Here is a 55,321-nt window from a genome sequence, read left to right on the forward strand (position 1 = left end):
ATCCGATCACCGTGACATCGTTGGCGTTGACCGACTCGACGCAGCGAATCAGCGATTCGGGCGCGGCACTGACCGTCGAGATCCGCAACAAGGACCTGGCGCTCGCGGCCCGCACCGAAGATCCGGCCGATGACTCGTCGCTCTCCGTCGTTCACGTGCTGGGCAGCGGTGGTGAGCGTTCGTCGTTCACGATGAACGACGACGGGTCCTTCTCGATCGATCTCGACGAACTGCCGTCCCGTCTCAAGATCTGGTTCGACGACTACGGGCTCGAGCACTACGTCCGCCAGGGAGCCTGGGTCGACACGGATCGGCTCACACGGCATCTCGAGATCGATCTCGAGCCGGTGTTCGAGCCGACCGGTGAGCCGCCGCCGCCGTCGCCGCAGAACCGGAACCCGCACGAGTTGCGGGTGTGGAACGGGTCGACCCGCATGGAGGTGCAGGAGTACGCGGGCTACACCTACACCAACAACTTCGGGCGGGCCGATCGCGACCGGAGCACCGACAATCCCAACGGCTGCGATCGGGTCGCCTACCTCGGGGGAAGCTATGTCGAAGCGGTGCAGACCCGCATCGACCAGAAGGCGGGCATCATCGCGGAAGCGACGCTGAGCACCCGACGCGACCGCTGTGTGGAGGTGTTGACGGTCGGTCGATCGGTGTTCTCCGTGGAGTCCCACTATGGCAACGCGGTCTCGCTCGTCGAAGACTTCGGGGTCGAGCATCTCATCTTCAACATCTCGAGCACCGAGCTCTGTCGGATGGACGACCTCGCCTACGAGATGGCCAACGGTGTCGCCCGTGACACCCCGACGACGTGGCGGTACGTGGGCGGAAGGTTCGTCGCGCCTGTGCTGCGTGGTGAGATCGTCGAGGTCGACGAGGATCCCGATTTCGAGCTCGACGAGTACTGCAACTTCACCCCCGGGAAGGACGATCTGACGGTCGAGCGGGCCCTGTTCGCCAAACTCGCCGCGATGCACGAGGAGTTGGTCTCGCTCGACACGGACCTCGAGGTCACCTTCCTGCTGATGAAGGATGCGTACGCCGACACCGACATCCGCGAGCAACGGCTCGACCTGCTGCTGTCGTTCTGCGACGAGTTCGACGTGCCGTGCGCGCTGGTCGACCCGCCGGAGCTGTTCAAGCCCGACGAGTTGCTCGACGACTTCTCGCCCTATCTGTATCGATATCTCGGCGACGGGCACCCGAACCCGAGGGCCAACCAGTACACCGCCGAAACGCTGGTCGAGGTGATCGAGTCGGCCCTTCCGTCGTGAGCCTCGCTCACCGGTCGTGAAGCGGCCCGGCGGGGAGCGAACCGTCGATGTCGGTGAAGCCGTAGTGGTCGGCGAGCGTTCGTGATGCGATCGCCTGGCCGGTCCACTGCCGGGCTTCGGGGTCGGCGGCGATCGCGGCGACCGCTCGTCCGGTGAATTCTCGCGATTCGGCGATCGAGACGTCGAGCGATTCGGGGAGTGCGCCGGCCGCCACCGCGAGGTCGATCCGCTCGGTGCGGACGAAGCCGGGCCACAGCGACACCGCGTTGACACCGTGGGGTGCGAGCTCGTGGGCGGTGTCGGCCGTGATGCGGTCGAGGGCACACTTGCCGACGCCATAGGCGACATGCCACGCGTATTCCTGGGCCCCCGAGGAGCTGATGTTGGCGATCAGGCCCGAGCCGGCCGGGACCATGAACGTGCGGGCCGCGAACACACTCGCGACGTAGGCCGAGCGGGTGCCGACGTCGATCATGTCGTCCCAGTTGGAGATGGGCACCTCCCAGAACGGCTTCCGTGAGGTGAGCTCGTCGCACACGATGAACGCGTTGTTGACGAGGATGTCGAGGCGCCCTTCCTCGTCGGCGACGCGATCGAACAGCGCTTCGACGGCAGCGTCGTCTCGATGGTCACAGACGACGCCGATCGCCCGTCCGCCGGCGGCGACGATCTCGGCGGCGGTCGCGCCGACGGTGCCCGGCAACGGGTGGTCGTCCTCGGTGGCGGAGCGTCCGGTGAGGTAGACGGTGGCCCCCGCGGCCGCGAGCACGTTGGCGCAACCACGGCCGATGCCGCGGCTCGCACCGGTCACGATTGCCACACTGCCATCGAGACTGCCGGCGAGATATGTCACGAGTTCGCTCCATTCGGTTCGGTCCAGGCACGGAAGTGCGCGCCGCCCACATCGTCGGCGGCGACGACGTCGGCGGCGAGCAGTGTCGCCCGACGATGCTCGGGGTCGTGGGCGGGCCACTCGCCGAGCGGTGCGCAGGCCGGCACCTTGCTGTGGCAGAAGGCGGCCCACGCGTCGCCGATCGCAGCCGAGAGCCGGTCGGCGTCCTCGGCCCGGTCGCGGTCGGCGCCGAGGGTCGCCCGCCAGTCCGCGACGTCGAGCGTCCCGAAGTGGAACGGGAGATCGGTCGCGTGGGCTGCGCCGAGCCCGGGGGCATCCCAGTCGAAGCGGTAGCGGAAAACGGGGACTCCGCGCTGCGCGTGCCGGTCGGCCAACAGCGACGCGGGGACGTGGAGATCGGTGTCGGCGATCGCGTCGGCGAGGTCGCCCCCGCACACGTCGAGACCGGCTTGCGCCGAGGCTTCGGGGTCGGCGGCGAAGGTCGCACACTTGGCAGCCAACCAGGGGATCGCGTACTCGGCCGGCAAGGACGGGATCTGATCCCGGAACAGCGCCATCTCGTCGCGGGTCGTGCCGATCACGAGTGGCACGGGGGAGAGCTCGGCGTCGAGCGGACCGGCGGGCAGGAGGTCGCCGTCGACCCAGGGGTGGAACGGCATCATCCCCGCCGTCGGGAGGAGGGCGGTGTCGGCCTCGGCCTGGACGGTGAGCAGCCGGTCGAGCTCGACGTCGGCGAGGCCGGAAGCATGCGCGACACCGGCGGTCGCGAGGAACGTGTCGGCCACGGTCGCCGCGGTTTCCCGGTCGAGTGTCGCGCCGGGTGCGCCGCTCGCGACGATCGCGCCGTCGAACAGCCCCCGCGCGGCAGGGCTCGCGAGGAGGTGGGTGATCGCGCCGGCGCCGGCCGATTCGCCCATCAGCGTGATGTTGGTCGGGTCGCCGCCGAACGCCGCGGCTTCGGAACGGATCCACTGCAGTGCGGCAACCAGGTCGCGAAGGCCGAGATTGCTCGGCACACCGTCGGCTGCCAGGAACCCGAGCGCACCGAGCCGATAGTTGACCCCGATCACCACGATGTCGCCCGCTGCGGCCAGACGGGTGCCGTCGTAGGTCGCGAGGGCGGCGCCGCCGATCTGGTAGCGCCCGCCCGGTACCCAGACGAGCACCGGGCGCGATCCGCTCGTGGCGGGAGTCCAGATCTCGGCCCGGAGGCAGTCCTCCCCGATCTCGCCGACTGCCATGTCGGGGATCAGCGGGTCGGAGGTGACGACCTGCGGAGCCGCGGGCCCGATCGTGTCGGCGGCGACGATGCCGTCCCATGGGGTGACCGGACGGGGAAGTCCGAACCGTGGGGCGGTGGCGTACCGCACGCCGCGGAACGCGACGCCCCTCGCGGTGTCGACCCCCGACAGGGTTCCGGCGGTGGTGTGTGCGACCGGCGCCATGAGGCCGCCGATCAGTCCAGGACCCGGGGCTCGGAGGCGACGAGCTGGCGCACGGCACCGTCCCAGTACACGTCGGCCGCCCGCTCGACGAGCGAGGCCCGCAGCTGCTTCTGGAACACCGGCGCGATCGGAGTCGCCCGGGCGCCATACGCCCGGAGCCGCCAGTGCATCTCGCACGTGCGCTCGAACAGGATGCTCTTGTAGATCGCCTCCGCCATCGTCGGCGCCGTCACGATGACGCCGTGGCTGACGAGGAGGGCGACGGTTGCGTCGCCGATGGCATCGGCCAGAGCCCCGCCCAGCAGAGGAGTGTCGACCTCACCGTCGTAGTCGTCGACGAGCACCATCTGGTCGGCCAGGATGCTCGAGTTCTGGTGAACGAGCTCGGGCAGTTCGGGAACCGCGGCGAGTACCGACGCATACATGGGATGGCTGTGGACGACGACTCGGGCGTCGGGCCGACGACGGTGCAGTTCCGTGTGGATGTGGATCGCGGGGGTGACGTCCCAGGCGCCGGCCACGACCGAGCCGTCGAGGTCGACCTCCAGGATGTCGCTGCCCTTGACCTCTCGCCACCAGTAGCCCCACGGGTTGACGAGCAGGGTGTCGGCGCCGGGCTGTTGCCAGGTGACATGCCCGGTCATGTTCTCGGAAAAGCCGGCGATGTCGAGATGGCGCATGGCACAGGCGAGCTCCTGGGCGGGGGTCAGCTCGACGCCCCGAGGGGGTAGGTGACTCGGTGCCCACGCTGCGACACCACCGACGGGATCCTGGTTCTCGTTCACGGGCCGATACTAGGAGGCCCTGCCGGCCGCGTCAGATGGGCCGCGACCGGAACGAGCGTGGGCGCTCAGGCCACGGGCCAACCTGCCGATGTGAAGGAGAGAACCGACCCAGGACGACACGGTGCCGCCCACCTCCGAACACCCAGATCCGCCCCGAGCGGTGGTCGATCCCCCGCAGGGGGAATGGAAGGCGCGTCCGCTGCTCGCATGGATGATCCGGGCCGGGTTGATCGCGGTGCCGCTGGTGATCAGCTGGCTCAGCGTCCGGTTCGCGATGGGGCTGGTTCGCCGGCCCGACGGTCTCGGCCCGTCGCTCGGATGGTTCCTCGGCGCGGTGGTCCTGTCGTCGCTGGTGTTCCAGCTGGTGCGGCGCCTCATCCGGCGCTTCAGTTCGCTCGGTGTCCTCTTCAGCCTGTCGTTGACGTTCCCGGACGCCGCGCCCTCCCGGATGCGCGCGTTCCTGCGGTCCGGTGCCGACGACGAACGGGACCGACCCGCGACGCTCACCGGTTCGCAGACCGATACCGCCGTGACCGCCAAGCGCCTCGCTGCGCTCGTGACGAAGGTCAGCCGCCGCGAGGTCCGTTCCGGTCGTCACAGCGATCGCGTCCGCGGCTACGCGGAACTGATCGCGGCGGAGCTCGGCCTCGCCCAGGCCGACATCGAGCGCCTGCGATGGGCGACGCTGCTGCACGACGTCGGCATGCTCGACGTGCCGCAACGCGTGCTCGACACCCGGGGCGGTCTGAGTGCCGAGGACCGAGTCCTCGTGGAGCAGCACCCGGTGCACGCCATCGGCCATCTCGCGCCGTTCGCAGACTGGCTCGGTCCGTGGTCGGGCGCCGCGACCGATCATCACGAACGGTGGGACGGCAGCGGGTATCCGGCCGGGTTGGCAGGTGAGCAGATCTCGCTCGCGGGGCGGATCGTGGCGGTCGCCGACGCCTACGACGCGATGACGGCGCTGCGCTCGTACAAGAAGCCGATGTCGCCGGCCGCGGCTCGACGTGAACTCGTCGACCACGCCGGGACCCAGTTCGACCCGACGGTGGTTCGGGCGTTCCTGAGTGTCGGTATCCATCCCAACCGGTCGGGCGTCGGCGCGCTCGGCGCGCTCGCCGAGATCCCCGGCCAGCTCCTGCAGGTGGTCTCGGGTGCGGGAACCGGTGCCGGCGCCGCGGTGGCCAGCGCGGTGTTCGTCGCCGCGTCCGCGGCTGCGGTCCCGGCGATCTCGGTCGAGGTGCAGCAGCCCGCCGTGCAGGTCGAGCGAGTCGTCGACGCGGTGGACGAACCTGTCGTCGAAACGAACGCGTCGACCACGACGCGCCCGCCGACCACGACCAGGGCACCGTCGACCACGGCCGTGTCGACGACCACGCTCGTGCCGTCGACGACGACACTCGCGCCGGCCACCACGACGCGGCCCGCACCGACCACCCCGCCGCCGGCCCCCACGGCTCCGCCGACCACCACGCCGCCGCCCACCGTCACGACGACGGTCCCGGCCTACCCGACGCTGCCGCCCGTCACGACGACCCTGCCCGTGCCCGGCTATCCGACGACATAGCGTCTACCCGAGGGCGTAGTTCCAGGTGTCGGGTTGGGGGGCGCCCGCCCGCTCGAAGCACTGGATGTCGAACCAGATCGGCAGCAGGTACTTCACGTAGAACGCGTGGGTGACATGGTCGCCGTTGACGAGGTCGTCGTACTCCTTGATCCGCACGCGTTCGTCGGCCGACTGGAGTTCCTTGGCCTTCGCGAGATGACGGTCGACCTCCTCGCGTGTTGCGCACAGGAGCCCGAGGTGGTCGTAGCCGGGGGAGTCGATGTGCACCCGCTGTTCGGTCACCAGGATGAACTGGCTCGTCGCCGGGTCGGTGCGCAGCAGCAGCCCGGTCTGCCCGAGGATCGAGACGTCGCTCGCCGTCCAACCGAGGAGGTCGCCGTAGAACCGCGTGATCTCGTCGCGATGAGCTTCGAGCCCGCCGGGCGCGAGGGTGAGCTCCATGTGGTTGAAACGCAGTGGCATGCGACGATGTCACTCCACTTCGAGATCGCTGTCCAGTGCCGGGCGGTCGCGAAAAGCCCGCGCGGGTTGAGGTTCCCATACCTCGCTCGTATGCTTTCCCGTCGGCCTGAGCGCGCTCCCGAGGGCGCAGCCGGCCGTATCCACGTTCTGATCCCGCCTACGAAGGTATTTCTGTGCCAACGATTCAGCAGCTGGTCCGCAAGGGTCGCCAGTCGAAGCGTCGCAAGGAAGCGACACCCGCGCTCAAGGGAGCGCCCCAGCGCCGTGGTGTCTGCACCCGCGTCTACACCGCCACCCCGAAGAAGCCGAACTCCGCGCTGCGCAAGGTCGCCCGTGTCCGGCTCACCTCCGGCGTCGAGGTCACGGCCTACATCCCCGGTGAGGGTCACAACCTCCAGGAGCATTCGATCGTCCTCGTGCGAGGCGGTCGTGTGAAGGATCTCCCCGGTGTTCGCTACAAGATCGTCCGCGGCACGCTCGACACCTCCGGTGTGCGTGACCGCAAGCAGGCCCGTAGCCGTTACGGCGCCAAGAAAGAAGGCTGAGCATGCCTCGTAAGGGTCCGGCACAGCGTCGCGAAATCCATCCCGATCCGATCCACGACTCGGTGCTCGTCACCCAGTTCATCAACAAGGTCCTGCAGCGCGGCAAGCGCAACCTGGCCGAGCGGATCGTCTACGACGCACTGACGATCGTCGAGGAGAAGACCGGCGCCGAGCCCGTCGGCACCCTCAAGCGTGCCGTCGACAATGTGCGCCCGCAGCTCGAGGTCCGCAGCCGCCGTGTCGGTGGCGCCACCTATCAGGTGCCCGTCGAGGTCCGTCCTCGTCGTGCCACCACCCTCGCCATCCGCTGGATGGTCGGCTTCTCCCGGGATCGCCGTGAGCGCACCATGTCGGAGCGCCTGGCCAACGAGATCCTCGATGCCAGCAACGGCATCGGTGCGTCGTGCAAGCGTCGTGAGGATCTCCAGAAGATGGCCGACGCCAACAAGGCATTCGCTCACTACCGCTGGTAGCTCCGCGGTTCTCCTTCATCCGTCCAATACACTTTTTCGACGACCGGGCTCTTCTCTCCGAAAGAGAAACGCCCGGTCGTGGTGCGTGCGAACCGAACCCCGGTTCGATGCGAACCACCCCGGTTCGTCGTGAAACCGAACGAGGTTTCGCCCGCCCATCCCCTTACCTGAGGAATTCCCATGGCTGAGAAGCGAACTCCGCTCAACATGACCCGCAACATCGGGATCATGGCCCACATCGACGCGGGCAAGACCACCACCACCGAGCGCATCCTCTACTACACCGGTCGGTCCTACAAGATCGGTGAGGTCCACGACGGCGCGGCCACCATGGACTGGATGGAGCAGGAGCAGGAGCGTGGCATCACGATCACCTCCGCGGCGACCCACTGCATCTGGAACGACCATCGCATCAACATCATCGACACGCCGGGCCACGTCGACTTCACCGTCGAGGTCGAGCGTTCGCTGCGCGTGCTCGACGGCGCGGTCGCCGTGTTCGACGGCGTCGCCGGCGTGGAGCCGCAGACCGAGACCGTCTGGCGTCAGGCCGACCGCTACCACGTGCCCCGCATGTGCTTCATCAACAAGATGGACCGCACCGGTGCCGACTTCTTCTTCTGCCTCGACACCATCAAGGACCGGCTGACGCCCAATGTCGCGGTGCTCCAGCTGCCGATCGGCGCGGAGAGCGACTACCAGGGCGTGATCGACCTGGTCCGGATGAAGGCCCTCGTGTGGCCGCCGGCCACCGACGAGACCGATCTGGGCGCCACCTACGACATCCTCGACATCCCGGCGGAGTACCAGGAACAGGCCGACGAGTACCGGGCCATGCTCCTCGAGGCTGCGGCCGACCAGGACGAGGACATCATGATGAAGGTCCTCGAAGACGAAGAGGTCACCCAGGAAGAGCTCATGGCGGCGATCCGCAAGGGCACGCTCGAGGGCAATCTCGTGCCGATCCTCAACGGGACCGCCTTCAAGAACAAGGGCGTTCAGCCCCTGCTCGACGCCGTCATCGACTACCTGCCGTCGCCGCTCGACGTGCCGCCGATCAAGGGCGAGGACAAGGCCGGCAACGAGGCGACACGCAAGGCCAGCGACGACGAGCCGTTCGCAGCCCTCGCGTTCAAGATCATGACCGACCCCCACGTCGGTCGGCTCACCTACTTCCGGGTCTACTCCGGCACCTTCAACAAGGGCGAGGTCGTTCTCAACACTCGTACCTCCAGCAAGGAGCGGGTCGGGCGCATCCTCGAGATGCACGCCAACGACCGCGTCGACAAGGACTCCGTCGCCACCGGCGACATCGCGGCGGGCATCGGCATCAAGAACACCCGCACGGGTGACACCCTGTGCGATCCGGCCCATCCGATCACCCTGGAGAACCTCGATTTCCCGACGCCGGTGATCGAGGTCGCCGTCGAGCCGAAGTCCAAGGCCGACCAGGAGAAGATGGGCAAGGCGCTGCAGGCGCTGGCCGAAGAGGACCCCACCTTCCAGGTCACCACCAACGAGGAAACCGCGCAGACCATCATCGCCGGCATGGGCGAGTTGCATCTCGAGGTGCTCGTCGACCGCATGCGCCGCGAGTTCAAGGTCGAGGCCGCGGTCGGCAAGCCCCAGGTCGCCTACCGTGAGACCATCACGCAGGAAGTGCCGAGCTACACCTACACGCACAAGAAGCAGACGGGTGGCACCGGTCAGTTCGCGGTGATCTCGGCCACGCTCAGCCCCAACCCGGGCGGCGAGTACGAGTTCGAGTCCACCGTCACCGGCGGCAACATCCCGAAGGAATACATCAAGCCGGTCGACCAGGGCATCCAGGAAGCGATGAGCAACGGTGTCCTCGCCGGCTTCCCGACGGTCGACATCAAGGTGACCCTCGAAGACGGCAAGACGCACGACGTCGACTCGTCGGAGATGGCGTTCAAGATCGCCGGCAACGCCTGGTTCCGTGAAGTGGCCCGCAAGGCGAAGCCGACACTTCTCGAGCCGGTCATGGCCGTGGAGATCGTCACCCCCGACGACTACCTCGGCGATGTGGTCGGCGATGTGAACTCGCGCCGCGGCCAGATGCAAGGCACCGAGCAGCGCGGAAACAACCAAGTCGTGAACGCACTCGTGCCGCTCTCCGAGATGTTCGGATACAGTACGGACCTGCGTTCACGCACGCAGGGGCGGGCGACGTACACGATGCAATTCGATTCGTACCAGCCCACGCCTGCAAACGTCCAGGAAGAGATCGTCGCCCGCGTCCGCGGCGAATGATCGTCTCCTAACCCCAAACAACGAAGCACACCCTCTCGTAGAGAATAAGGAAAAACAGTTATGGCCAAGGAGACGTTCGAGCGGAACAAGCCTCACGTCAACGTGGGCACGATGGGACACATCGACCACGGCAAGACGACGCTCACCGCTGCGATCACGAAGGTTCTCGCCGACAACGTCGAGGGCTCGAAGTTCACCGAGTTCGCCAACATCGACAACGCGCCGGAAGAGCGCGAGCGCGGCATCACCATCAACGTGTCGCACGTGGAGTACGAGACGGAGAACCGTCACTACGCCCATGTCGACATGCCCGGCCACGCCGACTACATCAAGAACATGATCACCGGTGCGGCTCAGGTCGACGGTGCCATCCTCGTGGTGTCGGCCGCCGACGGCCCCATGCCCCAGACCCGTGAGCACGTGCTGCTCGCCCGTCAGGTCGGCGTGCCGAAGATCATCGTGGCGCTGAACAAGGTCGACATGGTCGACGACGAGGAGCTCATCGAGCTCGTCGAGATGGAAGTTCGCGAGCTCCTCAACGAGTACGACTTCCCGGGTGACGACACCCCCGTCGTGCACGTCTCCGCCCTCAAGGCCCTCGAAGGCGACGCCGACGCGGCGGCCGCCATCCTGGAGCTCATGGCGCAGGTCGACGAGTTCATCCCGACCCCCGAACGTGATCTCGACAAGCCGTTCCTGATGCCGATCGAAGACGTGTTCACCATCACCGGTCGTGGCACCGTGGTGACCGGCAAGGTCGAGCAGGGCGCCGTTCACACCGGCGACGAGATCGAGATCGTCGGCATCAAGGAGACCTCGAAGACCACCTGCACCGGTGTCGAGATGTTCCGCAAGCTCCTCGACCAGGGTCAGGCCGGCGACAACATCGGCGCCCTCCTGCGCGGTGTCGACAAGGACGATGTCCAGCGTGGCCAGGTGCTCGCCGCCCCCGGCAGCATCACCCCGCACACCGACTTCGAGGCGCAGGTCTACGTGCTGTCGAAGGAGGAGGGCGGCCGTCACAAGCCGTTCTTCACCAACTACCGTCCGCAGTTCTACTTCCGGACCACCGACATCACCGGCACCATCCAGCTGCCCGAGGGCACCGAGATGTGCATGCCCGGTGACAACACCGAGATGACCGTCGAGCTGATCCACCCGATCGCCATGGACGAGGGTCTCCGCTTCGCCATCCGCGAGGGCGGCCGCACCGTTGGTGCCGGCTCGGTCACGAAGATCCTCAAGTAGGACTGAAGATGGCTGCAGGACAGAAGATTCGTATCCGCCTCAAGGCCTACGACCACGAAATCATCGATCAGTCGACGAAGAAGATCGTCGAGACGGTGAAGCGGACGCAGGCCCAGTTGTCGGGTCCGATCCCTCTGCCGACCGAGAAGCACCGCTTCACGGTCATCAAGGGCCCGTTCAAGGACAAGGACTCCCGGGAACACTTCGAGATGCGCATCCACAAGCGCCTGCTCGACATCCTGGATCCGTCGCCCAAGACGGTCGACTCCCTGCAGCGTCTCGACCTCCCCGCCGGGGTCGACATCGAGATCAAGATCCAGCAGGCCTAGCGCCACTCGATCCGAGAACGAAGAAGAGCCCCGGGCCCATGGCCCGGGGCTCTTGCGTTTGTTTCGGCTTGTCGCTCAGCTCGTCAGGTGGACCTGGGCGGTCAGCACCATGTCGTCGACCCGGAAGGTCGGATTCGAGTTGCCCAGGCTCGACTGGGCGGTGAACACGTAGGTCCCGGCCGGAAGTTCCTCGGTCACGCGGCTCATCGCATGGCTCTCGTAGGAGCCGGTGCCCTCGGTGGCGTTGTCGCTGCTGTCGAACGCCTGGTCGGCGGGGCCGACGACACCGCCGTCGCGGAGCAGGGAGATCTGGCACCATCCGCCGGCGCCGCCGCCCGAGCACGCGGTCTCTGCCGTGAACTGGAGTTCGATCACGCCGGTGTGGCCCTCGGGAATGGTGACCGAGGCGCTGAGGCCGAGATCGCCCAGTGTCGAGGTGGCGCTGAGGTTGGTGTCCGATGCGAAGAGGTTCATCGTCGTCGGCGCGACGATGTTGTCGTTGTAGCGCTTGAGGAAGGTCACCGATTCGCCGCGGGTCACGTTGTCGTCGGGGGCGAACGTGGTCGACGTCTTGCCGGTGGTGATGCCGTTGTCGAACGCCCATTCGACGGGGTCGGCGTAGAACTTGTCGTCGGGGACGTCGTCGAACACGTGGAATGCCATTGCGGTACTCGGGACGAGCATTGCTGCTGCCACGATGGCGACGGCGAACTTGGTCTTGGAAATCGTGAAGGTCACGGGATCCGCCTTTCGGGTTGGTGTGGTCCTGACCGTAACGGACGCCCGGCCGGTCCGTCTGTGACGTGGGTTCCGCTCGCCGAAATTCTCACCCGGCTAGCGTTCCCCCCGATGTCGAAGATCCTGCGGGCCCGTGCACTTCACACGATCGATGCGGCGGCACGCGGCGACGCCGTGGTCGTCGACGACGGTCGCATTCTCGCGGTCGGGGCCTTCGGCGACCTTCGAGTCGACCATCCGGACGCGACGATCGACGACCGCTACGCCGACGCGGTGCTGTTGCCCGGGTTCGTGGAGGCCCACGCCCATTCCATGGCCGGAGGGATCTGGCAGCACCTCTATGTCGGCTACTTCGACAGTCGCGATCCCGACGGACGCGTGTGGCCGGGTTGCAAGACCCTCGACGCCGTGATCGAGCGGCTGCGGGAGGCCGAAGCCGCGCTCGAAGACCCCACCGTGACGCTGCGGGCCTGGGGACTCGACCCGATCTACTTCCCGGGCGAGCGCCTCGTCGCCGAGCATCTCGACCGGGTGTCGACCACTCGGCCGATCTTCGTCTTCCACGCCAGTCTCCACCTCGCGACCGTCAACACGGCGCTGATGGACCGGGAGGGCATCACCGCCGACACGCTGATGGATGGAGTGCCCAAGGACGGCGCCGGCAATCCGATCGGCGAGCTCCAGGAACCGGCGGCGATGTCGTTGGCCGGCGAGGCGCTCACCGGGATGGTCCGCTCGTTCATGGCTCCGGAGGGCATCACCGCCTTCGGTCGCCTTGCCCGCAACGCCGGCATCACCACGGTCGTCGATCTCGGCAGCGGCCCGATCGCCAGCGACGCGATCGCCTCGATGTGGCAACAGGTCGTGAACGCCGACGACTTCCCGGCCCGCGTGTCGGTGTTCCACAATCCGGGCCATGGCGGCCCGGCCGCGCTCGACGACGTGGCGGAGCTGATCCTGCGGCGGCGGGCGGAGTCGACCGACAAGCTTCGCTTCGGCGGCGTCAAGTTCGTGCTCGACGGCAGCATCCAGGGGTTCACCGCCCGCGTCACCCAGCCGTATCTGAACGGCAGGGACAATGGCCTCTGGCTGATTCCGCCCGATCAGCTGGCCGACTGGATCCGCCCGGTCGTCGATGCCGGCCTCCTGTTGCATGTGCACTGCAACGGCGACCAGGCCGTCGACGTGCTGCTCGATGCGTTCACCGAGGCAACCGGTGGTGCGCCGCCGGCCGACCATCGCACCACCGTGCAGCACAGCCAGCTGACCCGGCGCGACCAGTACGAGCGCATGGCGGAGCTCGGCATGTGCGCCAACCTGTTCTCGAACCACTTCTGGTACTGGGGCGATCAGCACGTCGACCTGACCGTCGGACCCGAGCGGGCGGCGAAGATGAACGCCGCCGCGACGGTGCTCGAGCTCGGGATCCCGCTCTCGATCCACTGCGACGCTTCGGTCACCCCACTCGGCTCCCTTCACGTGGCGTGGTGCGCAGCGAACCGGCAGACCGCGACGGGTCGTGTCCTCGGTCCCGAGGAACGTCTCGACGTGGCGCAAGCCCTGCACGCCGTGACGATGGGCGCGGCTCACCAGCTCCGCATGGACGACGAGGTCGGATCGATCACCCCCGGCAAGCGGGCCGACTTCGTGGCCCTCGACGCCGACCCCTTCGAGGTCGGTGCAGCTGACCTACGCGACATCGGCGTGCTCGGCACGGTGCTCGATGGGCGCCACCACCCGGTCGGGTGACGACCGCGCGGATCCCGCTCACCGTGGTCGGCGGCTACCTCGGGGCCGGCAAGACGACATTGATCAATCGGATCCTGACCGGTGAGCACGGTCGGCGCATCGCAGTGATCGTCAACGACTTCGGCGACGTGGCGATCGACGAGTCGTTGATCGTCGGCGCCGAGGGCGGGGTGCGGGCGCTCGCCAACGGATGTGTCTGTTGCAGCGCCGTCGACGGACTCGCAACGGCACTCGCCGAGGTCGCTGGGCTCGAGCCGGCCCCCGAGCACCTCGTGATCGAGGTCAGCGGTGTCGGCGATCCGTGGGCGGTCGCCCAGTGGGGGCGCACGCCGGGCTACGAGCTCGACGGTGTGGTGGTCGTGGTCGATCCCTTCGCCATCCGTCGTTGGGCGGACGACCGGTACGTGGGCGACACCGTTCGGGGGCAGCTCGCGTCCGCCGACGTGGTCGTGGTCAGCCATGCCGATGACGCGCCGCCGGACATGATCATCGGCGTGCAGGCCTGGCTGCGAGATCTCGTCGACGGTCCCGTCCTCGTCGGTGCCGCACATGTGCTCGAGCTGGTGGCGCCGCGTTCGGCCGGCCGCGCATCGGCTCCGCCGGCCCACGCACAACACCGGGCTCACGATTTCGTCCCTCGGTCGGCGACCCGGGCCGAAGTGCAGGAGTGGCTCGCGGGCGCTCCACCGACGGTCGTTCGGGTGAAGGGTTTCGTCGACGGCCCCGACGGCGCGTTCGTCGCCCAGCGGTTCGGACACCGGGACGAGATCCGCCGATGCGATCCCGGTGCCGAACCGTGGGTCACCGTCATCACGGTCGGCACCGATGACGTGCCGACCGTGACGCGGTGGTGTGCCGCCCTGTCGTGAACTCTTGGCGCCTGCGGGTGGCTATGACACGGCGACGTCGTCGTCGACGATCAGGAGGAACGCCACGGAGTTCCACCCGCCCGGCACCGACGCGTTCGTCGGACTCATGATGCGCACGCCCGCCCATTCCGCTCCGAAGAGCAGGCCGGGCTCCGCGGTGGTGTCGCCGATGACCTCCACCGGGATCGACTGTGACGTTTCCCCGGGAGCGAAGGTCACGGTGCCGGCGGTGGGCACGAAATCGGCGGCGCCGCCGTCGATCACGCCGCCGGCCGGGGCCGAGACGTAGTCGACCGTGACGGTCTTGGCGGACGGGGCGGAGAGTTCGACGATGATCTCGGCGGTCGTCGTGCCCACATCACCTTCGGTCGTCACCACCGACACCGGGGTGGCCACCGGCGGGTCGTCGTCGTCGAGTAGCACGACGTAGGCGAGTTCACCGGGCGTGAACGTCGCACCGGTTGCCCCGGTGATCTCGACCCACGCCGCCTCGTCCTCCTCGTCGATGTCGTCGCCGAAGATCGTGAGCTCGATGAACCCTTCGACGCTGCCGGCGGGGATGACGACCTGACCGGACGCCGACGGGTAGTCGACCCCGAGCGTGGCGGTGAACGGGTTGGCGGGCTGAGCCGTCGTTGCCCACGACACCGTGACGGGCGTCGCCGATGGCTCGGACAGTTCCAGGGGGATCAGCACGGTGGACGACTCGCCGGCGTCGCCCTCGTCGAATCCGAAGCCGAACGGTGATGACACGCTCGGCAGGCCTCCGACGGGCGGTTCCTCACCGACATCGACGGTCTTGGTGATCTCGGCGTCGCCACCGAACTCGTCCTGGACGTAGAGCGTGACGTCGACCTCGCCCAGTTCGGCGTAGGTGTGGGTGATGGTGGGGCCGCCCGAGTCGCTGTCGCCATCACCGAAGTCCCAGTACCAGTCGTAGATCTCGCTGTCGGCCGTGGTCGGCGATGCGTCGAACTCGACGGTGAACGGATCCTCGGAGTCGGGGTAGCTCCACGTGAAGTCCGGGTCGATGAAGCCGCTCACCTGGATGGTGTCGAGGGTCATCGCGATGTCGCCCTCGTCGTCGGTCACCGTCACGGAGACGTCGTAGTAGCCGGGCTCGTTGTAGATGTGCACCGGTGAGGGGTCGAACGAGATCGCCCCGTCGCCGAAGTCCCACGAGTACGACACGATGCCGTCGCCGGGACCGACCGGGTTGTACGGATCCGACAGATCGAGGTTGTCGGGGTCGTACGCGCCCGAGGCGTCGAAGTCGATCTCCAGCGGATTGGCGCTGACGTTGTCCCACGACAGCGACGAGATCGGTTGGCAGTCCTGCGCACCGAAGTCGACGAAGAGCTGTGGTTGGATCACGTACGGCAGGCTCGACGAGCCGAATCCGAGACCCAGGTCGCCCGAGACGTAGGTGAGCAGCGGAGCGATGTTGCCGATGAGGGGCAGACCCGTGCAGGGCACCGTGCGGGTGGTGGTGATCCTCACGGTGCACGAATAGCTGTCCGACGCGCAGTCGTCGGGGTCGAGGATCTCGTAGCTGAACCCCCAGTTGGCCCCCGTGCCGAAGGGCGCCACATAGCTCCGGTCGAACCAGGGGCGCCAGGCGATGTTGGAGAGGCAGCCGGGCGTGGTGGGCCCTTCGCTGCACGCGTTGTAGGCGTGCTCGGTCAACTCGAAGGTCAAGATGTCGCCGTCGGTGACGACCTGGGCGCCGGTCTGCCCGTTCACCGTCAGCGTGTATCCCGGTGGAGGGAAGTAGCCCTCGAACGGAGGATTGTTGTTGGCCGCACCGGCCTGGCCGACCGTTGTGGTGAGTGTGGCGATCATCGCGACCACCATCGCCACCCCCCACGAGAACTTCATTTTCCGCACGCGCCTGCCTCCTTGGTGAATTTCACCCAGCGTGACATTGCGGTACCAACAGATCGCCAACAGATCGCCAACGGACCACCGACACCCAGACCGGGTCGTTCGGACCATGTCGACAGGGTCATCGGTCACGGTTCGTCATGGGTCGTCCGGCCGTTTGCGGGGGCCCGATGCCGAGTCCTCGTCAAGATGAGGGCCGCGTCGCCCCGAAAGGACGGTGAACCACCCAGGGGACCCCTTCATGACGATTCGCGTCTTCATCATCGATGATCACGAGTTGCTTCGTGCCGGCCTCCGTGCGGTGCTCGAACGCGAGCCCGACATCGATGTGACCGGCGAGGCCGCCACGGTGCAGGACGGTCTCGTCGGGATCGAGCGGTGTCGTCCCGATGTCGTGCTCGTCGACCTGGTGCTTCCCGACGGGGACGGCCTCGAGGTGTGTGGGGCGGTCTCGGCCGACACCGAAGGTGTGCGCTGCCTGGTCCTGGCGTCGAGGTCCGACGACGAGGTGCTCGCATCGGTCATTCGTGCGGGAGCAGCCGGGTTCCTGCTGACGCACACGCCAGCGCGCGAACTCGTCCGATCGGTGCGGGTGATCGCCGGGGGCGGGTCCCTCATCGACCCGACCGTGATGGCGCGACTGCTCGAACGGCTCCGTGCAGGTCGGGCGGCGCCGTCCGATGCGTCGGTGCTCGAACAGTTGAGTCCGCAGGAACGCCGTCTGCTCGACCTTCTCGCTGAAGGACTCACCAACCGACAGGTCGCGGCGCGCATGGGGCTGGCCGAGAAGACGGTGAAGAACTATGTCTCCAACCTGTTGCGCAAACTCGACATGAACAGTCGGACCGAGGCCGCCGTCTTCGTGACGAGCCTACGGGCGGCCCGGCCCGGGCCTCGTCGCCGCAGCGCGGGGCCGGCGTCGATCGTCTGATCAGCTCCGTCCGCGCCCACGCCGCGCGGCGCTGCGGGCCAGGGTGTCCTCGGCCACCTCGTGGTGCTGTCGGTAACCGGCGATGAAGGCCTGTGCCGTCGCCGCGAAGGGAAGGGAGAGGAGGGCACCGACCACACCGAGCAACGCGGCTCCGGCCAGTACCGCGCCGAACGCGACGGCGACATGGATCTCCATCGAGTAGGCGGTGACCCTGGGTGCGAAGAGATAGTTCTCGATCTGCTGGTACACGACGATCACGACGAGCACGGCGAGCCCCTTCTTCGGGTCCTCGAGCAGGCCGATGATGACGGGGAGGAACCCGGCGATGTAGGTGCCGATCACGGGGATGAACTGTGAGATCACGCCGACCCAGAGGGCGAGCGGCAGCGGGAACGGGATGTCGATGATCTGGAAGGCGATCCAATGCGCTGCGGCCGAGAGCAGGGCGAGGATGCCGCGCGAGTAGATGTAGCCGCCGGTTTTTTGGATCGCGAGATCCCAGACGTCGAGCACCATCTCCTGACGCTCGGGTTCGAGGAACGAACAGATCGTGCGGCGCAGCTTGGGACCTTCGGCGACGAGATAGAAGGTGAACAAGGCGATCGTGAACGCCTGGAACACGATGTTGAGGACCGTCGTTCCCAGATTGACGATGTCGTCGGCGAAGCTCGTCGCGAGGTCCGCGGCACGACCGTCGTCGACGAACTGCTGCTGGAGTTTCCCGAGGTCGATCTCCTCGTCGATGTTCTCCTGCAGCCACACCTCCGCGTCCTCGATCAGTTGTGGCGCATCGTCGATGAACTCGTTGATCTGGGTCGCCAGCGCCGTGCCGATCGCCGCCGAGAAGCCGGCGATCGCGATCAGCATCACGACGTAGACGATCCAGACACCGCCGCCGCGGCGGACGCCGTGTCGCTCCAGGCGGTTCACGGCGGGTTCGATCGCGAAGCTGAGGAACAGCGAGATCAGTATGACGATCAGGAGTGGGCGCAGCGAGCGAACCATGCCGGTGCCGAGATAGACCACCAACCACCCGACCCAGAACAGCGCGATCGCCTTCACGATCCAGCGCGGCACGGCGGACGCACTCAACCAAGTCTGTTCAGTACCGTTTTCGGTATCACCATCACCGTGGGTCGCCATCGGACGGGACGCTACTTTGCGGTCCAGAAAGACCCGGGGATGCCGGTTGGTACGCGTCCTTCCTCCCGCTAGCATCGTGTCCTTGTGCGGTGAGGCGACCTCCGGGTCGCACCACCACGACAAATCGACGTCGGTGCAGGCCGCTTGCGGAACCGCATCGCAAAACCGAACGAACGCTCCGCCGGGCCTGCCCGTGCGGAGCGTTCGCGTGAACCACCGCAACGGCTCCCGCCGCTGCAACGTATGAGGAAGCAACCATGGCCACCAAGGCGATCGTCGGCGAGAAAGTCGGCATGACGCAGGTCTGGGACGATGACAATCGTGTCGTCCCGGTCACCGTGTTGCGCGTGTCCGCGTGCCGTGTCGTGCAGGTCAAGACGCCCGAACACGACGGCTACAGCGCCATCCAGGTCACGCTCGGCGTGAAGGATGCGGGCAAGCTCACCCGACCAGAAGCGGGTCACTTCGAAAAGGCCGGTGTCGAAGCCGGTCGCAAGCTCGTCGAGCTCCGACTCGACGACGTTTCGGAGTTCACCGTCGGGCAGGAGATCAGCGTCGACCTGCTCGAACAGGGCGAACGCGTCGATGTCACTGCCATCTCGAAGGGCAAGGGCTTCGCCGGCGCGATGAAGCGTCACGGCTTCGGCGGTGCCCCGGCATCGCACGGCGCCCACAAGAACCATCGCAAGCCCGGATCGGTCGGCCAGTGCGCCACCCCGTCCCGCGTCTTCAAGGGCAAGAAGCTCCCCGGGCGCATGGGCAACAACAAGGTCACCACGCTCAACCTCGAGGTCGTGAAGAGCGATCCCGAGGCCGGCGTGCTGCTGGTCCGGGGCTCGGTCCCCGGTCCTCGCGGCGCCACCGTGGTCATCCGCGACGCAGTGAAGGGCTCGTAGAGATGGCGTCCATCAGCATCAAGACCCAGTCCGGTTCCGACGCCGGGACCACCGATCTCGCCGACGACGTGTTCGGCATCGAGCCCAACGTGCCGGTCATGCACCAGGTCGTGACCGCACAGCTCGCCGCCAAGCGTCAGGGCACGGCGTCCACCAAGACCCGTTCCGAGGTCCGCGGTGGCGGCGCCAAGCCGTGGCGCCAGAAGGGCACCGGCCGTGCCCGTGCGGGTTCGTCGAACTCGCCGCTCTGGCGTGGTGGCGGCATCGCCCACGGTCCCAAGCCGCGTGACTACACCCAAAAGACGCCCAAGAAGATGGTGAAGCTCGCCCTGCGCAGCGCATTGTCCGACCGGGCCAGCGAGGGCAACGTCATCGTGGTCGACTCCTGGAGCTTCGATGCTCCGAAGACGAAGGACGCCATCGCCGCCCTGTCGGCCATCGGCGCCGAGGGCAAGGTCCTCATGGTGCTCGGCGACAACGACGAGGCCGCCTACAAGAGCTTCCGCAACCTGACCAACGTGCACTGCCTGCATGTCGGCGAGCTCAACACCTACGACGTCCTCGACAGCGACGTCGTGGTGTTCACCACCGAGACGCTGCCCGGAGCGACACCACTCGTCGCCGAGTCGGGCGGATCCGCTGCCGAAGTCAGCGGGGAGGAACAGTGAAGGATCATCGCGACGTCATCATCCGTCCGGTCGTCTCCGAGAAGTCCTACGGACTCATCGAGGAGAACGTCTACACGTTCGTGGTCGCCCCGAGCGCCTCGAAGCCCGAGATCCGCGACGCTGTCGAATCGATCTTCGACGTGTCGGTGCTCAAGGTGAACACCCTCAACCGCAAGGGCAAGCGCAAGCGCAACCGCCGCAACGGTGGCTTCGGTACGAAGTCCGGTCAAAAGCGCGCACTCGTCACCCTCGCCGAGGGCGACTCGATCGACCTCTTCGAGGCGTAGGGCGAAGGGACACAGACTCATGGCAATCCGCAAGCGCAAGCCCACCAGTCCGGGACGTCGATTCCAGACGTCGTCCGACTTCTCCGAGATCACCGCGACCAAGCCCGAGCGCAGTCTCGTCAAGGGCGAGTCGAAGACCGGTGGACGCAACAACCACGGTCGCAAGACCAGCCGTCATCGCGGTGGCGGCCACAAGCAGAAGTACCGCACGATCGACTTCGATCGCACCAAGGACGGCGTGCCGGCCACGGTCGCGACGATCGAGTACGACCCGAACCGCACCTGCAACATCGCGTTGCTGCACTACCACGACGGCGAGAAGCGCTACATCATCGCACCGCGTGGTCTGGTGGTCGGCGACAAGCTCCAATCCGGTCAGGGCGCGGAGATCCGCCCCGGCAACGCATTGCCGCTGCGGTACATCCCCGTCGGTACCGTCGTGCACAACGTCGAGCTCAAGGCCGGCGCAGGCGCCAAGATGGCCCGCTCCGCTGGCGCCTCGATCCAGCTCGTCGCGAAGGAAGGCGAGTTCGCCACCCTTCGTCTGCCGAGCAGCGAGATGCGCCGAGTGCCGATCGACTGCCGGGCAACCGTCGGCGAGGTCGGCAACAGCCAGCACGAACTCGTCAAGATCGGCAAGGCCGGCCGCAACCGCTGGAAGGGCAAGCGTCCGCAGTCACGCGGCGTTGCGATGAACCCGGTCGATCACCCGCATGGTGGCGGCGAGGGCAAGACTTCCGGTGGCCGTCATCCCGTGTCGCCCTGGGGCAAGCCCGAAGGTCGCACCCGCAAGAGCAACCAAGAATCCGACAAGCTGATCGTGCGCCGTCGCCGGACGCGCGGTTCGCGGAGGTAATCACAATGCCGCGCAGCCTCAAGAAGGGTCCGTTCGTCGACGACCATCTCCTCAAGAAGGTGGATGTCCTCAACGAATCGGGCGAGAAGAAGGTCATCAAGACCTGGTCTCGTCGATCGACCATCATCCCCGACATGATCGGCCACACCCTGGCCGTTCACGACGGCCGCAAGCACGTCCCGGTCTACGTGACCGAGTCGATGGTCGGTCACAAGCTCGGTGAGTTCGCGCCCACCCGCACGTTCAAGTTCCATGCGGGCCAGGAGCGGGGAGCACGTCGCTGATGACCGCTTCGAAGACCAACGAGCGTCCGGGCACCCGGGCCAAGGCGTCGCACGTTCGTGCGTCCGCCTACAAGGCTCGCGAGATCCTCAACCTGATCCGCGGCAAGTCCTACGCCGAGGCCGCGGAGATCCTCGCGTTCTCCGAGCGCGGAATCAGCGAAGACATCGCCAAGGTGCTCGACTCCGCAGTCGCCAACGCCGAGCACAACGATGGCCAGCTTGCCGAAGAACTCTTCGTCTCGGCCTGTTATGCCGACGAGGGTCCGACGCTCAAGCGCTGGCGTCCTCGTGCGCGCGGCCGCGCCACCCGCATTCGCAAGCGCACCTGCCACATCACCGTGATCGTGTCGCGCTACTCCGATGCCCAGCTCGAAGCGCTGCGTGCGAAGGAAGCCAACGCCGGTCGCTCGACCACGGCCAACGCCGCCGAGGCCCGTCGCCGACGCGTCGAGCAGAGCCGTGAGCGTGAAGAGGCTCGCGAAGCCGAACACGACCATGATCACGATCACGATCACGATCACGATCACGACCACGACCACGAGGCGTCGACAGAAGAGAAGGCGGCAGAGGTGGTCGCCGCGACGGAAGCGGTCATGGCCGAATCCGAGCCCGCTCAGGGCGACGACGACGCAGCGACGAACGCGGATCCGTCGGATGACGGCGAGGGCGACGAGTCGCCCTTCGGTCCGCTGAGCCACGCCCCGCTCGACGACCCGAGCGAGGCGCCCGAGGGCTACCCGATCAAGGGCAACGCCGACTCGATGAAGTACCACCAGCCCGATGGGCGCTGGTTCGAACAGACCGTTGCCGAGGTGTGGTTCGCCACCACCGACGCAGCCGAAGCCGCCGGCTTCACCGAGGCGGGTTCCGCCTCCTCCGAAGAAGATGCCGGCGACGCCGGAGAGGACGACTGATGGGACAGAAGGTCAACCCGTACGGGTTCCGCCTGGGCATCACCACGGAGTGGAAGAGCCGCTGGTTCGCCGACCGTGAGGAATACGCCGACAACGTCATCGAGGATTGGAAGATCCGCGATTTCCTCATGACCGAGCTGCCGCACGCGGCGATCAGCCGTGTCGAGGTCGAGCGCACCCGCGATCGTCTTCGTGTCGACGTCCACACGGCCCGTCCGGGCATCGTGATCGGTCGCCGTGGCTCCGAGGCCGACCGGCTCCGCACTGGTCTCACCTCGATCACCGGCAACGCCAAGGTCCAGCTCAACATCCAGGAGATCAAGCAGCCCGAGCTCGATGCTGCCCTGATCGCCCAGGGTGTCGCCGATCAGCTCGCTGGTCGTGTGGCGTTTCGCCGTGCGATGAAGCGTGCGGTCCAGAATGCCCAGAAGGCCGGTGCTCTCGGCATCCGCGTCCAGTGCTCGGGCCGTCTCGGCGGGTCGGAGATGGCCCGCACCGAGTGGTACCGCGAGGGCCGCGTCCCGTTGCACACGCTGCGTGCCGACGTCGATTACGGCTTCCGCGAGGCGAAGACCACCTACGGGCGCATCGGTGTGAAGGTGTGGCTCTACAAGGGCGACATCCTCCCCTACAAGACCACCAGCGACGACAAGGCCACCCTCGAGGCCGCCATGGCGGCCGGCGAGACATCCGGTCAGGCCAAGCCCCGCAAGGTCGTCTCCTCCGCTGCTGCCCGCAAGCGTGTCGCCACGCCCGAGACCGATGCCGATGCCGAGGTCGAGGAAGAGCCGGCACCGCTCATCAAGGAAGCCGATCCCGAGTTCGAGAAGCTCCTCGACGAGGAAGATGCCATCGAGGCATCGACCCGTGAGCAGAGCGAGACCCCGCACTTCCGGGCGAACGACTGAGGTTTGTTGTCATGTTGATGCCGAAGAAGGTCAAGCACCGCAAGCAACACCGGGGCCGTACCAAGGGAATGTCGAAGGGCGCGACCGAGGTCACCTATGGCGACTACGGAATCCAGGCGCTCGAGCCCGGGTGGATCACCGCCCGTCAGATCGAGGCCGGTCGTATCGCCATGACCCGTCACATCAAGCGTGGCGGCAAGGTGTGGATCAACGTCTTCCCCGACAAGCCGGTCACCCAGAAGCCGGCCGAGACCCGCATGGGTTCGGGCAAGGGCAACCCGGAGCACTGGGTCGCGGTCGTCAAGCCCGGACGGATCCTGTTCGAGCTGTCGTACCACGACGAGCAGATCGCCCGTGAGGCGATCGATCGGGCGATCCAGAAGATGCCGATCAAGGCACGTTTCGTCAGCCGTGAGGAGAGTTTCTGATGGCGAAGACAAAAGCCCTCGCCGATCTCGCCGTGACCGACCTGATCCAACAGTTGGCCGACCACAAGGAGTCGTTGTTCAACCTGCGATTCCAGTTCGCGACCGGCCAGCTCGACGACTCTGCGGCGCTCAAGGCCGTCAAGAAGGACATCGCCCGTGTGCTCACCGAGCTCCGGGCCCGTGAGATCGCCGAAGCCGAGGCGATGGAGAAGTCAGATGGCTGAGCAAGAGACCGAGACACGCGAGAACGCACGCAAGGTCCGTGAGGGCCTGGTCGTGTCGAACGCGATGGACAAGACCGCAGTGGTCGAGACGATCGATCGTGTGCGCCACCGGCGCTACGCCAAGACCGTGCAGCGCAACAAGAAGCTCCACGTGCACGACGAGGACAACACCCTCAACGTGGGCGACCGTGTGCGCGTGCAGGAAACCCGACCGCTGTCGAAGAACAAGCGCTGGCGCCTCGTGGCCGTCCTGGAGCGTGCAAAGTGATCCAGCAGGAATCCCGTCTTCGGGTCGCCGACAACTCGGGCGCCAAGGAGGTCTTGTGCATCAAGGTCCTCGGCGGTTCGAAGCGTCGCTACGCCTCGATCGGCGACGTCTTCGTCGCCACCGTCAAGGATGCGATCCCTGGCGCGCAGGTCAAGAAGGGCGACGTCGTCAAGTGCGTGGTCGTCCGGGTCAAGAAGGAAAAGCGTCGTCCGGATGGCAGCTACATCCGCTTCGACGAGAACGCAGCCGTGCTGATCAACGATCAGCGTCAGCCGCGCGGCACCCGCATCTTCGGCCCGGTGGGTCGAGAACTGCGCGACAAGCAGTTCATGCGCATCGTGTCGCTCGCACCGGAGGTCCTGTGACATGGCAGGCATGAAAATCATCAAGGGCGATCGCGTCGTCGTGCTGTCGGGCAAGGACAAGGGCGCACAGGGTGTCGTCGAACGGGCCATCCCCGAAAAGGGCAAGGTCATCGTCGACGGCGTCAACATCGCCAAGAAGCACCAGGCCCCGACTCGTCAGGACCAGCAGGGTGGCATCATCGACAAGGCGATGCCGATCGACGTGTCGAACGTCGCCCTGGTCAGCCCGAAGGACGGCAAGGCCACCCGCGTCGGCTACAAGATCCTCGACGACGGCACCAAGGTCCGCATCTGCAAGCGCACGGGGGTGGAACTCTGATGAGCACCACCACCTACAAGCCGCGCCTTCGCACCATGTACAACGAGGAGATCCGACCTGCCCTGAAGGAGCAGCTCGACATCCCCAACGTCATGATGGTGCCGAAGATCGAGAAGATCGTCCTCAACATGGGTGTCGGTGAAGCCGTCGCCTCGGCGAAGCTGCTCGAGGGCGCCCTGGCCGACATGGAGACCATCGCCGGCCAAAAGCCCGTGATCACGCGGGCCAAGAAGAGCCTCGCCAGCTTCAAGCTGCGCGACGGCCAGGCCATTGGCTGCAAGGTCACCCTCCGGGGCGACCGCATGTACGAGTTCCTCGATCGCCTCATTTCGCTGGCGATTCCGCGGATCCGAGATTTCCGAGGGCTCTCGCCGAAGTCGTTCGACGGCAACGGCAACTACACCTTCGGTGTGACCGAACAACTCATGTTCCCCGAGATCGACTACGACAAGGTCGACACCACTCGGGGTATGGACATCACGATCGTCACGACGGCGACGACGAACGACCACGGGCGTGCTCTGCTCGCGGCATTCGACTTCCCGTTCCGACGCGAGGGGCAGTGACCCATGGCGAAGAAAGCACTCCGCGAGAAGCAGCAGCGCACCCCGAAGTTCAAGGTGCGCTCCTACACCCGGTGCCGCCGCTGTGGCCGGCCTCGTTCGGTGTACCGCAAGTTCGGCCTGTGCCGGATCTGCTTGCGAGAAATGGCACACGCGGGCGAGTTGCCCGGTGTGAAGAAGGCCAGTTGGTAGGGAGGTGACAGCGCGATGACAATGACAGATCCCATCTCCGACATGCTCACTCGTATTCGCAACGCCAATGTGGCGATGCACGACGACGTCCGCATGCCGTCCTCGAAGCAGAAGCTCGCTCTTGCGGGTCTTCTCGAAAAAGAGGGCTACATCGCCGGCTTCACCGAAGTCGACAACGGCGACAAGCCGGGCAAGACCCTGACCATCGAGATGAAGTACTCGCCCGAGCGGGCCCGCGTCATCTCCGGTCTGACCCGTGTGTCCAAGCCCGGTCTGCGCATCTATCGCAAGCGCGACGAGATCCCCCGCGTACAGGGTGGCCTCGGCGTGGCGGTCGTGTCGACCAACAAGGGCCTGATGTCCGATCGAGAAGCGAGGAAGAACCGCATGGGCGGCGAGATCCTCTGCTTCGTGTGGTGAGGGAGTCGACATGAGCCGAGTTGGCAGCGAACCCATCACCATCCCGAGCGGTGTCGAGATCTCGATCTCGGGCGCCTCGGTCACGGTCAAGGGGTCCAAGGGGACCCTCGAGCAGACCCTGCCCGGTGGCATCACCGTGCACGAGGACGAGGGTTTCCTCGTCGTCGAACGCCCGGACGACAGTGGTCCGAGCAAGTCCTTCCACGGTCTCTCGCGCACCCTGATCCAGAACATGATCACCGGTGTCACCGAGGGCTTCACCAAGGAACTCCAGATCCAGGGCGTTGGCTACCGTGCCACCGCCAAGGGCACCAACGCCCTCGAGCTCGCGCTCGGCTACAGCCATCCCGTCAACATCGAAGCCCCGGAGGGCATCGAGTTCGACGTGCCGGTCCAGACGCAGATCTTCGTGAAGGGGATCGACAAGCAGCTGGTCGGGCAGGTTGCCGCCGACATCCGCAAGTGGCGCAAGCCGGAGCCCTACAAGGGCAAGGGCATCCGCTACGCGAATGAGCGCGTGATTCGCAAGGCCGGAAAGGCGGCCAAGTAGCCATGGCGTACACCGCGAAGAAGCGGCGCAGCGATCGTCTGCGCCGGCACTACCGGATCCGCAAGACGATGCGCGGCACAGCCGAGCGTCCCCGTCTGGCGGTCTTCCGATCCAACAAGCACATCTCCGCACAGGTGATCGACGACCTCACGGGCGTCACCCTCGCTGCGGCATCCACCACCGAGAAGGCGCTTCGGGGCGCCAACAACGGCAACGCCGAGGCGGCCGGCAAGTGTGGTGCGCTCCTCGCGGAACGCGCCAAGGCAGCCGGCATCGACACGGTGGTATTCGATCGTGGTGGGTTCCGCTACCACGGCCGGGTTGCGGCGCTCGCCGACGCAGCCCGTGAGGGAGGATTGAAGTTCTGATGGCATACGAACGCAGAGAACGTGAGCCGAACCCCCGCGACGGTGGCGAGGGCCTGCGCGAGTCGCGGGTCATCAACATCAATCGCGTCGCGAAGGTCGTCAAGGGCGGCCGTCGTTTCTCCTTCACCGCACTCGTGGTGATCGGTGACGGCGCCGGCAAGGTCGGCCTCGGCTACGGCAAGGCCAAGGAAGTGCCGCTGGCCATCCAGAAGGGCACCGAAGAGGCGCGCCGCAACCTGTTCTCCGTGGCGATGGCCGGTTCGACCATCGTCCACGAGACCATCGGCGAGATGGGTGCAGGTCGCGTCATGCTCAAGCCCGCCGCCCCCGGTACCGGCGTGATCGCCGGTGGCGCCGCTCGCGCCATTCTCGAAGAGGCCGGCATCGCCGACGTGCTGTGCAAGTCGCTCGGCTCGGCCAACCACATCAATGTCGCTCGAGCGACGATCAACGGCCTCATGGGCCTGCGGCGCCCCGACGAGATCGCACGACTCCGCGGCCTCGAGCCCGACGAGTTCCTGCCCGCCGGCCTCTGGGCGGCGTACCAGGAGAGCGAGCGCGGCCCGGCTGCTGCGGTGGCCAACGAGGTGTCGTGATGGCAACGATCAAGGTCACCCAGATCCGCTCCGCCATCGGCGCCAAGCCGAAGCAGCGTGGCAGCCTCCGCGCCCTCGGGTTGCGCGGTATCGGCAAGAGCAACACATTCGAAGACCGGCCCGAGATCCGGGGCATGATCGCTCGTGTTCCGCACCTCGTGCGCGTAGAGGAAGTCGACTCATGATCAAGCTCCACGACCTGCAACCCGCCGACGGCTCCAACAAGCGCGGCAAGCGCAAGGCCCGCGGTATCGGCGGCAAGGGCGGCAAGACCGCCGGCCGCGGCACCAAGGGCCAGCACGCGCGCAACACGGTTCGGGTCGGCTTCGAGGGCGGGCAGATGCCCCTCCTGCAGCGCATCCCGAAGCTCCGCGGGTTCACCAACCCGTTCCGCGTCGAATACCAGGCCATCAACCTCGACACCCTCGTCGAGACCGGACTCACCGAGGTCTCACCCGAGATCCTCCTCGAGCGCGGTCTGATCTCGAAGGGCGCCCTGTTGAAGATCCTGGGTCGCGGCGAGGTGACCACGGCCATCACGGTCAAGGCCCACGGGTTCTCGAAGTCGGCCGAGGCAGCCATCACGGCGGCCGGGGGTAGTGTCGAGACGCTGCCGCTTCCGTGGGGCGACCGTCGTCCTCCGCACGGCAGCTTCAACCAACACACCAACCGCTGATTTCCCCGACGGGGAGGGAGAAAGCCGTGCTGTCGCGGGTACTGAACATGTTCCGGGTCGCCGACCTGCGCAACAAGATCATCTTCACCCTGGCCATGATCGGCCTCTACCGGTTGGGTTCGTTCGTGCCGGCGCCCGGCGTCGACATCGAGGCCGTGCAGGATCTGCGCGACCAGGCGAACTCCGGCGGCATCCTCGGCTACATCCAGTTGTTCTCGGGCGGTGCGTTGACCCAGTTCGCGATCTTCGCGCTGGGCATCATGCCCTACATCACCTCGTCGATCATCATGCAGATCCTCGGCGTCGTGATCCCCAAGATCGAACAGTGGCAACAGCAAGGTGCGGTCGGGCAGCGCAAGATCACCCAGTGGACCCGCTATCTCACGATCTCGATCGCGGTGGTGCAGTCCACCTCGTTCGCCTTCCTCTTCCACAACGGCGGACTCGTCGGCCAGGTCGACCTGCTGCCGAAGTTCAGTGCCTGGACCGTGTTCGTCGTCGTCCTGACGCTGACCAGCGGCACCGCCCTGTTGATGTGGATGGGTGAGCTCATCACCCAGCGGGGCATCGGCAACGGCATGTCCCTGCTGATCTTCACGAGTGTCGTCTCGACGCTCCCGGCACAGGGCACCCTGGTCGAGGCGGAGAACGGACTCCCGGCCCTGATCGCGCTGATCGCCGTGGCGGTCATGCTCCTCGTGGCCATCGTGTTCGTCGAGCAGGGACAGCGTCGCATCCCGGTGCAGTTCGCCAAGCGCGTGGTCGGTCGCCGGATGTACGGCGGGCAGTCGACCTACATCCCGCTGAAAGTCAACCAGTCCGGCGTGATCCCGATCATCTTCGCCAGCTCCGTGCTCTACCTGCCCAACCTGATCGCCGTGGCGCTGCCCGACGACGGTTGGGGCGGCAGCGTCCAGCGCTGGGTCGACAACAATCTGGCGAACCCCGCCGCGGTGACCTATCTCGTGTTCTTCGGCTTGCTGATCGTCGGCTTCGCCTACTTCTACACGGCCATCACCTTCGATCCGGCCAAGCAGGCCGACACGATTCGCAAGCAGGGTGGCTTCATCCCGGGCATCCGGCCCGGTCCGCAGACCGAGCGCTACCTCGCTCGCATCCTCAGCCGCATCACGTTCCCGGGTGCGCTGTTCATCGCCGGCGTGGCCCTGATCCCGTCGGTCCTGATCAACCAGACGCTCGAAACCGGAACCGGTGGTGGCGGTGGCGCCGGTGGCTTCGCCTTCGGCGGCATCTCGCTCCTGATCGCCTCGGGTGTCGCGCTCGAGACGATGAAGCAGATCGACAGCCAGCTGATGATGCGCAACTACGAGGGGTTCTTGAAGTAGATGCGCGCACTTCGATTGGTGATTCTCGGCCGTCAGGGCTCGGGGAAGGGCACCCAGGCGGTCCGTATCGCCGAGGCCTTCGGCTGCATCCACGTCTCCACCGGCGACATGCTGCGCGCCGCCGTCACCGCCGGCACCGAACTCGGTCAGCAGGCCGAGGCGGTCATGAACAGTGGCGGCCTCGTCGGGGACGACATCATGAACGGCATCGTCGCCGAGCGACTCGCCGCCGACGACATCATGCGCAATGGGGTGCTGCTCGACGGCTTTCCCCGCACGGCCGACCAGGCCGACGCGCTCGAACGAATCTGTGCCGAGCAGGGCGTTGCCCTCGACATGGCCATCAATCTCGACGTCCCCGTGGGAATCGTGACCGAACGCATGCTGGCTCGCCGGCGTGAGGACGACACACCCGAGGCGATCGAACGCCGTCTGTCCCTCTACGAGGAGCAGACGGCACCACTGCTCGACTGGTTCGGCACCCGAGACCTTCTCACGACGGTCGACGGCGTCGGATCCGAGGAGGAGGTCTTCGCCCGGCTCGCCGATGCGATCAGTCAGGTGCGGCAGTGATGTCGCGTCGGGTTGGTCGCCTTGCGCGCGTCCGGTAGCGTAGTCCACTGGCCTGGGAGACCCGGGTCATTCCGCGTGCGAGCAACCGGCTCGCCGTTTTCGAAGAGGTTTCCGCCATCGCAAAGCCCAAGGAAGATGCGATCGTTCTCGAGGGGACGGTCACCGAGTCGCTCCCCAACGCCATGTTCCGCGTGGAACTGGAGAACGGCCCAGAAGTGCTCGCACACATCAGCGGCAAGATGCGCATGCACTACATCCGCATTCTTCCTGGCGACCGCGTCCAGGTGGAACTCACCCCGTACGACCTCCAGCGAGGCCGTATCACCTACAGGTACAAGTAGCTCTCCATGAAGGTTCGACCAAGCGTCAAGAAGATCTGTGACAAGTGCAAGGTGATTCGTCGCCACGGCCGCGTCATGGTCATCTGCGAAAACCCGCGTCACAAGCAGAGGCAAGGCTGAAATGGCACGCATTAGCGGCGTCGACATCCCCCGCGAGAAGCAGGTGGGGATCTCGCTGACATACATCTACGGCATCGGCCGCACCACCGCACAGGTCGTGTGCGATGCGACCGAGATCGACAGCACCACCCGTGTGCGCGATCTGACCGACGACGAGGTTGCGAAGATCCGTGCCTTCATCGAGTCCGATCTCAAGGTCGAGGGCGATCTCCGTCGCGAGGTCAGCCAGGACATCAAGCGCAAGATGGAGATCGGTTGCTACCAGGGTCTGCGTCATCGCCGCGGCCTGCCGGTCCGTGGGCAGCGCACCCACACCAACGCTCGCACGCGCAAGGGTCCCAAGAAGACCGTTGCCGGTAAGAAGAAGGTCACCAAGTAATGGCAACAGCAGGTGCCGGCGGTCGTCGACCGCGCAAGCGTGAACGCAAGAACGTCACGCACGGAATCGCTCACATCAAGAGCTCGTTCAACAACACGATCATCGCGATCAGTGACCAGAAGGGCGACATCATCGCCTGGGCGTCGGCGGGCAACGTCGGCTTCAAGGGATCGCGCAAGTCGACGCCGTTCGCCGCGCAGATGGCGGCCGAGCAGGCTGCTCGCCGCGCGATGGAACACGGGGTCCGCAAGGTCGACGTCCAGGTCAAGGGTCCGGGTTCGGGCCGCGAGACCGCCATTCGTTCCATCCAGAACGCCGGCATCGAAGTGACGGGCATCAAGGACGTCACCCCGATCCCGCACAACGGTTGTCGCCTCGTCAAGCGGCGGAGGGTCTGAAATGTCGCGTTACACCGGACCGAGGGCGCGCGTCTCGCGCCGCCTCGGCACCAACATCTGGGGCACGAAGGGCGAGACCATCGCGCTCGACAAGCGCCCGTACCCGCCCGGCGAGCACGGCCGCTCGCGCCGTCGTGGATCGGTGTCGGAGTACCTCCTCCAGCTGCAGGAGAAGCAGAAGGCTCGCTTCACCTACGGTCTCACCGAGCGCCAGTTCCGCAACCTGTTCGCCGAGGCCAGCCGTCGTCAGGGCGTCACCGGCGACAACATGCTCCGTTTCCTCGAGTTGCGGCTCGACAACGTGGTGTACCGCGCCGGTTGGGGCGCAACCCGCCCGCAGTCGCGTCAGTTCGTCAACCACGGACACGTCAACGTCAACGGTCGCCGGGTCACGATCCCCAGCTATCGCGTCCGCAAGGGCGACGTGATCGAGCTGCGCACCAAGGCTCGTGACTTCACGGTCATCCAGTGGAACTCCGACGTCCTCGACCGCACGCCCCCGGCGTGGCTCGAGACCGGTGAGGACTTCCAGATCACGGTGCGGGAACTCCCGCTTCGTGAGCAGATCGACATTCCCGTCCGCGAACAGCTCATCGTCGAGCTGTACTCGAAGTAGCCGAGGTAAACGATGCTCGTCATTCAGCGTCCCACCGTCGAAGCCATCGATGAAGCGGAAGGCAACCTCCAGCGGTTCGCCATCGGCCCACTCGAGCCCGGTTTCGGCCACACGATCGGCAACTCGATCCGACGCACCCTGTTGTCGTCGATTCCCGGCGCCGCCGTCACCCAGGTGCGTTTCGACGACGCCCTCCACGAGTTCGACACCATCACCGGTGTCGCCGAGGACGTCACCGACATCATCTTGAACCTGAAGGACCTCGTCCTGACCGTTCACAGCGACGAGCCGGTGACCCTGCGTCTCGACACGCGTGGACCGGCCGAGGTGACCGCCGCCGACATCCAGCCCCACCCCGATGTCGAGGTGCTCAACGGTGATCTGCCGTTGGCCAACGTCAACGCCAAGGGTCGACTGGCGGTCGACATCACCGTGCAGCAGGGTCGTGGCTACGTCTCCGCCGACCGGAACAACACCAGCACGACCATCGGTGTGATCCCGGTCGACTCGATCTACTCACCCGTTCGACGCGTGGCCTTCGAGGTGCTGCCGACCCGTGTCGAGCAGTCCACCGATTTCGACCGCCTCGTGCTCGAGATCGAGACCGACGGCTCCATCACCCCCCGCGACGCCCTGGCGTCGGCCGGTGGCACCCTGCGTGCCCTCGTCCAGCTCGTCGAGGAGATGAGCGACGAGCCCCAGGGCCTGGAGCTCGGCGAAGCCATCCAGATCGCGACCGGTGGTCCCGACATGGATCTGCCCATCGAAGACCTCGAGCTCTCCGAGCGTCCTCGCAACTGCCTGAAGCGCGCCCAGGTCAATACCGTCGGCGAGCTGCTGCTCAAGAGCGAAGACGATCTGCTGGCCATCACCAACTTCGGCCAGAAGAGCCTCGACGAGGTCATCGCCAAGCTCGACGAGCGCGGCCTCACCCTCCGGAACCGAGACTGACATGCCCGCAACACCACGCAAGGGCCGCCGCTTCGGTGGCAGCGCACAGCATCAGAAGCTGATGATGGCCAACCTCGTCGCATCGTTGATCGCGGCCGAGGGGATCACCACGACCGAGGCCAAGGCGAAGGCGATGCGTCCGATCGCCGAGAAGATGATCACGAAGGCCCGCAAGGGCGGCGTGCACAACCATCGCCAGGTCGTGAAGTTCCTCGGCGATCGGGAGATGGCGTCGAAGCTGTTCGACGAGATCGGTCCCCGCTACGAGGATCGTCACGGCGGCTACCTGCGCATCATCAAGCTCGACAACCGTTCGGGCGACAACGCCCCGATGGCCCGCATCGAATTCGTGTAGCCCGTCACAGCGGTGTCAGACACCCGCTACGAACGAACGAGGAAGCGAAACGCCCCGCCCGGGAGACCGGCGGGGCGTTCGCCGTTTCCGGGCGCCGTATCCTCGGGTCCGATGGTCGAGCGCCTGCCACCACCGCCGCCCGAGGGATTCGTTCGGATCCGGATGCGGGTTGCCTACGACGGCAGCGGCTTCTCGGGCTTCATGAAGAACCCCGAGGCGCGCACCATCGAGGGCGCGCTCGAGGAGGCGCTCACAGAGTCGTTGCGCCATCCGGTCACGCTCAGTTGCGCCGGTCGCACCGACAAGGGCGTCCACGCCCGAGGTCAGGTCGTCGCGTTCGACGCCGACGCCGCACACGTCGACGCCAACGCTCTCGGCCGGGCCCTGAACCGCAAGCTCGGTCCGGAGATCGCCGTCGACCGGATCGAGGAGGCGCCGCCGACGTTCGATGCCCGGCTCAGCTGCACGGCTCGTAGCTACCGCTATCACGTGCTCAATCGGCCCGTTGGCGACCCGCTCCGTCGTCATGTCACCTGGCATGTCCCCCAACAGTTGAACGTCGAGGCGATGGCCGCCGCCGCAGGGCCCCTCGTCGGACTGCACGACTTCACCGCGTTCAGCAAGAAGAACAAGTCGCGCCCCACCGAGGTCTTCCTGCGCCGGGTGCATTCGGCCGAGTGGGTGCGAGCCGACGACATCGTGCGGTTCGACATCACCGCCAACGCCTTCACCCACCAGATGGTCCGCAGCCTCGTCGGCATGCTCGTCGCCATCGGCCTCGGTCGACGGGAGGTGGCCGACCTCGACGAGGTCCTGCGCGGGCTCGATCGCAGTGCCGCCCCGAGCCCGGCCCCGCCCGGTGGACTGGTGCTCTGGGAAGCGCACTACGACTGATCGGCGCGATTTGCCGCGTATTCGCGCTCGTTGCTGTTTGTCGTTGCTCCACCGCCGCCGTAGCCTTGAACGGTCCTATCCGATCACCGTCGGATCCCCGTCTCGGAGAACTCCGTGTCCACCACCTCAATCAAAGCCGGCGAGATCGAACGCTCCTGGCACGTCGTCGATGCAGAAGGCCTCGTCCTCGGCCGGCTCGCGACCGAAGTCGCCAACATCCTCCGTGGGAAGCACAAGGCGATCTACACGCCCAACCTCGACACCGGCGATCACGTGATCATCGTCAACGCTGACAAGGTCGTCCTGACGGCCGGCAAGGCCGACAAGAAGCTCGTCCACCGCCACTCGGGCTACCCGGGCGGACTCAAGACCGAGACCTATGCACAGAAGATGGCCCGCAAGCCCGAACAGGCCGTGCAGGACACCATCAAGGGCATGCTCCCGAAGACCCGCCTCGGCCGTGCCCAGCTCAAGAAGCTGAAGGTCTACGCCGGTCCCACCCATCCGCATTCGGCTCAGAACCCCCAGCCGCTCGAGATCGCCCACGCCGCCGCGCGTCCCCGGGCCTGAACAGGAACCCTTCGATGACTGCTCCGCTCACCCAGACCACCGGCCGCCGCAAGCGCGCCGTCGCCCGCGTCCGTCTGCGTCCCGGCACCGGTGTCGTGACCGTCAACGGCAAGCCGCTCGACGACTACTTCCCGTCGCGGACCCATCGTCAGAACGCGATCCAGCCGCTCACCATGCTCGAGCTCGGCGAGGCCTACGACGTCGACGCGACGATCCACGGCGGCGGCACCACCGGCCAGGCCGGTGCCCTGCGTCTCGGTATCGCCCGTTCGCTGATCGCCCTCGACGAGGAGCACCGCGCGCCGTTGCGCTCGGCCGGCTTCGTCACCCGCGACCCGCGCAAGAAGGAGTCCAAGAAGTACGGCCTCAAGAAGGCCCGCAAGGCTCCGCAGTACAGCAAGCGCTAGCGGGGGGTGGGTGAGCCGGTCCTGTCGGCGGGCGTGTCCCGGCCGATCGAGTCACCGTGAGCCTTCGCTTCGGAACTGATGGCATCCGGGCCGACGCCCGAGATGTGCTGACCGCCCCGGTGGTGGCGGCCCTCGGACGCGCCGGCGCGGAGGCGCTCGGCGCCGACGGCCTCGTCGTGGGCCGCGACACGCGGGCTTCGGGCCCTACCCTGGCAGCTGCGCTGCACGCCGGTGTGCTCGCCGCGGGGGGACGTTCTGTCGACCTCGGCATCGTGCCGACCCCGGCGGTTGCGCTCTGGTGTGCCCGGGAGGGAGTCGCCGGCGCCATGGTGTCGGCGAGTCACAACCCGTGGCACGACAACGGCATCAAGTTCTTCGCCCCCGGTGGCGTCAAGCTCGGCGACGATGTCCAGGACCGGATACAGGTCCGCTTCGACGAACTGCTGGCTGATGCCGACACCCCGGTCGTCGGAACCGGCGAAGACCGCCACCGCGATGCCGTGGAGCGCCACGTGGCCGCGATCGTCGCCAGCCTCGACGGGCGATCGCTCACCGGCCTGCGGGTCGTCGCCGATGCGGCGAACGGCGCCGCCACGCCGGTGATCGCCGAGGTCTTCGGCCGGCTCGGTGCCGATGTGCACGTCATCCACGCGTCGCCCGACGGGCACAACATCAACGACGGCTGCGGGTCGACCCACCCCGCCGATCTCCAGACGGCGGTCCGCGAACGGGGCGCCGATCTCGGCGTGGCCTTCGACGGCGATGCCGACCGACTCGTCGCCGTCGATGCGTCGGGCGCGTTGGTCGACGGCGATCAGGTCATCGCGATCTGCGCGCTCGATCGGCATGCCCGCGGGCGATTGGCCGGAGACGCCGTCGTGGTCACGGTCATGACGAACCTCGGGTTTCGGCGTTCGATGGATGCCGCCGGCATCCACGTGATCGATACGAAGGTCGGCGACCGTCATGTGCTCGAGGCGCTCGACGCGGGGGGCTACAGCCTCGGTGGCGAACAGTCGGGCCACGTGATCTTCCGGGATCTCGCGTCGACCGGCGACGGCGTCTTGAGCGCCGTGCAGTTGCTCGATGTCGTCGTCCGGACCGGTCGACCGCTCGGCGATCTCGCCGCGGCGGCCATGACCCGACTCCCGCAGGTCCTTCGCAATGTTCGCGTGGCCTCCCGGCCCGACGACGTCGATGCCGTGCTCGCTCCGTTCGTCGAGGCGTCGATGGGTCGCATGGCCGGGAGGGGGCGAGTGCTGATCCGTCCCTCGGGGACCGAGCCGCTGATCCGGGTGATGGTCGAAGCCGAGACCGATGCCGAGGCGCAGGCGGAGGCCGACAGTCTCGTCGCTGCGGTGGAATCGCTGTTCACCTGACCCTCGCGTCGCCGTGCGCGGAACGCTTGCCCGGGACCGCTCCTAAACTGCGGTGGTTGGGTGGCCGACGGGAACCAGAACTCTTTCTTCGGGAGACATGCACATGTGCGGGATCATCGCCGTAGTCCGGCGGCCCTCGAGCCGAGCCACACCGAGTGGCATCGATGTGGTGCGCCCGCTCACGGGGGTCGCGGGTTCCCTGCGCGACGCCGTCGACGTCACCGCGGCACTGCGGGCGGCGGCCGACGAACTCATGACCGTCGATGCGCTCCTGCGGGGTGTGCCGGGCGTCCGCCTGCTGCTCGAAGACGCCTCGGTGGCGCCGGCGCTCACCCATCACTGTGGTGAGATCCAGGCTGCGGTCGAGGCGATCGAGGCCGCGATGGAGATCGGTGCCGAGCTGCCGACCGCCGAGCTCGAGCGTCGTAATCACGAGCTGATCCGCGTCCGCGACGGCGTGTGGGCGATCACGCGAGATCGCCTCCGCGCCGCGGAGACGGTGGCGATGTTGGCCGGCGACGCCCGTGATCAGGGTGCGCTCGAGGCCTTCTTGTCGGTGCACCAGGCATTGAGCGCGATCGATCGGCTCGAGGTTCGCGGCCGTGACTCGGCCGGCCTGCACCTGCTGATCCACGACCACGCGCTCGATCTCGACGACCCTGCGGTCCAGGCCGCGATCGCCGCCCGCAGCGGCGATGCCACGTTCGGCTCGGGCAGCGTGCGTCTCGTCGACGGCGTGCTCAGCATCGTGCACAAGACGGCGGCCGAAATCGGGGAGCTCGGCGACAACACGGCGGTCATCCGACAGGCCTTCGCCGACGACCACCTGCTGCACGCGGCACTTGCCAACGACACCGCGAGAACACTGGTGCTCGGCCACACCCGATGGGCCTCGATCGGGATCATCAGCGAGCCCAACGCCCATCCGCTCAACAGCGATCTCATCGGCACCACCGGGCCCTATGTCGTCGGTGCGCTCAATGGCGACGTCGACAACTTCGCCGACCTCATCGCCGAAGAAGGCGTGACGATCACGCCGTCGATCACCACCGACGCCAAGGTCATTCCCAGCCTCATGAGCCGTCGCCTCGACGACGGACTCGAGTCGGCTGAGGCGTTCCGTCGTACCGTCGCGACCTTCGAAGGCTCGGTCGCCATCGGCGCCTCGACCGCGAGCGCGCCGGACCGACTCCAGCTCGCGCTTCGCGGCAGCGGCCAGGCCCTCTACATCGGTCTCGCGGAAGACGCCTACATCGTGGCCAGCGAGCCCTATGGCGTGGTCGAGGAGACCATGCGCTACATCCGCATGGACGGTGAGACGCCGGGCAATCCGGAGAACCCCAACGCGAGCCGTGGGCAGATCATCGAGCTCGACGGCAACGAGGGCGGGATGCTCTCGGGCATTCTCCGCAAGGCCTACGACGGCACCGATCTCCCCGTCACGGAGGATGACGTCGCCCTCGCCCAGATCACCACGCGCGACATCGACCGTGGTGACCACCCGCACTATCTGATGAAGGAGATCGGCGAGGCCCCGACGTCGTTCCGCAAGACGCTGCGCGGCAAGGTCGTCGAGGGGCCCGACGGGCCGAGCGTGTCGCTCGGGCCGGAGATCATCCCCACCGAGGTGCGCGCGGGCCTGGCCGACGGTTCGATCTCGCGGGTGCTCGTGATCGGACAGGGCACCGCGGCGGTCGCCGGGCAGTCGCTCGCCGCGACACTCGACGTGCTGGTTCCGAACGGCGCGTTGAGCACGCAGGCGATCCTCGCCACCGAGCTGTCGGGGTTCTCGCTGCGCGCCGACATGAGCGACACACTGATCGTGGCCGTGAGTCAGTCGGGCACGACGACCGACACGAACCGCACGGTCGACATCGTCCGCAATCGCGGCGCGAAGGTGATCGCCATCGTCAACCGGCGCGGGAGCGACCTGACCGACCGAGCCGACGGCGTGCTCTACACCTCCGACGGACGCGATGTGGAGATGTCGGTCGCGTCGACGAAGGCCTTCTACGCGCAGATCGCAGCGGGCCTGCTCATCGCGATCGCGGTGGCCGACGAACTGTTGGGCGACGAGGGCGCCGCCGATCGGCGGGCGTTGCTCGAGGCGATCACCTCGCTCCCGACGGCCATGGAGACGGTGATCGGGCGTCGCGAACTGATCGGTCAGGCCGCCCGCAGCTTCGCCCCGAGCCGGCGCTACTGGGCGCTGGTCGGCAACGGCAGCAACCGCATCGCCGCCCAGGAAGTGCGGATCAAGCTCTCCGAGCTCTGCTACAAGTCGATCGCCGCCGACAGTACCGAGGACAAGAAGCACATCGATCTCTCCTCGGAACCGCTCATCCTCGTGTGCGCGGCCGGCCTGTCGGGCTCCACTGCCGACGACGTCGCGAAGGAAGTCGCGATCTTCCGGGCCCACAAGGCTGCCCCGATCGTCATCGCCGACGAGGGCGAGGGCCGCTTCGATGCTGCGCTCGCCGTGCTTCCCGTCCCCGCCGTCGACTCCCGGCTCGGATTCATCCTGTCCGCGATGGTCGGTCACCTCTTCGGCTACGAGGTCGCCCTGGCGATCGACGCGCAGGCCCGGCCGATGCGTGAGGCCCGCAGCGCGATCGAACAGGTCGCCGCCCGCTCCGACGTCAACGGCGAGGCCGCGCTCGCGACCGTGCAACCGGTGATCGAACGACTCGCCACCGCGTTCTTCGACGGCAACCGGACCGGCGCCTTCAACGGACACCTCGAGGCGGGGACCGCCGTGCGGATCGGTTCCCTACTGCGGTTCGCGCTCCGGTCGACGCCGCTCGAGTCGTACCAGATCGAGTACGGCAAGGTCGGCACGCCGGCCGTCGTGCTCGACGATCTCGCCGCCGCGTTGACCATGGGGATCGAGGAGCTCACGCGACCGATCGATGCGATCAAGCACCAGGCGAAGACGGTGACCGTCGGGATCTCCCGCTCCGACGAGACGCTGCTCGAGGTCGCCCTGGCCCGGGCGGCACTCGATGCCGGCGCGCCGCGTGACCGGCTCAGCTACGCCTCGTTGCGGACGCTGGCCGACCTCGACCCGGCGGTGACGGAAGTCCTCGGACACACGCGCTATCGCATCGAAGGCCTCGACGAGCACGGCGACGGCGAGGCCACGGCGGTCGTCGTCGATCGCGGCGGCATCAGCCAGAACATCCCGTCGCGCACCGACCGGTCGCCGACCCTGCGGGGCACCAAGCACCAGGTCGCGCTCGAGCGCCGGGTCTTCGTCGCCCTGGGTCGCAGCGACGGTCGATCGTTGGTCTTCGTCCCCGAGCTGAAGGACAACGTCACGACCGGCCTGACGCTCCTCCAGGTCCGTTTCGCCGACGGGCTGACCCCGGGGGCGGCTCGTGGTGTGCTCCAGGGCTACCGCAACCGCTACTCGGCCCTGCGCGATGCCGTGCTCGAGACCGAGGACGTCTTTCGCGAAGACATCCTCGGCGAGCAGTCCGTTGCCGACCTCCTCACCCTTCCGATCAATGTGCTCGCCGACCGCTGGCGGGTCAACGGCGACGGGTAGCGATCCCGCCGTCACGTCGTGCCCGGTAGGGTCCGGGGATGATCGGCATCGGCACTGACCTGGTCGACATCGACCGCTTCCGGACGGTGCTCGCCCGCACGCCGAGTCTCGCCGAGCGGGTGTTTCGTGCCGACGAACGGGCCTATGCCGAGCGGGCCGCCGACCCGACGCCTCGTCTTGCCGCCCGGTTCGCGGCCAAGGAGGCGACGTTGAAGTCGCTCGGGTTGGGTCTCGGGGCGATGGCCCTGTCCGACATCGAGGTGGTGAAGCACGAGGACGGGCGACCCGAGCTCCGGCTCCACGGCACCGCCGCCGAAGCGGCCCGCCAGGTGGGGGCACAACGGTTCCTGCTCACGATCTCCCACACCGATCACCTCGCCCAAGCGACCGTGGTGGCGCTCGCCTCATGATCCCGGTCCTGACACCGGCGCGGATGACCGAGATCGATGCGGCCGCGGCCGACCGGATCGACGACCTGATCGATCGCGCCGGCCGCGCGGTGGCGCGGTCGGCGATCCGGATGCTGGGCGGGTCCTACGGTCGTCGCGTCGTCGTGCTCGCCGGTCCGGGCAACAATGGTGCCGACGGCCGTGTCGCCGCCCACCATCTCGAACGCCGCGGGGTGCGGGTGACGGTCGTCGATGCACTCACCGCGCCGTCGGCGCTGCCTGCGGCCGATCTCGTGGTCGATGCCGCGTTCGGCAACGGGCTCAGCCGTGACTATGTCGCGCCCGCAGTCGCACCCTTCACTCCGGTGCTCGCCGTCGACATTCCGTCGGGGGTCGACGGCCTCACGGGTCGATGCCTCGGCGCACCGCTGCGGGCGGATCGGACCGTGACCTTCCAGGCGCTCGCGCCGGGTCTCGTGCTCGAGCCCGGTCGCGACCTCGCAGGTTCGGTGGAGGTCGTCGACATCGGACTGGCGCTCGGCGACGTCTCGGTGCACGTGGTCGAACCATCCGACGTCGGTGCGCTCCTCACCCGGCGACCGGTCGACGATCACAAGTGGCGCTCGGGCGTGCGTGTCGTCGGTGGTTCGCCGGGGATGACGGGCGCCGCATGGCTCGCCGCTCGCTCGGCGCAGCGGTGCGGCGCCGGCATCGTCCAGCTGTCGATGCCGGGTGCCAGAGGCGACGAGGGCCCGATCGAGTCGGTCGCCGTGCCACTGCCGCTCGACGGCTGGGCCGATGCGGCGTTCGCCACGATCGAGGAACGGGTGTGTGCCGTGCTCGTCGGTCCCGGCCTCGGACCGGTCGGCGGGGTCGAGCTGATGGCGGCCTGCGGTCTCGACCAGCCGGTCGTGTTCGACGGCGATGCCCTGCGACCGGAGCTCGTCACCATGCTCGCCGACCGCGCTGCCGCCACGGTGTTGACGCCCCACGACGGTGAGTGGCGTCGCCTCGGGGGATCGGACGACGCCGATCGGATCGGGGCGACCCGGGCGTTCGCCCAGGCCCATCAGGTGACCGTCGTGCGGAAGGGGCCGACCACCATCGTGGCTGCACCCGACGGATCGGCGAGGGTGATCGTCTCGGGCACCGCGGCTCTGGCCACGGCCGGCACCGGCGACGTGCTGGCGGGCGCGATCGTCGCCCTCCTGGCGCGGGGCCACTCCGGCCCCGACGCGGCGACGATCGCGGCACACGTCCACGGCGTCGCCGGTGCGCGGCTGGGCCCCGGACTCGTCGCGTCCGAGGTCGCCGATCTCCTGCCTGCGGTGATCGCCGATCTCGGCGCGCATGGCTGAGACCGGCATGGGCCTGCGCATCGATGTCGTCGAGCCCTTCTTCGCCGGCTCCCATCGAGCCTGGGCGGAGGGTTGGGCGACCCACTCCCGCCACGACGTGTGCCTCCACACCATGCCCGGTTCGGCATGGCGGTGGCGGATGCGGGGCGCGGCGGTGACCATCGCCCCTCGGCTCGTCGCCGATGCCGAGCAGCGTGGGTCACCCGATCTGCTCGTCGTGTCCGACATGGTCGACCTGGGCGATCTCCTGGCCCGGACCCGACTGACCCACGGCAGGGTTCCGGTCGTCCTCTATCTCCACGAGAATCAGCTGACCTATCCGCGCCGGCCCGGTGAACCCCTCGACACGGGGCTCGCGTGGATCACGTGGCGCAACCTCACGTTCGCCGACGAGATCTGGTGCAACTCCGCCTTCCACCGCGATGAGCTCCTCGGCGCGCTTCCCGAGCTGCTCCACGGCGTTCCCGATCACGACCACACCGATCTTCTCTCGGGCGTGGCCGGGCGGATGCGGGTGCTGCCCGTGGGGGTCGACATCCCCGCACCCGGGCCGCGGGAACGGCCCCCGCTGATTCTCAGCAATCAGCGCTGGCACCACGACAAGGACGTCGACGCGGTGGTGCGGGCGTTGCTGCGGCTCGCCGAGTCCGGTGTCGAGTTCCGTGTTGCGGTGATCGGTGACCATCGCGGGGGTCACGCGGCGGAGATCGATCCGCTGCTCGACCGGCTGGGCGGTCGCGTCATCGCCCGCGGCCTGCAGGATCGGGCCGCCTACGAGTCGCTCGTCGGGCGGGCCGACATCGTCGTGTCGGCCGCGAAGAACGAGTTCTTCGGTGTCGCGGTCGTCGAGGCGGTCGGCGCGGGTGCCGTTCCGGTGTTGCCCGACGCGGTGGCATATCCGGAGATCATCCCGGCCGAGTTCCATCCCGTCGCCCTCTACGCGCGGGGCGAGTTGCGCGCCGCGCTGGCGGCCACGCTGGCGGCGCTCGATGATCGCCGTGGTGCCGTCGCAGGACTCGCGGCGTCGATGACCAGGTTTGCGTGGACCGTCGTGGCGCCGAGCTACGACCGGGCGGCCGAGGCGCTGGCCGTCGAGCGGCCCCCGGCCGAGCGCTAGCGTGCCTCCCGTGGAGATCGCCGTCGAAGGAGTGACCGTCGGTCATTGGACCGATGACGACGCCAGGACCGGGTGCACGGTGATCCGGCTTCCTGGCGGGACCGTCGCCTCCGGTGAGGTGCGCGGCGGTGCCCCCGCGAGCCGTGAGTTCGCCCTGCTCGACCCGACCCGGCTGGTCGCGGCTGTGGATGCGGTGGTGCTGAGCGGCGGTTCGGCGTTCGGGTTGGCTGCGGCCGACGGCGTCATGGAGGTGCTCGAGGAGGAGGGGCGTGGGTTTGCGACGGCCCACGGCCCGGTGCCGATCGTGGTCGCGCTGTCGCTCTACGACCTCGGGGTCGGATCGTCGGCGGTGCGGCCCGATGCCCGGGCCGGTGCCCACGCCGCGCGTGTGGCTGGACGCTCACCCGCGGCGGGCCGTGTCGGCGCCGGGACGGGTGCGACGGTGGGGAAGTGGCGTGGACCCGATCACGCCCGACCGGGGGGTCTCGGCATCGTCAACGTCCGGCGTGGCGAGCTGTCGCTCACGGCGATCATCGCCAACAACGCGGCCGGTGAGATCGACGACGGTTCGGTCGGCGCGGCCGTGCTCGACGCGTCGTTCGACGGATGGCCCGACCGCGCCACGTTCGGTTCCAACACCGTGATCGGCGTCGTGGTGACCAACGCGATCCTCGACAAGGTCGACTGTCGACTCCTCGCCGAGGGTGCCCACGACGGGCTCGCCCGGGCGATCACGCCGCCGCACATGCGCAGCGATGGCGATGCGTTCGTCGCCGCCGCCACCGGGCTCGTGGAGGCCGCGGTGGACGATGTTCGTCTGATGGCGGTGGTCGCGGTCGAGCAGGCCGTCAGGGAGTCCGTCGGTAGACTCGACGGGTGAGAACGCCCCTCGAACTCCGATGCACCAGCGCGTCGGCGACTGCAACCCAGGCACTCGCGGCTGCCATCGCGCCGCTCGTGGACGACGGTGATCTCCTCGTCCTCGTCGGCGACCTCGGAGCCGGGAAGACCGCATTCACGCAGGGCATCTGCCGGGCCCTCGGGGTCGACGAGCCGGTGACGAGTCCGACCTTCACGCTCGCCAATCGCTACCAGGGGCGCCTCGTGGTCAACCATCTCGACGTGTACCGCATCGAGGCACTCGCCGAGGCCGAGGACCTGGCCCTCGGCGAGTTGCTCGACGACGGTCTCACCCTCATCGAGTGGGGCGACGTGATCCTGCCGGCGTTGCCCGAGGACCGTCTCGACGTGCGGATCACCTTCGGTGCCGGCGACGACGATCGGGTGCTCGAATTCACCCCGGTCGGTGCGCCCTGGTCCGACCGGTTCGACCGGCTCGTCGACGCGCTCGGGGAGTGGACCACGTGACCGGGCCGGTCGTCCTGGCGATCGAGTCGGCCACGTCGTGCGTGGGCTGCGCGGTCGGTACGCCCGACGGGGTGATCGCGTCGACCTACTCGGCGCGGGGTCGCCGCCACGCCGAGTCGCTGGCTCCCCAGATCGAGTTCGTCGTGACCCAGGCCGGCCTCGCGATCGCCGACATCGCGTGTGTCGCGGTCGACATCGGTCCGGGCCTCTACACCGGTCTGCGGGTCGGGATCACCACTGCGCGGGCCATGGCCCACATGCTCGACGTCCCGATGGTGCCGGTGACGTCACTCGAAGCCATCGCCCACGCCAACCGCGCCGGTGGCGACATGGTCGTGGCCGTCGATGCCCGGCGTGGCGAGGTGTTCCACGCCGCGTTCACGGTCGCCGCCGACGGCACACTGGCCGGAACCGAAGCGGCGGTCGGCACGGTTGCGGAGTTGGAGTACGGCACCGGCCGCCGGATCGTCGGTGATGGTGGGGTCGCCCGCGCCGAGGAGTTCGCCGCTGCCGGCCACCACGTCGACCGCGAAGCGACGCATCTCCCGCTTCCCGATGTGGTCCTCTCGCTCGCCGTCGGCCGACTCGACGAGGCCGTGCCGGCCCACGAGATCCACCCGCTGTACCTCCGCCGGCCCGACGCGGTCGCGAAGTGGGAGGGGGCATGAGCGGAGTCCTCCGCTTCGAGACGATGGCGGCGCGCGACATCGACTCGGTCCGGTCCATCGACGCGGTCGCGTACCCCAACCCGTGGTCGGTCGCGACCTGGCGCAAGGAGCTCGCCGCGGACGACCGAGTGCATCTCGTCGCCGTCGACGGCGACGAGGTGGTGGGCCATGCCGGTCTGTTGTTCGTGCTCGACGAGGCCCATGTCACCACGGTGGCGACCGCAGCGGCCCACGAGGGCCGGGGCATCGCGACCGCCCTGCTGGTCCGCCTCCTTCGCGCCGCCCGCCAACACGGATCTGTCTCGGCCACGCTCGAGGTTCGTGCCGCCGATCGTCGGCCGCAGCGGCTCTACGGCCGCTTCGGGTTCCGCCCGGCGGGCGTCCGCCGCAACTACTACCGCGACCCGACCGACGACGGCATCGTCATGTGGCTCCACGATCTCGACAGTGACGAGACGACCGCCCGCCTCGAGGCGCTCGACAGTCCCCACCCCATGACCGCGACAGGAGAGCCCGCATGAGCGCCGACGTCATCCTCGGAATCGAGACGAGTTGCGACGAGACGGCGGCGGCCGTCGTCGTCCGTGCCACCGAGGTGCGGTCGAGCATCGTCTCGAGCCAGGTCGACATCCACGCGAAGTACGGCGGTGTCGTTCCCGAGGTCGCGAGTCGTGCCCATGTCGAGACGATCATGCCCGTGGTCGACCAGGCGCTCCGCGAGTCGGGTCTCACCCCATCCGGTATCGACGCGGTCGCCGCCACCCACGGGCCGGGCCTGGTCGGCGCGCTGCTCGTCGGTGTGTCGGCGGCCAAGGCCATGGCACTGGTGTGGGACGTGCCGTTCGTGGCGGTCAACCATCTCGAAGCGCACCTCTACGCCGCGTTCCTCGAGGAACCGGATCTCGAGATGCCGCTGGTGATCGTCCTGGTGTCGGGCGGTCACACGATGTTGATCCTGATGGAGGATCACCTCCACTACCGGGTACTCGGTGCGACGGTCGACGATGCTGCCGGCGAGGCGTTCGACAAGGTCGCCCGCTTCATGGATCTCGGCTATCCGGGCGGTCCGATCATCGATCGGCTCAGCGCGAGCGGCGATCCGGCGGCGATCGCGTTCCCGAGAGCGATGGCGAGCGACGGATGGAACTTCTCGTTCAGCGGGGTCAAGACCTCGGTGGTCAACCATGTCCGCAAGCATCCCGAGGTGGCGGTCGAAGACGTCGCGGCGTCGTTCCAGGAGGCCGTGGCCGATGTCCTGGTCGCCAAGGCCCGCCGTGCCGCCAGGGAGTTCGGGGCAAAGGGGTTGTGTCTCGCCGGCGGCGTGGCCGCCAATTCGCGGCTCCGCGAGAAGATGGCCGAGGCCGCGGCGGCCGACGGACTCCGCGCGTTCCTGCCGAGTCGGGCGATGTGCACCGACAACGCGGCCATGGTCGCCGCTGCGGGATGGTGGCGTTTGCGGGCCGACGGCCCTTCCGATCTGGGCGTCGGTGCCGACCCGTCGCTTCGTCTTCCGACCGCCTGACGCGCGAAATTCCCGCGGCAGGCAGTTGTTCGTCGGGCGCGCCGGACGTATCGTTAGCACTCGGCACTTCAGAGTGCTAACGACCGCTCGCCAGTACCGGCGGGTGTTTCAACGAAACGATCTCGGAGGATCGAATGAGCTTGCAGCCCCTCGAGGACCGCATTGTGGTCCGCTCCAACGAAGCGGAATCGACCACCGCCAGCGGTCTCGTCATCCCTGACACCGCCCAGGAGAAGCCCCAGCAGGGCGAAGTCATCGCGGTCGGCCCCGGCCGTCGCTCTGACACCACTGGCGACATCATCCCTCTCGACGTCGCGGTCGGCGACACCGTCGTCTACAGCAAGTACGGCGGCACGGAGATCACGGTCGCCGGCGAAGAGCTCCTGATCCTCAACGCCCGCGACGTCCTCGCCAAGATCAGCTGAGGTAGCGACCATGTCCAAGGAACTGAAGTTCAACGAAGACGCGCGTCGTCGTCTCGAGGCCGGCGTCAACAAGCTGGCCGACGCCGTCAAGGTCACGCTCGGCCCGAAGGGCCGCAACGTCGTCCTCGACAAGAAGTTCGGCGCGCCGACGATCACCAACGACGGTGTGTCCATCGCTCGTGAGATCGAGCTCGAGGACCACTTCGAGAACATGGGTGCTCAGCTGGTGAAGGAGGTGGCGACCAAGACCAACGACATCGCGGGTGACGGCACCACCACCGCCACCGTGCTCGCCCAGTCCCTCGTCAAGGAAGGTCTGCGCAACGTCGCGGCCGGCGCCAACCCCATGGGCCTCAAGAAGGGCATGGAGAAGGCCGTCGCCGCCGCCGTCGAGAACCTCGCGTCGCAGGCCGTGCAGGTCGACGACAGCAAGGACAAGATCGCCCAGGTCGCCTCGATCTCGGCCGCCGACACCGCCATCGGCGCGGTCATCGCCGAGGCCATCGACAAGGTCGGCAAGGACGGCGTGCTCACCGTCGAGGAGTCCAACACGTTCGGCATGGATCTCGACTTCGTCGAGGGCATGCAGTTCGACAAGGGTTATCTCTCGCCCTACTTCGTGACGGACCCCGAGCGTCAGGAAGCGGTGCTCGACGAGCCCTACATCCTGTTCAACCAGGGCAAGATCTCCAACGTCCAGGACCTCCTCCCGGTTCTCGAGAAGGTCATGCAGTCAGGCAAGCCGCTGCTGATCATCGCCGAGGACATCGAGGGCGAGGCACTGGCCACGCTGGTGGTCAACAAGATCCGTGGCACCTTCAACTCGGTCTCCGTCAAGGCTCCGGGCTTCGGTGAGCGCCGCAAGGCGATGCTGCAGGACATGGCCATCCTCACCGGTGGCCAGGTCATCGCCGAGGAAGTCGGGCTCAAGCTCGACACCGCTGATCTCAGCCTGCTCGGACAGGCCCGCAAGGTCGTCGTCACCAAGGACGACACCACGATCATCGAAGGCGGCGGCGACGTCGCCGAGGTCGAGGGCCGCGTCAAGCAGATCAAGGCCGAGATCGACAACACCGATTCCGACTGGGATCGCGAGAAGCTCCAGGAGCGTCTCGCCAAGCTGGCCGGCGGCGTCGCCGTCGTCCAGGTCGGCGCGGCCACCGAGGTGGAGCTCAAGGAGAAGAAGCACCGCATCGAAGACGCCGTCTCGGCCACTCGTGCCGCGATCGAGGAAGGCATCGTCGCCGGTGGCGGCACCGCCCTGCTCCGCTCGCGCTCCGCCGTGGCCAAGATCGAAAAGAAGCTGAAGGGTGACGAGGCCACCGGCGCTCGCATCATCTTTGCGGCGCTCGAGGCTCCGGCCAGGCTCATCGCGAGCAACGCCGGCCACGAGGGTGCGGTCATCGTCCAGCGCGTCGAGGAGGCCGAGGGCTCCATGGGGTTCAACGCCGCCACCGGCGAGATGGAGGACCTCATCGAGGCCGGCGTCATCGACCCGGTCAAGGTGACCCGTGCGGCGCTGCAGAACGCCGCGTCCATTGCCGGGCTTCTCCTCACCACCGAGGCGCTCATCGCCGACAAGCCCGAGGAAGCCCCCGCCATGCCGATGGGCGGCGACCCAATGGGTGGCATGGGCGGAATGGGCATGATGTAGCCGTTCTGTGAGCGGCAGCGCCGCCTACGGCGGCACTGCCGCTCACAGAACCTGAAGACTGAGGCGGCCCGGGCGTTGTGCCCGGGTCGTTTCGCGTTCGGGGGTAGGTTCAGCGTCGATGAAGAGTGGGGGGTTGACCACGGCGTGGCGGCGGTTCCCGAGCGGGCTGCCCGCGCTGGCGGGGGTCGCCTCGGTGCTGTGCCTCCTTGCGCCGTGGGCGCGCAGCGGGCGGGTCGACCGTTCGACGATCGACCTGTTGTCGTCGGCGAGCGCGCTCGCATTGTGGGACGGAGGCGAGGAGTACCTGGCCCTGGCGTCGTGGTACCTCCTGCCCCTGCTCGCCGCCGGCGCCATCGTGGCGGCCGCCTGGGGGCGCTCGAGGTTCAGTGCGAGGTGTGTGGTGCCGATAGGCCCTCTGATGGCGTTGGCATGGCTCGCAGTCGTGCGGTCGCCGTTCGACGCCCGCTGGGGTGCGCTGCTCGGCACCGTCCTGGGGCTGATCGCAACGGTCCTCGCTGGTCTGCTACTGATGCGAACGAGAAAGCCGGCGGAAGGCACGACATGACCGAAGAGTTCGGACCGGGCACCGGTCCATCCAGCCCTGATCCGGGAGGCGTGCCCTCCGAGTGGTCGCCGCCGTCGTCGTCGCTCCCGCGCCCGCCGTCGATGCCCCCGCCGGTGGAGGCCGTCTCGACCGGTCCGGTGATGGCGCCGCCGGCGTCGCGTCCGGGATGGTTCGGTCGCGGCATCGCGCTCGCAGCAGCTGCCGTGCTGGTGGGTGGGGGCGGCTATCTGGCGATCAACGCGGGCTCGGCCGACGGCGGTGCCGACTCACCGCGTGCCGCGCTCGACGGCGCGCTCGCCGCGCTGTCGGAGCAGGATCTGATCGGAGCGGCCGAGTTCGTCGAGCCGACCGAGCGGGAGACGATGATCGACGCCGGGTTCTCGGTGGTCGAGGAGTTGATCCGTCTCGAGGTCTTCGACGACTCGCTCGACCTGGCCGCGGTCGACGGCATCGATGTCGAGTTCGACGACGTCGAGGTTCGGGTCGACGAGGTGCGCCCCGGCGTCGCCCACCTGTTCATCGTCGGGGGCACCGCCTCGACGGCGCTCGACGGCGCCGCGGTGCCGTTCGGGTCGCTGGTGACCGATCGTGTCGACGGCGACGACCTCGCGATCGAACAGCGCCAGTCGTCGGAGATGTCGCCCAGCGACCTCCCCATCGTGGCCGTCGAGCGCGACGGACGCTGGTACCTGAGCCTCTGGTACACGGTGGCCGAGAACGCCCGTCTCGAGACGGGGCGACCGATGCCGGCGTCGTCCGACCGCCTCACCGAGATCGGGGCCGACTCACCGGAGCAAGCGGTCGAGAACTTCATCGGGGCGATCGAGCAACTCGACATCTCGACGATGATCGGCATGCTCGATCCGCTCGAAGCGTCGGCGCTCTACGACTACGGTCCGCTGTTCGTCGGCGATGGGCAGCGGGCAGCCGACGAGTTCCTCCGGGAAGTCCGCAGCGACGGATGGACGTGGGAGGTCGCCGGGCTCGACCTCAGGGCAGAGACCGACGGTGCGCAGGCGACGGTCTTCGTCGACGCGATCCACGTCACAGCGAGCAGTGACGACGTGTCGTTCGACGCATCGTTCACCGCCGATCGGGTCGAGGTGGTGGTCGACAGTCCCGAGGTCGACTTCGACTACCTGATCGAGGACGACTGCATGATCCTGACCTACGACGAGGGCTACGGCCCCGAGACCGAGGAGATGTGCACCGATGACGTGCTCGCCGACGCGGGCCTCGGTGACCTCGCGTCGGGAGCGATGGGCGGGCTCACGACGATCGACGACTTCGGGATCGTGGTTCGCAACGTCGCCGGTCGGTGGTACATCTCGCCGATCCGCACGGGTTCGGAGCTGATGCTGCAGTCGCTGCGGGCCTTCGATGCCGAAGCACTGGCGGAGACCGTCGACGCCTTCGCCGACCTTCTCAGCGACCCGTTCGCCCTCGGGTCTTCGTTCGGCGACGACACGTTCTTCGAGATCGACGAGGACATGGGGTTCGATGCGGGCATGGCGTTCCCCGATGCCAACGCATGGATGCTCGCCGACGGGCCGGACTACGTGTTCGTCTACGACCTCGTCGACATCTATCGGGACGACGTGTGGTGGCAGTGGCTGACCGACGTTCCCGAGCGGGAGTTCCGCGACGGTGTGGTCGGACAGGCGTTCCTTCCCGGCGACGCCTATGTCGACATCATCGTGCTGGCCGGGCTCGACGTGGCCACCGACGAGGAGTTGGCCGACTGGCTCGGCGGCGAACTCGTCACCGATGACGGTTTCACCTACCTGTCCACGACCAATTCCTGGGGCGAGACGCTCGTCGTCGCGAGGACGGCCGATGGCATCGCCGTGGTGTCGAGCTACGGCGGTCTGCTCGACGGGGTCGTCGACACGTTGCGCAACCAGGTCGGCGGCTGAGCTACTCGACGCCGGTCTGCGCGGATGCCGTCGCCATCAGCAGTGCCGCCGCGGTGCTGAGGCAGGCGGCCATCAACCAGGCCCATCCGAAGCCGTGCGTGTCGGCGATGACGCCGAACGCCGCGGGTCCGGTCATCGCGCCGACGAACATGCCGGCCTGCACCACCCCCGACGAGGCTCCGGTGGTCGCCGGATTCTGTTCGACGGTTCCGAGATGGACGATCCCGGGCCACGACCAGCCGAATCCGTAGGCGAGCAGGGCGCCACACACGGCCAGGATCGTGTGTCCGGTGCCGATCATCGGATACGCGAAGGCCCCGACGACGAGGAGCGCCGTCGCGAAGCGGAAGCGATCGTAGGAGCGGCGATCCATCAGCGCGCCCCACCCGATACGACTGCTGATGAGAGCCAGGCTTCCCGCCACCTGCACGATGCCGGCGGTGGTGCGATCGAAGCCCGCGTCCTCGAGCGTCCGGACCAGAAAGGCACCGATGTTGCTGACGGCAGCGGCTCCGAACGCGGCGCCGACGGCGACGCGCCAGACCCGGGGGGACGGGCGGTAGCGGATGCGGACGGCGGGCGGGTTCACGGGGGCGGCGACCTGGGGCATGGCGATGATCGCTGCACCGGCCAGCGCGGCGGCGCCCACATAGGCGGCACGCCAGCCGAGCGACACGGCGATCGTCGGAAGGGCGAGACCGGCGAGACCGGTCGAGGTCGGGATGGCGGCCTGCTTGATGCCGAGGGCGAACCCTCGATGCCGCACCGGCACTCCTCCCGAGATGAAGGTGTTGTTCGACGGCTGGTTGATGGCGTTGCCGATCCCTGCGACACACAACGCGAGCACCACGCCGGTATAGGAGGACGCGAGCAGGACCCCGATCGTGCCGACCCCGGCCATGGTGGTCCCGAGTCGCAGCGCGGGTGTGGGGCCGAGTCGATCCGACAGGGCGCCACCCCACGACGACAGGGCGGCCGACACGGCGAAGTAGGCGGCGACGGCGTAGCCCTGTTGTGCGTCGCCGAACCCGAACTCGGTCTGGATGTCGGGGGCGAGCGCGCCGAAGAGGTGCACCGGAGCGATCGCCGCCACCATCGTCGCCAGCGACACTGCCGTGACGTGTCGGGGATCGGGCGGCCGCATCGCTGCAGTATGGGGCGTGGATAGCCTGACGCCCATGGATCGACCATGTCGCGGCGAGTTGCGCCAGTGCCCGATCGGGGTGGGGTCCTGAGTGATCCGGCGGCGCCGGCGGGCGAGTGGCCCGAGGCGATCGAGCCGCTCGTTCCCGTGCCACCGGGACGCGGTGGTCCGCAGCGCATTCCCCGGCCCGAAGGCGCGACGCTCGGTGGTCCACCGCCGTGGGCGGCCCTGCCCGTCTCCGACCGGACCCTCGATCTCGACCGGGTGATCGGGGCCCTCCAGCGCCGCCGACCACCGCAGGTCGTCGGCCCGGTCCCGGAGCAGACTCGGGACAGCGCGGTGCTCTGCCTTCTCTACGAGGAGGACGGCGAACCCCACGTGGTGCTGACCCGGCGGTCGCCGAGGATGCGCCTGCACGCCCACGAGATCGCGTTCCCGGGAGGCCGCAAGGACGACACCGACCGTGATCTGTGGGCGACGGCGGTGCGTGAGGCCGAGGAGGAGGTCGATCTCGATGCCTCGCGGATCCATCGTGTGGGGGGACTCGACAGGTTCGTGACGGTGGGATCGCGGACGCTCGTCACCCCGTTCGTCGCGGTCACCGACCGTCGACCGGACCTCACGCCGTCGCCCGATGAGGTCGAGTCGGTTCGTCATGTCGCCCTGTCCGAGCTGTTGCTCGACGAGGTGTGGCGGGAGGAGATCTGGCCCCTTCGTCACTTCGGAGCCCCGCGCGCCATCACGTTCTTCGAGCTGGAGGGCGACACGGTCTGGGGCGCAACGGGCGCGATGCTGCGACAGCTCCTGGCCATCGCGACGGGCACCGACGACACCATCCGGGGCGGACCGGGCTGAGCACGACCCGCGTCGTACACTACGTCTGTGCCCGAGATCCGCTTCACCGCAGCCACCCACCCCGAACTCGTCCGTCAGGTGACGGTCTGGCTCGAATCCACCGGCGCGGACAGGACCGCAGCCGACGTCGTCGAGGGAAGCGCGGAACTGACCAAGGACGCGCTGCGGCTGATCGCGGCAGCGGCGCCGGCGCCGCTGGCCGACAGCGATCTGGTGAAGGGTCTGACCGCGCTCGGGCATCGCGCCACCGACGCGACACGCGATGCCACGCTGGCGGGTCTCGACGGGCTCGCCCAGGTGACCGACGGGACCCTGGTCCGGCGTGTTTCCCAAGGCGGCGCCAAGGCGGCGTACGAGATGAACACGAAGGTCGCGAAACAGCTCCTGAAGTCCGTCCTCGGCGGCTAGGCTCCTCTCTTTCCACCCGGGCCAACTGCCGGTCGGTACGGCCCGACGAAGGGGTCGTACGCGTGGCCGAGATCGATATCGGACGAGGCAAGAGTGGACGTCGGGGCATCGGCCTCGACGAGATCTCGATCGTTCCGGCGCGCCGCACGCGCGACCGTGACGACGTCGACCTGGGCTGGAAGATCGACGCCTACAAGTTCGACCTGCCGTTTCTCGCCGCCGGAATCGAGCGGCCCGTGGGGGTCGACGAGGCGGTGGCGATCGGCCGCGCCGGCGCGTTGGCCGTCGTCGATCTCGAGGCGATGTGGTCCGCGCACGGCGATCCAGGCGCGCTCGCGGCCCAGATCGCCGCGATCAAGTCCGCCGACATCCGCGTGGCGGCCGCGGTGGGCGGAACCCGGGCCGAGGAACTCGCGCCGGTCGCCATCAAGGCCGAGGTCGACATCCTCGTCATCCACGACGGAGTGATCTCCGCCGAGGCCGTGTCCGTCGGTGGAACGAGCCTCAACCTCAAGACCTTCATCCGCTCGCTCGACATCCCCGTCATCGTCGGCGGCTGTGCGAGCTACGCCGCGGCGCTGCATCTGATGCGCACCGGCGCGGCCGGTGTCATCGTCGGCGTCGACCGCGACGACCTCGGTATCGGCGTGCCGTTGGCGACCGCCATCGGCGATGCCCGCTCCGCCCGGGTCCGTCACCTCGACGAGACGGGTGTCTATTGCCACCTGATCGCTCGCGGCGACATCGCCACCGGAGCCGATGTCGCGAAGGCCGTGGCGTGCGGGGCCGATGCGGTGGTGGTCGACGCGTCCGTGCTCATCGGTGCCGATCCGCAGACCGGTGATGTGGCCGACAACCTGCGCGACGCGATGGCGCTGTGCGGCTACACCGACCTCAAGGGCTTCCAGAAGGCCGAGGTCGTGGTCCGATGAACGCGGCGGCTCCCGGGAGCGACGAGAAGGTCCTCGTCGTCGACTTCGGTGCGCAATACGCCCAGTTGATCGCCCGTCGAGTGCGCGAAGCCCACGTCTACAGCGAGATCGTGGCGCCGACCATCACGGCGGACGAGATCGCCGAGAAGGCGCCGACCGGGATCATCTTCAGCGGCGGCCCCGATTCGGTTCACGCCGAGGGTGCCATCGCGATCGACCCTGCGGTCTACGACCTCGGGGTGCCGATTCTCGGGATCTGCTACGGCGCCCAGTTGATCGCGCAGCAAAACGGCGGTCTCGTCGGTCGCACGGATCGGGGCGAGTACGGCCGCACGACCATGACCGTCGAGGGCGATGGTGGCATCCTCCTCGGGGGCACACCGGCGCAGCAGTCGGTGTGGATGAGCCACTTCGATGCGATCGTCAACCCGCCGGCCGGTGTGACCGCGACTGCGTCGACCCCCGACGCGCCCGTCGCCGCGTTCGAGGACCGCGAGCAGAAGCTCTATGGCGTGCAGTTCCATCCCGAGGTCATGCACACCGCCCACGGCCAACACGTCATCGAGCAGTTCCTCCGGGTCGGTTGCGCGGCGTCGGGCAAGTGGACGATGGCGTCGATCATCGACACCGCCGTCGAGCAGATCCGTTCGCAGGTGGGCGATCGTCGTGCGCTGTGCGGCCTGAGCGGCGGCGTCGACTCCGCCGTCGCCGCGGCGGTCGTGCACAAGGCGATCGGCGACCAGCTGACCTGCGTGTTCGTCGAC

The 55,321-nt window shown here is 67.7% G+C and carries 66 protein-coding genes and 2 pseudogenes (2 of these 68 cut by a window edge); 60 read left to right on the forward strand and 8 right to left on the reverse strand.

What is annotated here, in order from left to right; genetic code table 11:
• Positions 1 to 1,283, forward strand: the 3' portion of a protein-coding gene (locus tag R2707_12225; GenBank protein MEZ5245857.1) for a hypothetical protein. Its footprint begins 739 nt before the window's first position; only the last 1,283 of its 2,022 coding nucleotides appear in the window; its start codon lies beyond the left edge, outside the window; its stop codon occupies positions 1,281 to 1,283.
• Between the two features lie 7 nt (positions 1,284 to 1,290).
• On the opposite strand, the gene R2707_12230 is transcribed toward R2707_12225, so the two are convergent.
• Genes R2707_12230 through R2707_12240 form a run of 3 tightly spaced genes read right to left on the reverse strand, consistent with a single transcriptional unit; the run spans position 1,291 to position 4,366 of the window.
• A complete protein-coding gene (locus R2707_12230) occupies positions 1,291 to 2,094 on the reverse strand; it encodes an SDR family NAD(P)-dependent oxidoreductase (GenBank protein MEZ5245858.1) in 804 nt (267 codons plus the stop codon).
• Between the two features lie 38 nt (positions 2,095 to 2,132).
• Positions 2,133 to 3,581, reverse strand: a complete 1,449-nt coding sequence (locus R2707_12235; GenBank protein MEZ5245859.1) for a carboxylesterase family protein — start codon at positions 3,579 to 3,581, stop codon at positions 2,133 to 2,135.
• A gap of 11 nt (positions 3,582 to 3,592) precedes the next feature.
• Complete coding sequence (locus tag R2707_12240; protein MEZ5245860.1) at positions 3,593 to 4,366, reverse strand: class II aldolase/adducin family protein; 774 nt, start codon at positions 4,364 to 4,366, stop codon at positions 3,593 to 3,595.
• A 121-nt stretch (positions 4,367 to 4,487) separates the two neighbouring features.
• Between R2707_12240 and R2707_12245 the strand changes: the two genes are divergently transcribed.
• On the forward strand, positions 4,488 to 5,933 hold the full coding sequence (locus R2707_12245; GenBank protein ID MEZ5245861.1) for an HD-GYP domain-containing protein: 1,446 nt from the start codon (positions 4,488 to 4,490) through the stop codon (positions 5,931 to 5,933).
• 3 nt (positions 5,934 to 5,936) lie between these two features.
• Here R2707_12245 and R2707_12250 read toward each other — a convergent pair whose 3' ends face one another.
• Positions 5,937 to 6,395 carry a hypothetical protein gene (locus tag R2707_12250; GenBank protein ID MEZ5245862.1) on the reverse strand — a complete coding sequence of 153 codons (459 nt, stop codon included), beginning with the start codon at positions 6,393 to 6,395 and terminating at the stop codon, positions 5,937 to 5,939.
• 173 nt (positions 6,396 to 6,568) lie between these two features.
• Here R2707_12250 and rpsL point away from each other — a divergent pair, with 173 nt between their 5' ends.
• From rpsL to rpsJ, 5 genes are all read left to right on the forward strand, one after another.
• Positions 6,569 to 6,940, forward strand: coding sequence for a 30S ribosomal protein S12 (gene rpsL / locus R2707_12255; protein ID MEZ5245863.1), 372 nt, complete (start codon positions 6,569 to 6,571; stop codon positions 6,938 to 6,940).
• A 2-nt stretch (positions 6,941 to 6,942) separates the two neighbouring features.
• Positions 6,943 to 7,413: a 30S ribosomal protein S7 gene (gene rpsG / locus R2707_12260; GenBank protein ID MEZ5245864.1), complete on the forward strand. Its 471-nt coding sequence runs from the start codon at positions 6,943 to 6,945 to the stop codon at positions 7,411 to 7,413.
• 180 nt (positions 7,414 to 7,593) lie between these two features.
• Positions 7,594 to 9,687: an elongation factor G gene (gene fusA, locus R2707_12265; GenBank protein MEZ5245865.1), complete on the forward strand. Its 2,094-nt coding sequence runs from the start codon at positions 7,594 to 7,596 to the stop codon at positions 9,685 to 9,687.
• Positions 9,688 to 9,747: 60 nt separating this feature from the next.
• Positions 9,748 to 10,935: an elongation factor Tu gene (gene tuf, locus R2707_12270; GenBank protein MEZ5245866.1), complete on the forward strand. Its 1,188-nt coding sequence runs from the start codon at positions 9,748 to 9,750 to the stop codon at positions 10,933 to 10,935.
• Positions 10,936 to 10,943: 8 nt separating this feature from the next.
• Positions 10,944 to 11,264 (forward strand): 30S ribosomal protein S10, encoded by a 321-nt coding sequence (rpsJ, locus tag R2707_12275; GenBank protein MEZ5245867.1) that lies wholly within the window; start codon positions 10,944 to 10,946, stop codon positions 11,262 to 11,264.
• 75 nt (positions 11,265 to 11,339) lie between these two features.
• Here rpsJ and R2707_12280 read toward each other — a convergent pair whose 3' ends face one another.
• A complete protein-coding gene (locus R2707_12280; protein ID MEZ5245868.1) occupies positions 11,340 to 12,002 on the reverse strand; it encodes an S-layer homology domain-containing protein in 663 nt (220 codons plus the stop codon).
• Positions 12,003 to 12,113: 111 nt separating this feature from the next.
• Here R2707_12280 and R2707_12285 point away from each other — a divergent pair, with 111 nt between their 5' ends.
• Together R2707_12285 and R2707_12290 are read left to right on the forward strand one after the other, a co-directional pair.
• A complete protein-coding gene (locus R2707_12285; protein MEZ5245869.1) occupies positions 12,114 to 13,751 on the forward strand; it encodes an amidohydrolase in 1,638 nt (545 codons plus the stop codon).
• Complete coding sequence (locus R2707_12290) at positions 13,748 to 14,620, forward strand: GTP-binding protein (protein MEZ5245870.1); 873 nt, start codon at positions 13,748 to 13,750, stop codon at positions 14,618 to 14,620. Before R2707_12285 ends, R2707_12290 begins: the two co-directional genes overlap by 4 nt.
• A gap of 21 nt (positions 14,621 to 14,641) precedes the next feature.
• Here the strand turns inward: R2707_12290 and R2707_12295 are convergent, their stop codons facing one another.
• The gene (locus R2707_12295; protein ID MEZ5245871.1) at positions 14,642 to 16,498 is read right to left on the reverse strand and encodes a PKD domain-containing protein; all 1,857 of its coding nucleotides are present in this window, start codon (positions 16,496 to 16,498) and stop codon (positions 14,642 to 14,644) included.
• A gap of 247 nt (positions 16,499 to 16,745) precedes the next feature.
• Between R2707_12295 and R2707_12300 the strand changes: the two genes are divergently transcribed.
• Positions 16,746 to 17,435 (forward strand): response regulator transcription factor, encoded by a 690-nt coding sequence (locus R2707_12300; GenBank protein MEZ5245872.1) that lies wholly within the window; start codon positions 16,746 to 16,748, stop codon positions 17,433 to 17,435.
• On the opposite strand, the gene R2707_12305 is transcribed toward R2707_12300, so the two are convergent.
• Positions 17,436 to 18,512, reverse strand: a complete 1,077-nt coding sequence (locus tag R2707_12305) for an AI-2E family transporter (protein ID MEZ5245873.1) — start codon at positions 18,510 to 18,512, stop codon at positions 17,436 to 17,438.
• Positions 18,513 to 18,835: 323 nt separating this feature from the next.
• Between R2707_12305 and rplC the strand changes: the two genes are divergently transcribed.
• The 46 genes and pseudogenes from rplC to R2707_12535 all read left to right on the forward strand — a co-directional run bounded on the left by rplC (position 18,836) and on the right by R2707_12535 (position 51,218).
• Positions 18,836 to 19,474 carry a 50S ribosomal protein L3 gene (rplC, locus tag R2707_12310; GenBank protein ID MEZ5245874.1) on the forward strand — a complete coding sequence of 213 codons (639 nt, stop codon included), beginning with the start codon at positions 18,836 to 18,838 and terminating at the stop codon, positions 19,472 to 19,474.
• Positions 19,475 to 19,476: 2 nt separating this feature from the next.
• Entirely contained in the window at positions 19,477 to 20,142 is a 666-nt protein-coding gene (gene rplD, locus R2707_12315) for a 50S ribosomal protein L4 (GenBank protein ID MEZ5245875.1), read from the forward strand.
• Positions 20,139 to 20,429, forward strand: a complete 291-nt coding sequence (gene rplW, locus R2707_12320; GenBank protein ID MEZ5245876.1) for a 50S ribosomal protein L23 — start codon at positions 20,139 to 20,141, stop codon at positions 20,427 to 20,429. The genes rplD and rplW overlap by 4 nt, the downstream gene beginning before the upstream one ends.
• 19 nt (positions 20,430 to 20,448) lie before the next feature.
• Positions 20,449 to 21,285 carry a 50S ribosomal protein L2 gene (rplB, locus tag R2707_12325; GenBank protein MEZ5245877.1) on the forward strand — a complete coding sequence of 279 codons (837 nt, stop codon included), beginning with the start codon at positions 20,449 to 20,451 and terminating at the stop codon, positions 21,283 to 21,285.
• A gap of 5 nt (positions 21,286 to 21,290) precedes the next feature.
• Positions 21,291 to 21,569 carry a 30S ribosomal protein S19 gene (gene rpsS / locus R2707_12330; protein MEZ5245878.1) on the forward strand — a complete coding sequence of 93 codons (279 nt, stop codon included), beginning with the start codon at positions 21,291 to 21,293 and terminating at the stop codon, positions 21,567 to 21,569.
• A pseudogene (gene rplV, locus R2707_12335) lies at positions 21,569 to 21,919 on the forward strand (50S ribosomal protein L22). Before rpsS ends, rplV begins: the two are co-directional and overlap by 1 nt.
• A 563-nt stretch (positions 21,920 to 22,482) precedes the next feature.
• Positions 22,483 to 23,112: pseudogene (gene rpsC, locus R2707_12340) on the forward strand (30S ribosomal protein S3).
• Positions 23,113 to 23,402: 290 nt separating this feature from the next.
• Positions 23,403 to 23,819, forward strand: a complete 417-nt coding sequence (gene rplP / locus R2707_12345) for a 50S ribosomal protein L16 (GenBank protein ID MEZ5245879.1) — start codon at positions 23,403 to 23,405, stop codon at positions 23,817 to 23,819.
• A complete protein-coding gene (gene rpmC, locus R2707_12350; protein MEZ5245880.1) occupies positions 23,819 to 24,043 on the forward strand; it encodes a 50S ribosomal protein L29 in 225 nt (74 codons plus the stop codon). Before rplP ends, rpmC begins: the two co-directional genes overlap by 1 nt.
• Positions 24,036 to 24,311, forward strand: a complete 276-nt coding sequence (gene rpsQ, locus R2707_12355) for a 30S ribosomal protein S17 (protein MEZ5245881.1) — start codon at positions 24,036 to 24,038, stop codon at positions 24,309 to 24,311. The genes rpmC and rpsQ overlap by 8 nt, the downstream gene beginning before the upstream one ends.
• Positions 24,308 to 24,676, forward strand: a complete 369-nt coding sequence (gene rplN / locus R2707_12360) for a 50S ribosomal protein L14 (protein ID MEZ5245882.1) — start codon at positions 24,308 to 24,310, stop codon at positions 24,674 to 24,676. The genes rpsQ and rplN overlap by 4 nt, the downstream gene beginning before the upstream one ends.
• Positions 24,677 to 24,686: 10 nt before the next feature.
• Positions 24,687 to 24,995: a 50S ribosomal protein L24 gene (rplX, locus tag R2707_12365; protein MEZ5245883.1), complete on the forward strand. Its 309-nt coding sequence runs from the start codon at positions 24,687 to 24,689 to the stop codon at positions 24,993 to 24,995.
• Positions 24,995 to 25,561 carry a 50S ribosomal protein L5 gene (rplE, locus tag R2707_12370; GenBank protein ID MEZ5245884.1) on the forward strand — a complete coding sequence of 189 codons (567 nt, stop codon included), beginning with the start codon at positions 24,995 to 24,997 and terminating at the stop codon, positions 25,559 to 25,561. Before rplX ends, rplE begins: the two co-directional genes overlap by 1 nt.
• A 3-nt stretch (positions 25,562 to 25,564) precedes the next feature.
• Positions 25,565 to 25,750: a type Z 30S ribosomal protein S14 gene (locus R2707_12375; protein MEZ5245885.1), complete on the forward strand. Its 186-nt coding sequence runs from the start codon at positions 25,565 to 25,567 to the stop codon at positions 25,748 to 25,750.
• A gap of 15 nt (positions 25,751 to 25,765) precedes the next feature.
• Entirely contained in the window at positions 25,766 to 26,170 is a 405-nt protein-coding gene (gene rpsH / locus R2707_12380; protein MEZ5245886.1) for a 30S ribosomal protein S8, read from the forward strand.
• Positions 26,171 to 26,180: 10 nt separating this feature from the next.
• Positions 26,181 to 26,720: a 50S ribosomal protein L6 gene (gene rplF, locus R2707_12385; protein ID MEZ5245887.1), complete on the forward strand. Its 540-nt coding sequence runs from the start codon at positions 26,181 to 26,183 to the stop codon at positions 26,718 to 26,720.
• Positions 26,721 to 26,722: 2 nt separating this feature from the next.
• Positions 26,723 to 27,088, forward strand: a complete 366-nt coding sequence (gene rplR, locus R2707_12390; protein ID MEZ5245888.1) for a 50S ribosomal protein L18 — start codon at positions 26,723 to 26,725, stop codon at positions 27,086 to 27,088.
• Entirely contained in the window at positions 27,088 to 27,684 is a 597-nt protein-coding gene (gene rpsE / locus R2707_12395; GenBank protein MEZ5245889.1) for a 30S ribosomal protein S5, read from the forward strand. Before rplR ends, rpsE begins: the two co-directional genes overlap by 1 nt.
• A complete protein-coding gene (gene rpmD, locus R2707_12400) occupies positions 27,681 to 27,869 on the forward strand; it encodes a 50S ribosomal protein L30 (protein MEZ5245890.1) in 189 nt (62 codons plus the stop codon). Before rpsE ends, rpmD begins: the two co-directional genes overlap by 4 nt.
• Positions 27,869 to 28,360 carry a 50S ribosomal protein L15 gene (rplO, locus tag R2707_12405; GenBank protein ID MEZ5245891.1) on the forward strand — a complete coding sequence of 164 codons (492 nt, stop codon included), beginning with the start codon at positions 27,869 to 27,871 and terminating at the stop codon, positions 28,358 to 28,360. Before rpmD ends, rplO begins: the two co-directional genes overlap by 1 nt.
• A gap of 26 nt (positions 28,361 to 28,386) precedes the next feature.
• Positions 28,387 to 29,706, forward strand: coding sequence for a preprotein translocase subunit SecY (secY, locus tag R2707_12410; GenBank protein ID MEZ5245892.1), 1,320 nt, complete (start codon positions 28,387 to 28,389; stop codon positions 29,704 to 29,706).
• A complete protein-coding gene (locus R2707_12415; protein MEZ5245893.1) occupies positions 29,707 to 30,279 on the forward strand; it encodes an adenylate kinase in 573 nt (190 codons plus the stop codon).
• 116 nt (positions 30,280 to 30,395) lie between these two features.
• A complete protein-coding gene (gene infA, locus R2707_12420) occupies positions 30,396 to 30,620 on the forward strand; it encodes a translation initiation factor IF-1 (protein ID MEZ5245894.1) in 225 nt (74 codons plus the stop codon).
• 6 nt (positions 30,621 to 30,626) lie between these two features.
• A complete protein-coding gene (gene rpmJ, locus R2707_12425) occupies positions 30,627 to 30,740 on the forward strand; it encodes a 50S ribosomal protein L36 (GenBank protein ID MEZ5245895.1) in 114 nt (37 codons plus the stop codon).
• 1 nt (position 30,741) lies between these two features.
• Positions 30,742 to 31,119 carry a 30S ribosomal protein S13 gene (rpsM, locus tag R2707_12430; protein ID MEZ5245896.1) on the forward strand — a complete coding sequence of 126 codons (378 nt, stop codon included), beginning with the start codon at positions 30,742 to 30,744 and terminating at the stop codon, positions 31,117 to 31,119.
• The gene (rpsK, locus tag R2707_12435; GenBank protein MEZ5245897.1) at positions 31,119 to 31,517 is read left to right on the forward strand and encodes a 30S ribosomal protein S11; all 399 of its coding nucleotides are present in this window, start codon (positions 31,119 to 31,121) and stop codon (positions 31,515 to 31,517) included. The genes rpsM and rpsK overlap by 1 nt, the downstream gene beginning before the upstream one ends.
• A 1-nt stretch (position 31,518) precedes the next feature.
• Positions 31,519 to 32,133 carry a 30S ribosomal protein S4 gene (gene rpsD, locus R2707_12440; protein ID MEZ5245898.1) on the forward strand — a complete coding sequence of 205 codons (615 nt, stop codon included), beginning with the start codon at positions 31,519 to 31,521 and terminating at the stop codon, positions 32,131 to 32,133.
• A gap of 12 nt (positions 32,134 to 32,145) precedes the next feature.
• Positions 32,146 to 33,084, forward strand: coding sequence for a DNA-directed RNA polymerase subunit alpha (locus R2707_12445; GenBank protein ID MEZ5245899.1), 939 nt, complete (start codon positions 32,146 to 32,148; stop codon positions 33,082 to 33,084).
• 1 nt (position 33,085) lies between these two features.
• Complete coding sequence (gene rplQ / locus R2707_12450; protein MEZ5245900.1) at positions 33,086 to 33,439, forward strand: 50S ribosomal protein L17; 354 nt, start codon at positions 33,086 to 33,088, stop codon at positions 33,437 to 33,439.
• 111 nt (positions 33,440 to 33,550) lie between these two features.
• Positions 33,551 to 34,333 (forward strand): tRNA pseudouridine(38-40) synthase TruA, encoded by a 783-nt coding sequence (truA, locus tag R2707_12455; GenBank protein ID MEZ5245901.1) that lies wholly within the window; start codon positions 33,551 to 33,553, stop codon positions 34,331 to 34,333.
• A 114-nt stretch (positions 34,334 to 34,447) separates the two neighbouring features.
• Complete coding sequence (gene rplM / locus R2707_12460; protein MEZ5245902.1) at positions 34,448 to 34,903, forward strand: 50S ribosomal protein L13; 456 nt, start codon at positions 34,448 to 34,450, stop codon at positions 34,901 to 34,903.
• 14 nt (positions 34,904 to 34,917) lie between these two features.
• On the forward strand, positions 34,918 to 35,310 hold the full coding sequence (gene rpsI / locus R2707_12465) for a 30S ribosomal protein S9 (GenBank protein ID MEZ5245903.1): 393 nt from the start codon (positions 34,918 to 34,920) through the stop codon (positions 35,308 to 35,310).
• A 56-nt stretch (positions 35,311 to 35,366) separates the two neighbouring features.
• Positions 35,367 to 36,689 carry a phosphoglucosamine mutase gene (gene glmM, locus R2707_12470; GenBank protein MEZ5245904.1) on the forward strand — a complete coding sequence of 441 codons (1,323 nt, stop codon included), beginning with the start codon at positions 35,367 to 35,369 and terminating at the stop codon, positions 36,687 to 36,689.
• 169 nt (positions 36,690 to 36,858) lie between these two features.
• On the forward strand, positions 36,859 to 40,236 hold the full coding sequence (locus R2707_12475) for an SIS domain-containing protein (protein ID MEZ5245905.1): 3,378 nt from the start codon (positions 36,859 to 36,861) through the stop codon (positions 40,234 to 40,236).
• 38 nt (positions 40,237 to 40,274) lie between these two features.
• Entirely contained in the window at positions 40,275 to 40,646 is a 372-nt protein-coding gene (locus tag R2707_12480) for a holo-ACP synthase (protein MEZ5245906.1), read from the forward strand.
• Positions 40,647 to 40,669: 23 nt separating this feature from the next.
• Positions 40,670 to 41,983, forward strand: a complete 1,314-nt coding sequence (locus tag R2707_12485; GenBank protein MEZ5245907.1) for an NAD(P)H-hydrate dehydratase — start codon at positions 40,670 to 40,672, stop codon at positions 41,981 to 41,983.
• A complete protein-coding gene (locus R2707_12490; GenBank protein MEZ5245908.1) occupies positions 41,976 to 43,100 on the forward strand; it encodes a DUF3524 domain-containing protein in 1,125 nt (374 codons plus the stop codon). Before R2707_12485 ends, R2707_12490 begins: the two co-directional genes overlap by 8 nt.
• A gap of 10 nt (positions 43,101 to 43,110) precedes the next feature.
• Positions 43,111 to 43,980 (forward strand): P1 family peptidase, encoded by an 870-nt coding sequence (locus R2707_12495; GenBank protein MEZ5245909.1) that lies wholly within the window; start codon positions 43,111 to 43,113, stop codon positions 43,978 to 43,980.
• Entirely contained in the window at positions 43,977 to 44,468 is a 492-nt protein-coding gene (gene tsaE / locus R2707_12500; protein ID MEZ5245910.1) for a tRNA (adenosine(37)-N6)-threonylcarbamoyltransferase complex ATPase subunit type 1 TsaE, read from the forward strand. The genes R2707_12495 and tsaE overlap by 4 nt, the downstream gene beginning before the upstream one ends.
• Positions 44,465 to 45,136, forward strand: coding sequence for a tRNA (adenosine(37)-N6)-threonylcarbamoyltransferase complex dimerization subunit type 1 TsaB (tsaB, locus tag R2707_12505; protein MEZ5245911.1), 672 nt, complete (start codon positions 44,465 to 44,467; stop codon positions 45,134 to 45,136). The genes tsaE and tsaB overlap by 4 nt, the downstream gene beginning before the upstream one ends.
• Entirely contained in the window at positions 45,133 to 45,657 is a 525-nt protein-coding gene (rimI, locus tag R2707_12510; GenBank protein MEZ5245912.1) for a ribosomal protein S18-alanine N-acetyltransferase, read from the forward strand. The genes tsaB and rimI overlap by 4 nt, the downstream gene beginning before the upstream one ends.
• Positions 45,654 to 46,658, forward strand: coding sequence for a tRNA (adenosine(37)-N6)-threonylcarbamoyltransferase complex transferase subunit TsaD (gene tsaD / locus R2707_12515; GenBank protein ID MEZ5245913.1), 1,005 nt, complete (start codon positions 45,654 to 45,656; stop codon positions 46,656 to 46,658). Before rimI ends, tsaD begins: the two co-directional genes overlap by 4 nt.
• Positions 46,659 to 46,777: 119 nt before the next feature.
• Positions 46,778 to 47,083, forward strand: a complete 306-nt coding sequence (gene groES / locus R2707_12520; GenBank protein MEZ5245914.1) for a co-chaperone GroES — start codon at positions 46,778 to 46,780, stop codon at positions 47,081 to 47,083.
• Between the two features lie 10 nt (positions 47,084 to 47,093).
• Positions 47,094 to 48,737 carry a chaperonin GroEL gene (gene groL / locus R2707_12525; GenBank protein MEZ5245915.1) on the forward strand — a complete coding sequence of 548 codons (1,644 nt, stop codon included), beginning with the start codon at positions 47,094 to 47,096 and terminating at the stop codon, positions 48,735 to 48,737.
• Positions 48,738 to 48,855: 118 nt separating this feature from the next.
• Complete coding sequence (locus R2707_12530) at positions 48,856 to 49,302, forward strand: hypothetical protein (protein ID MEZ5245916.1); 447 nt, start codon at positions 48,856 to 48,858, stop codon at positions 49,300 to 49,302.
• Positions 49,299 to 51,218, forward strand: a complete 1,920-nt coding sequence (locus R2707_12535) for a hypothetical protein (GenBank protein MEZ5245917.1) — start codon at positions 49,299 to 49,301, stop codon at positions 51,216 to 51,218. Before R2707_12530 ends, R2707_12535 begins: the two co-directional genes overlap by 4 nt.
• A gap of 1 nt (position 51,219) precedes the next feature.
• Here R2707_12535 and R2707_12540 read toward each other — a convergent pair whose 3' ends face one another.
• A complete protein-coding gene (locus tag R2707_12540; GenBank protein ID MEZ5245918.1) occupies positions 51,220 to 52,362 on the reverse strand; it encodes an MFS transporter in 1,143 nt (380 codons plus the stop codon).
• A gap of 66 nt (positions 52,363 to 52,428) precedes the next feature.
• Here R2707_12540 and R2707_12545 point away from each other — a divergent pair, with 66 nt between their 5' ends.
• The 4 genes from R2707_12545 to guaA all read left to right on the forward strand — a co-directional run.
• Positions 52,429 to 53,217, forward strand: coding sequence for a CoA pyrophosphatase (locus tag R2707_12545; GenBank protein MEZ5245919.1), 789 nt, complete (start codon positions 52,429 to 52,431; stop codon positions 53,215 to 53,217).
• A 27-nt stretch (positions 53,218 to 53,244) separates the two neighbouring features.
• A complete protein-coding gene (locus R2707_12550; GenBank protein MEZ5245920.1) occupies positions 53,245 to 53,625 on the forward strand; it encodes a hypothetical protein in 381 nt (126 codons plus the stop codon).
• Positions 53,626 to 53,687: 62 nt separating this feature from the next.
• Positions 53,688 to 54,557 (forward strand): IMP dehydrogenase, encoded by an 870-nt coding sequence (locus tag R2707_12555; GenBank protein ID MEZ5245921.1) that lies wholly within the window; start codon positions 53,688 to 53,690, stop codon positions 54,555 to 54,557.
• Positions 54,554 to 55,321: the start of a glutamine-hydrolyzing GMP synthase gene (gene guaA, locus R2707_12560; GenBank protein MEZ5245922.1), read on the forward strand. Its footprint extends 786 nt past the window's final position; 768 of the gene's 1,554 nt are visible here — the first part of the coding sequence; the start codon lies at positions 54,554 to 54,556; its stop codon lies beyond the right edge, outside the window. Before R2707_12555 ends, guaA begins: the two co-directional genes overlap by 4 nt.

This window comes from Acidimicrobiales bacterium, from assembly GCA_041394245.1.
GTDB lineage: Bacteria > Actinomycetota > Acidimicrobiia > Acidimicrobiales > Aldehydirespiratoraceae > JAJRXC01.

Excerpts from the sequence above, each read along its gene's own strand:
- R2707_12235 (MEZ5245859.1), bottom strand. The coding sequence starts at position 3,581 with ATGGCGCCGGTCGCACACACCACCGCCGGAACCCTGTCGGGGGTCGAC.
- R2707_12250 (MEZ5245862.1), bottom strand. The coding sequence starts at position 6,395 with ATGCCACTGCGTTTCAACCACATGGAGCTCACCCTCGCGCCCGGCGGG.
- rpsG (MEZ5245864.1), top strand. The coding sequence starts at position 6,943 with ATGCCTCGTAAGGGTCCGGCACAGCGTCGCGAAATCCATCCCGATCCG.
- fusA (MEZ5245865.1), top strand. The coding sequence starts at position 7,594 with ATGGCTGAGAAGCGAACTCCGCTCAACATGACCCGCAACATCGGGATC.
- tuf (MEZ5245866.1), top strand. The coding sequence starts at position 9,748 with ATGGCCAAGGAGACGTTCGAGCGGAACAAGCCTCACGTCAACGTGGGC.
- rpsJ (MEZ5245867.1), top strand. The coding sequence starts at position 10,944 with ATGGCTGCAGGACAGAAGATTCGTATCCGCCTCAAGGCCTACGACCAC.
- R2707_12285 (MEZ5245869.1), top strand. The coding sequence starts at position 12,114 with ATGTCGAAGATCCTGCGGGCCCGTGCACTTCACACGATCGATGCGGCG.
- R2707_12295 (MEZ5245871.1), bottom strand. The coding sequence starts at position 16,498 with ATGAAGTTCTCGTGGGGGGTGGCGATGGTGGTCGCGATGATCGCCACA.
- R2707_12300 (MEZ5245872.1), top strand. The coding sequence starts at position 16,746 with ATGACGATTCGCGTCTTCATCATCGATGATCACGAGTTGCTTCGTGCC.
- rplC (MEZ5245874.1), top strand. The coding sequence starts at position 18,836 with ATGGCCACCAAGGCGATCGTCGGCGAGAAAGTCGGCATGACGCAGGTC.
- rplD (MEZ5245875.1), top strand. The coding sequence starts at position 19,477 with ATGGCGTCCATCAGCATCAAGACCCAGTCCGGTTCCGACGCCGGGACC.
- rplB (MEZ5245877.1), top strand. The coding sequence starts at position 20,449 with ATGGCAATCCGCAAGCGCAAGCCCACCAGTCCGGGACGTCGATTCCAG.
- rpsS (MEZ5245878.1), top strand. The coding sequence starts at position 21,291 with ATGCCGCGCAGCCTCAAGAAGGGTCCGTTCGTCGACGACCATCTCCTC.
- rplP (MEZ5245879.1), top strand. The coding sequence starts at position 23,403 with ATGTTGATGCCGAAGAAGGTCAAGCACCGCAAGCAACACCGGGGCCGT.
- rpmC (MEZ5245880.1), top strand. The coding sequence starts at position 23,819 with ATGGCGAAGACAAAAGCCCTCGCCGATCTCGCCGTGACCGACCTGATC.
- rpsQ (MEZ5245881.1), top strand. The coding sequence starts at position 24,036 with ATGGCTGAGCAAGAGACCGAGACACGCGAGAACGCACGCAAGGTCCGT.
- rplX (MEZ5245883.1), top strand. The coding sequence starts at position 24,687 with ATGAAAATCATCAAGGGCGATCGCGTCGTCGTGCTGTCGGGCAAGGAC.
- rplE (MEZ5245884.1), top strand. The coding sequence starts at position 24,995 with ATGAGCACCACCACCTACAAGCCGCGCCTTCGCACCATGTACAACGAG.
- R2707_12375 (MEZ5245885.1), top strand. The coding sequence starts at position 25,565 with ATGGCGAAGAAAGCACTCCGCGAGAAGCAGCAGCGCACCCCGAAGTTC.
- rpsH (MEZ5245886.1), top strand. The coding sequence starts at position 25,766 with ATGACAATGACAGATCCCATCTCCGACATGCTCACTCGTATTCGCAAC.
- rplF (MEZ5245887.1), top strand. The coding sequence starts at position 26,181 with ATGAGCCGAGTTGGCAGCGAACCCATCACCATCCCGAGCGGTGTCGAG.
- rplR (MEZ5245888.1), top strand. The coding sequence starts at position 26,723 with ATGGCGTACACCGCGAAGAAGCGGCGCAGCGATCGTCTGCGCCGGCAC.
- rpsE (MEZ5245889.1), top strand. The coding sequence starts at position 27,088 with ATGGCATACGAACGCAGAGAACGTGAGCCGAACCCCCGCGACGGTGGC.
- R2707_12415 (MEZ5245893.1), top strand. The coding sequence starts at position 29,707 with ATGCGCGCACTTCGATTGGTGATTCTCGGCCGTCAGGGCTCGGGGAAG.
- rpmJ (MEZ5245895.1), top strand. The coding sequence starts at position 30,627 with ATGAAGGTTCGACCAAGCGTCAAGAAGATCTGTGACAAGTGCAAGGTG.
- rpsM (MEZ5245896.1), top strand. The coding sequence starts at position 30,742 with ATGGCACGCATTAGCGGCGTCGACATCCCCCGCGAGAAGCAGGTGGGG.
- rpsK (MEZ5245897.1), top strand. The coding sequence starts at position 31,119 with ATGGCAACAGCAGGTGCCGGCGGTCGTCGACCGCGCAAGCGTGAACGC.
- rpsD (MEZ5245898.1), top strand. The coding sequence starts at position 31,519 with ATGTCGCGTTACACCGGACCGAGGGCGCGCGTCTCGCGCCGCCTCGGC.
- R2707_12445 (MEZ5245899.1), top strand. The coding sequence starts at position 32,146 with ATGCTCGTCATTCAGCGTCCCACCGTCGAAGCCATCGATGAAGCGGAA.
- rplQ (MEZ5245900.1), top strand. The coding sequence starts at position 33,086 with ATGCCCGCAACACCACGCAAGGGCCGCCGCTTCGGTGGCAGCGCACAG.
- truA (MEZ5245901.1), top strand. The coding sequence starts at position 33,551 with ATGGTCGAGCGCCTGCCACCACCGCCGCCCGAGGGATTCGTTCGGATC.
- rpsI (MEZ5245903.1), top strand. The coding sequence starts at position 34,918 with ATGACTGCTCCGCTCACCCAGACCACCGGCCGCCGCAAGCGCGCCGTC.
- R2707_12480 (MEZ5245906.1), top strand. The coding sequence starts at position 40,275 with ATGATCGGCATCGGCACTGACCTGGTCGACATCGACCGCTTCCGGACG.
- R2707_12485 (MEZ5245907.1), top strand. The coding sequence starts at position 40,670 with ATGACCGAGATCGATGCGGCCGCGGCCGACCGGATCGACGACCTGATC.
- R2707_12490 (MEZ5245908.1), top strand. The coding sequence starts at position 41,976 with ATGGCTGAGACCGGCATGGGCCTGCGCATCGATGTCGTCGAGCCCTTC.
- rimI (MEZ5245912.1), top strand. The coding sequence starts at position 45,133 with ATGAGCGGAGTCCTCCGCTTCGAGACGATGGCGGCGCGCGACATCGAC.
- tsaD (MEZ5245913.1), top strand. The coding sequence starts at position 45,654 with ATGAGCGCCGACGTCATCCTCGGAATCGAGACGAGTTGCGACGAGACG.
- groL (MEZ5245915.1), top strand. The coding sequence starts at position 47,094 with ATGTCCAAGGAACTGAAGTTCAACGAAGACGCGCGTCGTCGTCTCGAG.
- R2707_12530 (MEZ5245916.1), top strand. The coding sequence starts at position 48,856 with ATGAAGAGTGGGGGGTTGACCACGGCGTGGCGGCGGTTCCCGAGCGGG.
- R2707_12535 (MEZ5245917.1), top strand. The coding sequence starts at position 49,299 with ATGACCGAAGAGTTCGGACCGGGCACCGGTCCATCCAGCCCTGATCCG.
- R2707_12540 (MEZ5245918.1), bottom strand. The coding sequence starts at position 52,362 with ATGCGGCCGCCCGATCCCCGACACGTCACGGCAGTGTCGCTGGCGACG.